Genomic DNA, 57,671 nt, shown 5'->3' with positions numbered 1-57,671 from the left:
CGTTCGCTCGTTAAAAATTCCCACGCCCATTCAATCGCTTCTTTTTTGAAATATTCGCCGATGGAGAAGTTGCCGAGCATTTCAAAAAACGTATGATGGCGCGCTGTTTTTCCAACGTTTTCGATATCATTGGTGCGGATGGATTTCTGCGCGTTGACGATGCGCGGGTTATCTGGAATGACCCGTCCGTCAAAATATTTTTTCAGCGTTGCCACGCCGCTGTTGATCCACAGAAGTGATGGATCTTCGTGCGGTACAAGTGAAGCACTCGGCTCCACGGCATGCCCTTTCTCTTTGAAAAAGTCCAGATACATCTGTCGGACCTGTGCGGATGTAAGTTGTTTCATGACCATTTCCTCCTTTTTCGGGCCGCATTCACTAGACGGGGAGCGCACCACAAAAAAATCCCGCCCCTGTCCTTGGACATAGGGACGAGATTGATTACCGCGGTACCACCCTGATTACAGACGACGTCTGCCTCTCTAAGCACATAACGGGTGCCGTCCGGCAGGTTTTTGCCTGCACTCAGGAGCAGCCGGCAGCCCTCTTCCTGCAAAACTTCTTTCAGCCGGGGAAGTTTCTCTCTGGCCAGGGGCTTTGCTGCCTCGTCTCCGTCTTCGCATTCGACCTCATTCTTCACTCATTATAGAGAGTTGCCGGCATTGGTGTCAACTGTCTCTTCAATCGTCGGAATTCCCTCTCCTGTCAGTCTCTCTACAAGCGTCGTATTCCGCTCCAGCTCTCTGCTGGATTCCACAGCCATCGACAGGGCCTCCCAGTCTCCGCAGAGAAGGAGAAACTGTTTTGCCCGGGTGATACCGGTATAAATAAGCTTCCGCCGGAGCATCCGGTAGTAGCTCCGGACGACCGGCATGATGACAATCGGGTACTCGCTGCCCTGCGCTTTATGAATCGAGCTGCAGTACGCATGGGTGATCTGGGTGAGATCTGCCCTGCCGTATGTTACTTCTGTACCATCAAACGAAATGACGAGCTGCAGCTGTTTGTCAGCCGTTTCTTTCTCCGTTAAAATAGCGACAATTTCGCCGCGGTCACCGTTAAAGACGTTTTCCTCCAAGTTATTTACAAGCTGAAGCACCATGTCCCCGACGCGGTAGGAAAGATCGCCGAATGTGATTTCCTTCGTCCGCTCCTGCTTTGGGTTAAACAGCTCCTGCAGAGAAAGATTCAGCTGATCGATACCGGCCGGCCCTTTATACATCGGGGCAAGCACCTGAATATCGCGGGCAGCGTACCCTTTGGCCAGGGCACCACTGCATATTTTGCAGACAGCATCCACGACCGTATCCGGCCGGGCCGGAAAAAAGCGGAGGTCATCACTGGATTGATCAATTTGTTCAGGAAGCAGCCCCTGCTTGACCTGGTGGGAAAACGTAATGATCTCGGAGTTCTCCGACTGACGAAAAATATCCGTGAGCCGGACGATCGGCATCCGGCCGGCCTGAAGCAGATCCGTCAATACCTGTCCGGGTCCGACAGAAGGGAGCTGGTCCTCATCCCCGACGATAACGACCTGCATCCCGGAAGGCACCGCCCGCAGCAGCTGATTGGCAAGCCACGTATCCACCATCGACATTTCGTCCAGAATTAACAGCCGCCCTTCAAGCGGCGTTTCTTCATCGTGTTCGTACCCTTCTTCCTCTACGCCTTTGTAGCCGAGCAGCCGGTGAATCGTCGAAGCCGGCAGGCCGGTCGATTCTTTCATCCGTTTCGCTGCGCGGCCGGTTGGAGCTGCAAGGAGAAATGGATACGGCTCCCTGCTTCCGCTGTAGTCTTCTCTGGACAGCGAGAGCCCGTGAAGCGAAGCGTATACTTCAATGACGCCTTGAATGACCGTCGTTTTCCCGGTGCCGGGTCCTCCTGTCAGCATCATCATTGGGGAGGAAAGCGCCGTTTCAATCGCTTCCCGCTGGGAGGAGGCGTAGGAAACGCTGTGTTTCTCCTCGACGTCTCCTACGGCTTTAAGGATTTCCGACTCGGGAAAGTCCGCCTCCACCGGCTGCTCACTGAGCCGGCTGATGCTTGTGGCAATCCCCTGTTCAGCGAAGAAAAGGGACGGTATGTACATCCGCTCATCCACAAGGATCAGCTTCTCTTCTTCGCCCAGCTCGACAATGACATCGGCGATGCGGAGCGGCTCCACCGGCTCGGTACTTCCCTGTTCAAGCAGCGAAAGGGCAGCCTGAATGACTGTTTCTGTTTTCATGTACACATGCCCTTCATTCAGGCACTGCTCCTGGAGCGTAAACAGCACGGCAGCTTTCAGACGGTCGGGATGCTCTCCGGTAATTCCCTGGCCGCGGCCGATCTGGTCGGCACGGACAAAGCCGACGCCTGTTACATCCTCGACCATGCGGTATGGATTCTCTTCAATGACCTGCAGTGCTTCGGTTTTATACGCCTGATATATACTGACAGCAAGCTTCAATCCGAATCCATATTCGTGCAGCTTCATAAGTACTTCTTCAATCCCCTGATCCTCGACCAGCTGCTGATGAATGATCTCTGCTTTTTCTCCGTCCAGCTTCGGAACCTCCGACAATCTGCTCGGCCTGGCCAGAATTTCAGAGATGGCTCCGGTGCCGAATGTCTCTACGACGGCCTCGGCTGTTTTCTTTCCGACGCCTGGAAAACGGTCGCTTGAGAAGTAGGTGATCAGTCCCTGCTTCGTATCCGGTGTTTTTTTCTCATACGTCTCAAACTTAAACTGGCGGCCGAAGCGGGGATGATCGGTCGGGTATCCATGAAAAATGTACGTGGTATCCCGGTCGGGCCGTGCCATCATGCCGACGACAACCGCCTCTTTCTCCCGGAGGCCGTCGGATGCTTTATCTACCTTAATTTTCGCCACCGTATAAAGAGAGTCCTCCTGATGGTAGATCAGATGGAGGAGTTCCCCCTGGATATATGGTTTGTCCTCCATCATGGTCCCTCCCTACTCTCCGGTGCCCTCTTCCAGAATTTTTTCCATCTGCTTTTTCCCGTTTGCTGCAAGGGCATGATCCTCCTGCACCGCCAGTGCCTCGTTAAAGCGGGCGAGGGCTCCTTCTGCATCATCCTTGTACGCGTATGCGACACCGAGATTAAACAGCGCATCAGCATGTTCCGGCTCCATGGCCGTTACTTTTTCAAACTGTTTCTTTGCTTCGTCAATTTCCTCCGCCTGAGCGAGAGCCAGGCCATAATGGAACTGCGCATCAATATCTTCCGGCGCATCCTCCGCTGCCGTTTTCAGGTGAGGCAGTGCCCGGAGCACATCGCCGGACTGGAAGTGGCACATGCCGAGCATGTAGTACACATCGCTTTCGTTCAGTCCTTCACCGAGCGCCTTCTGGTACGAGGCGATCGCATTTTTATAGTCTTCCTGATTGTAATACAGGTTCGCCAGCCCGTAATGCGCGGCGCCGACCGTTTCATCGATCTCAATCGCTTTTGCGTAAAACGTCACGGCGCGGTCCTCTTCACCGACGCCGGCGAGGAGATTGCCGAAATTTGTAAATGCCACCGCATCTTCCGGATTTTTCTCGATCGCCTCGTTTAACAGTTTCGCTGCTTCTTCAATATTTCCTTCCTGCATTTCATGGACTGCCTTTTCATTTAAATCCATCCGAACCCCTCTTTTCTTGAAGTGAATATTGCATTGGCAAAAGCCCCGCCGTTTATACAGCGGAGCTTCCTCCTGCAGTTATGCGTGGACAGCCGGTTTAATGACCGTATCAATGGTGGCTCCGCCCAGGCACACTTCGCCGTCATAGAAAACGACGTACTGGCCGGGTGTCACCGCCCGCTCCGGCTCATAGAAAACGACTTCCACGGTTCCGTCTGACTGGGGATGAACCGTCACGCCGGTATCCTCCTGACGGTAGCGGAATTTGGCCGTGCACGTAAAGACGCGGTCCGGCACATTTCCGGATATCCAGTTCACGCCGGATGCTTCCAGTTTTTCCGCATACAGCTGCGGATGATGGAAGCCCTGGCCGACGAGAAGCACGTTGCGCTCCAGGTCTTTATCGATAACAAACCAAGGCTCGCCGGCTCCGCCGATTCCAAGGCCCTGGCGCTGACCGAGCGTGTAGTACATCAGTCCGTCATGCGTGCCCTTCACCTCGCCGTCGAGCGTCTGCATTTCTCCTTTCTGAGCAGGAAGATACTGCTGCAGAAATTCTTTGAAATTGCGTTCGCCGATAAAGCAGATGCCGGTACTGTCTTTTTTCTTCGCCGTGGCAAGCCCTGCTTCTTCGGCAATTTCACGCACGCGGGGCTTTTCAATTTCCCCGAGCGGGAACATAACCTGCTGGAGCTGCTCCTGACTCAGCGCATTTAAAAAGTACGTCTGATCTTTATTGCTGTCCACACCGCGGAGCAGCTCGGTTCTGCCGTTTGTGCGGCGGACGCGCGCATAGTGGCCGGTGGCGACATAATCCGCACCTAGTGCGAGTGCATGATCCAGAAATGCGTTGAATTTAATCTCTTTGTTGCAGACGACATCCGGATTCGGTGTGCGTCCTGCACGATATTCATCCAGGAAATACGTAAAGACGCGGTCCCAGTACTGCTTTTCAAAGTTCACGGAATAGTACGGAATACCGATCTGATTGCATACACGGATCACATCGTTAAAATCCTCCGTCGCCGTGCATACGCCGTTTTCATCTGTATCATCCCAGTTTTTCATAAATATCCCGACTACGTCGTAGCCTTCTTCTTTAAGAAGGTGGGCAGTCACGGAGGAATCCACTCCCCCGGACATACCGACGACGACACGGGTATCTGCATTTTTCGTCACAGCAGATTCCTCCTTATTTCACTTTCATTCGTGCGAGCGATTTGTCTACGGCGGTTGCTGCTTTCTGTACATCGTCCCCCGTCGTTCCGAGTCCGAAACTGAAGCGGATGGCCGCGCGGCTTCTGTCCGTGTCTCCGTGCATGGCTGTAAGGACATGCGACGGTTCAACGGAACCTGCTGTGCAGGCAGATCCGCTTGAAACAGCGATGCCTTCAAGATCCAGATTCATCAGAAGCTGTTCGACATCGGCTCCGGGGAAACTGAGATTCATCACCTGCAGCAGGCCGTTTTCCGGATCGCCGTTCTGAAGATAATCCACGCCACTTTCATCCAGGGCCTCCAGCAGTGTCCTGCGGCAGAGACGGTACGTCTCTTCTCTGTCGGACAGTTCGCTTAATGACCGTTCGAGGGCCGTTTTCATGCCGACGATGCCGGCTGTGTTTTCCGTCCCTGCGCGCCGCCTGCTTTCCTGAGAGCCGCCGTGCAGGAGCGGCTTCAGCGTAATGCCTCTGCGGACGTATAAAAAGCCGATTCCGTTCGGACCGTTGAATTTGTGCGCAGAGGAGGCGAGCATATCGACACCAAGCGATTCGACATTCACCGGCATTTTCCCGACGGCCTGCACGGCATCGGTATGGAACACCGCTGCATGATCAGCCAGCACCTCCGAGATGGCCCGGATCGGCTGAATCGTGCCTGTTTCGTTGTTTGCTGTCATGATGCTGACGAGAACGGTATCGTCTCTGAGCTCATCCTGAACAGCTGCTGCGGATACGTTTCCTTTTTCATCGACCGGAAGATAGGTTACATCCACCCCGTCCCGTTCCAGTTCCTCCAGTGCATGAAGCACACCGTGATGTTCCGTGGCGCAGGAGATGACGTGGGCGCCGCCCGGCTTCCGATGTTTCTGCACGTATCCGATAACAGCCAGATTATCCGCTTCTGTGCCGCCCCCTGTAAACACGATTTCGTCCGGAGAGGCACCGATTGCCCGGGCAATGGCCGTCCGTCCTTCATCTAATGCTTTTCGGGTTTCGCGCCCGAAATGATGCACACTCGACGGATTGCCAAACACTTCTGTCATATACTGTATCATTGCCTCGCAGGCGTCCGGATGGACCGGCGTCGTCGCTGCATGATCCAGATAAATCGGTTGTTTCACAATCTCTCTCCTCCCCCGCCGCTTCCGGCGTTAAATGTAGAACATATAATTATCCTGTGCCCCGTCACCCTCGTAATTGGCCAGATCCTCAAGCGTTGTGGAATCGAGCACTTCTTTGACAGCGTCGCGGATCTTTATCCACAGATCACGCTTGGCAGGCTCTTCATCGTCAATAATCTCCACCGGCGTAATCGGGCCTTCAAGGACACGGATAATATCTCCTGCCGTAATGGTTTCCGGATCCTTCCCGAGCATGTAGCCGCCGTAGGCTCCACGCACACTTTTTACAAGCATGGCATTCCGGAGCGGCGCGATCAGCTGCTCCAGATAGTGTTCGGATAAATTGTGGTCTTTGGCAATCGACTTCAGGGAAGTCGGGCCTTCTCCATGTTTTTTGGCAAGGGCGATCATAATCGTCAGCCCGTAGCGTCCTTTAGTTGATATTTTCAAGCGGCATCCCTCTTTCTGTCCATCGATCCATCCACCGGGTACAGAGAACGAGCGAGTATCCGGTGACATGGCCGATCGTCAGGCTGAATAAAATCGTTCCGATAAATACCGGCCCTCCGAGCAGCCATCCGGCTGCAAGGACGAGCACTTCCATATAAATCCGTACGCGCGCCACTGTCGCTCCTGTTTTTTCGGAAACAGCCAGCATAACGCTGTCCCGGGGGCCTGCTCCGCACCGCGGCGAAATATAAAGCCCAATGCCGAACCCCATAATGAGAATCCCTGCCGTAAGCATAAGTCCTCTGCCGAAAAGCCCTGCCGGCGTTTCCAGAACGAGAAGAAATAGATCGACGAACACACCGACAAACAGCATGTTCATCCACGCTCCGGCCTGCGGCAGAATTCTCGTCATTACATAGGAGGCTGCAAGCAGGACAAATCCCATAATCACCGTCCATGTGCCAACCGTCAGGCCGAGGTGCTGCTGGAGACCGATATGAAGCACATCCCACGGTGCGCTGCCGAGTTCTGCCCGTATCATCAGCGCAATACCGAGGCTCATCACCATCACACCGAGAAAAAAAATACTCCAGCGGAACACGCGCATTTTCGGTGTCTGATTCATCCGTTTTTCCCCACTTCCATCCATTCCATTTCACGACCATTATAGCATACTCCGGAGCCCGGGTACGCCCAACCTATTGCATTCTAACGAGGTTAAGCTAAAATTGCAATAGGAACGCACTTCACCTGTTAGGAGAGATACGTATGGACTTGTTCAGCCAGCGGGCCGCCGCCTCAAACCGAGGCCCCCTCGCCTCCCGCATGCGTCCAAGAACGCTCGACGACATCCGAGGGCAGAAGCATATCATCGGCCCGGACACGCTGCTGCGCCGGGCAATCGAAGCAGACCGTCTTTCCGCCATGATTTTCCATGGACCACCCGGAACCGGGAAAACGACGCTTGCCAGAGTAATCGCAGGTGCCTCGACAGCTGTCTTTGAACAGCTGAATGCGGTGACGGCCGGCGTCAAAGACGTAAAGGAAATTGTTCAGAAAGCAAAAGACCGCCTTGCCTATGAAGAGCAGAAGACGGTCTTATTTATTGATGAGATCCACCGCTTTAATAAAAATCAGCAGGATGCCCTGCTTCCCCATGTGGAAGACGGAACGGTTATTTTGATCGGAGCAACGACTGAAAACCCGATGTTTGAAGTAAATTCTGCGCTCCTTTCCCGCTCCAGGCTGTTCCGGCTGGAGAAGCTGACAGAGGAAGATATGCAGGAAGTCATTGCGGAAGCGCTGGAAGATGACGAGCGGGGTTTTGGCCGATACAGCGTCACGCTGGAGCCGGCCGCCCGCGACCACTTAATTGATGTGGCTCAAGGTGATGCCAGAACCCTGTTGAACGCACTCGAGCTTGCGGTATTAACCACGAACCCGGATGCAGACGGGGTGATTCACGTTGATACGGAAACAGCCGAACAGTCCATCCAAAAGCGGACGCTCCAGTATGACAAGCAGGGGGATAACCATTACGATACAACGTCCGCGTTCATTAAAAGTATCCGCGGTTCGGACCCCGATGCTACCGTCTACTGGCTGGCAAAAATGATCTACGCCGGGGAAGATCCGCGCTTTATTGCCCGCCGTCTCTACGTTCACGCCGCAGAAGATATCGGACTGGCAGATCCGAATGCGCTTCTCGTTGCTGAAGCCGCTTTTCATGCCGTTGAATTTATCGGCATGCCGGAAGCGAGAATTCCGCTTGCCGAGGCTGCCCTGTATCTGGCTACGGCACCGAAAAGCAATGCGGTGATTAAAAGCATCGACAGCGCACTTGATACTGTTGCCAACGAAAAAACCGGCGATGTGCCGGTCCACCTGCGCGACGCCCATTATAAAGGTGCGTCGAAACTCGGTCACGGAGAAGGATACCTGTACCCGCATAATTATGAAAATCATTACGCGGTCCAGCAGTACCTGCCGGATCACCTTCTCCGGAAAACGTTCTATACCCCGTCAACAAATGGATATGAAAAGAAAGTCCAGCAGCGTCTTGATTACTTTGCCGACCGGAAAAAACGCGGCCGGTGAAAGGAGTAGAAGGATGGACATTCTATACATCACCGCACCGCTTCTCTTCGCCGGGGCAGTCGTGCTGCTCGTATTAAAGCGCCTTTCCTGTCTGCAGACGGCAGGCAGGCTGCCCCCGGATGCCGGGAAATGGCTTCCGCTGTTCCTTTCCGCCGGCGCCTCTCTCGGCGCATCCGCCGCACTGTTTACTCCGCTCTCGATTCCCACAGCTCTGTCGATCGGTATCACTTTCGGTTATGCGGCCGCGTATATCCGCTTTTTCCTTCCACAGACAGTAAAGAAGGATGCCCGGTAATAACCGAAGCATCCTTCCCATATGATTTCCTCCCGTCATGCGGGGATATGTCATTATAAAATATAAGGATCCCATTCTGCCGCACATCACACTCACTTTGAACCTGCGTTGGCAGGTGGGTGTCCTGTTCCTGCTTCCGGACTTCCTCTGTGTACAAGGCCTGCCCATCGGCCGGAAACGTCAGACTCCCGAGGTGAACATGTTGGCTCAAAATATGTCGGTCAGCACGTACAGCGCAGGACCCTTATAGCTGATAACATCCTTTGGTGACTGCAGGTTCATTTTAGCGCACCTCCCAAAGAAATGCAACCTATTATACAAAAAATTCTGTCAACTTTTATGGGAAATTTCGTAACATTCCGCACGTCCAGAATCATAAAACAAGCGTGAGCGGACTTTTTCCAGTGATAAACGAAACACGCCGGCAGAGCCTTCGAGGAAACCTTTTTAGTATTCACCGTTTTCTGCCTGCCCCCCCCCTGGAACCGTGCAAATAGCGCCCGGAAAAAGCAGATATACGCACAAAGAATGACTTTCACCCTCATTTCCAAGTGATACGAAGGCCGTCCAATGCTCGTGTAAAATGCGCTCAAGCCTTGCCCGCGGCAGGCGATTGGAATGGAAAGGATCACCCCCCTCATACAGAAAGCCCTCACCAAAAATGGTAAGGGCTTCATTTGATGCTGGTTATGTTCCAGCCTATTCTGTGCGTTCAGCCGCTGATTCAATCGTTCTACTGCTGTTTCGCTTCTTCTTTGTCTTTCTTTTTCTTTTCAACCTTCAGACTGAGCTCCTTCAGTTTCGCTTCCTCCACTTCGGAAGGCGCATTGGTCAGCAGGCAGCTCGCGCTTGCTGTTTTCGGGAACGCAATCGTGTCGCGGAGGTTGGAGCGTCCGGCAAGAATCATGACAAGACGGTCCAGACCGAGGGCGATGCCGCCGTGCGGCGGCGTGCCGTATTCAAATGCATCCAGCAGGAATCCGAACTGGGCCCGGGCTTCTTCCTCGGAAAAGCCGAGTGCTGTAAACATCTGCTCCTGAAGCTCCCGCTCAAAAATACGCTGGGATCCACCGCCGAGCTCATAGCCGTTCAAAACAAGGTCGTATGCTTCGGCCCGCACCTTTTCCGGCTCCTCTACAAGCTTATCCACGTCTTCTTCGACTGGACGGGTGAATGGATGGTGCTCTGCTGCATAGCGCCCTTCCTCCTCATCGTAGGAGAGAAGCGGGAACTGTGTAACCCAGAGAAAGTCATACGTCCCGGGCTCAATCAGGTTCCGCTCTTTTGCAAATTTGGTCCGGAGTGCGCCGAGGACATCCCATGCCACCCGGATTTTATCCGCTGCGAAGAAAAGGACGTCCCCTTCCTCTGCATCAAATTCCTGGATGAGCGCTTTTTGATCCGGCGCTTCAAAAAATTTCGCAATCGGTCCTTTCACTTCTTCCGGACCGGTCACTTTCAGCCAGGCGAGTCCTTTTGCTCCGTAAACCTTGGCGAACGTACTGAGCTCATCCAGATCTTTACGGGAATAATCATCCGCAATGCCTTTTACGTTGATCCCCTTGACTACACCGCCGTTTTCCACTGCGGACTGGAATACTTTAAAGCCACTGTCTTTCACCATCTCGGAAATGTCATGCAGTTCCATGCCGAAGCGCGTGTCCGGTTTATCCGAGCCATAGCGGTTCATCGCCTCATCGTATGTCAGACGTTTAAACGGTCCGCCGACTTCTACGCCGGCAAGCTCCTTGACGAGACGCTGCATCATCGATTCCATCATTGCCATAAGCTGATCTTTGCCCATGAAAGAAGCCTCAATGTCCACCTGTGTGAATTCCGGCTGACGGTCTGCGCGCAGATCTTCGTCCCGGAAGCAGCGGGCAATCTGATAGTAGCGCTCAAAGCCGGAAACCATCAGAAGCTGCTTGAACAGCTGCGGGGACTGCGGCAGGGCATAAAAAGATCCTTCGTGTACACGGGATGGCACGAGATAATCCCGGGCGCCTTCCGGTGTGGATTTTGTCAGCATCGGCGTTTCCATTTCCATAAATTCTTCTTCATCGAGCATGTCGCGGATCAGCTTGGTCACACGGCTCCTAAGCTTCATCGTGTCATGCATGGACTGTCGGCGGAGATCCAGATACCGGTATTTGAGCCGGACATCCTCGTTCAGGTCCGATTCTTCATCCACCGTAAATGGCAGTCCTTTTGCCGCATTCAGGACAGTAATTTCATCGACGTGAATTTCGATCGTTCCTGTCGCAATTTTCGGATTTACTGTCCCTTCAGAACGCTTGACGACCGTGCCGCTCACCTCGATGACATATTCACTGCGGACCTGATCCGCTGTTTTCAGTGCTTCTTCACTCACGTCGCTGTCAAATACGACCTGGATATGGCCGGTACGGTCGCGCAGGTCCACAAAAATAACCTGACCGAGGTCGCGGCGCTTTTTTACCCACCCCTGAAGGGTGACGCGTGCGCCCACCTGCTGTTCTGTAAGCTCTCCGCATGTATGTGTCCGTAGTTTCATCAATTAATCATCCTCTCCGTTCTGTTTTTGCAGCTTATCTGTCAATTCGTTCAGCTTTACAGCTTCCTGTGCGCCGGTCTGCATATTTTTTACGTTAATTTCTCCGCGTTCCAGTTCGTCATCACCGAGAAGAAGCACAAGACGTGCTTTCTGCCGGTCAGCTGCTTTCATCTGCCCTTTCATTTTCCGGCCGAGGTAGTCGGTCTCCAGTGAAAAACCCTGCTGCCGCAGCTGGTGCAGAAGCTTCGGCGCTTCCTCCTTCGCCTGTTCCCCGAGGGTGACGAGGTAGGCATCCAGTTCCTCTCCGGCTGTTAAATCAATACCCTGCGTTTCCAGTGCCATGAGAAGACGCTCAATACTGAGACCGAAGCCGATTCCGGGTGTTTCCGGTCCGCCGACATCTTCCACCAGGCCGTTGTACCGGCCGCCGCCGCAGAGCGTCGTTATGGCTCCGAATCCTTCGCCTTCAACCATAATTTCAAACGCTGTATTGTTGTAGTAATCCAGACCGCGCACGAGCGTCGGATCCACCACATACTCGATATCCATCGCCGTCAAATAAGCCTTTACGGTTTCAAAATAAGTGCGGGATTCCTCATTTAAATAGTCGAGGATCGAAGGCGCCGAACTCATAAGCTCGTGGTCCCGGTCTTTTTTACAATCCAGGATCCGGAGCGGATTCTGGTGAAGACGCGTCTGGCAGTCACTGCAGAATTCGTCAATTCTCGGCTCAAAGTGAGCAACAAGCGCTTCTCTGTGAGCCTCACGGCTGTCTTTATCACCAAGGCTGTTCAGTACAAGTTTCACCTGCTTTAAGCCGAGCTCTTTGTACAGGTCCATTGCCAGCCCGATCACTTCTGCGTCGAGAGCCGGATCGGCACTGCCGAGCGCTTCAATTCCGAACTGGACAAACTGCCTCATTCTTCCGGACTGCGGGCGCTCATAGCGGAACATCGGCCCGTTGTAAAACAGCTTTACCGGCTGATCCGGCCATCCGTGCATCTTTTCCGACACGAAGGCCCGGACGACCGAAGCGGTTCCTTCCGGACGGAGCGTCAGACTTCTTCCTCCGCGGTCTTCAAACGTGTACATCTCTTTCTGCACGATATCGGTCGTATCCCCGACGCCACGTGCGAAAAGCTCCGTCTGTTCGAACATTGGTGTGCGGATTTCTTTATAATTGTATCTCCGGCAGAGATCGCGGGCTGCCGCTTCGACGATCTGCCATTTTTCGGATTCCCCGGGGATAATGTCCTGGGTTCCGCGTGGAATTGTATATGCCATCCTGCATCCTCCTTTATATGTATCGTGCGTTTTACTGCATACAAAAAACTCCCGCCGCTGACAAAGTCAGGGACGAGAGTTTCACACCCGTGGTACCACCCCAGTTGAAGCATACTGCTCCCACTCTGCCCGCTAACGCCGGGCCGGCGGCTGCTTCTACTGACGTTCAAAGCAGCACCTACGGAGTGTTCATTCACAGAACCTGCAACAAAGATGCTTCCAGCCGCGGCATCTTCTCTCTGGTCGTCCGGTTTTCTGCTACTGTGCTCCCTCATCGGTATTCAATCGTATTTTCTTATCTTACGAAGCGGGGGGCGGAATGTCAAGAGCCGTTTCTTACAGCAGGCTCACTTTCCACAATCAGCGTGACCGGTCCGTCGTTTGTAAAGGAAACGTCCATCATCTCACCGAACGCTCCGGTTTCCACCGTGAGACCGTGGTGGCTTCGGAGCCGATCGTTAAACTGTTCATATAATGCTTCCGCCTGCTCCGGCCGTGCCGCCTGCATGTAATTCGGACGGCGCCCTTTTCTGCAGTCCCCGTAAAGCGTAAACTGAGAAACCGATAAAATAGAGCCGCCGGTATCCTGAATCGATAGGTTCATTTTATTGTTCTCATCTTCAAAGACGCGGAGACCGGCGATTTTATCCGCGGTATACGTGACATCTTTTTCTGTATCCTCGTGTGTGATGCCGACGAGAAGCATAAGACCATGATCGATGGCACCGGTCACTGAACCCTCGACAGTGACGGAAGCTTCTTTCGCCCGCTGAAGTACTACGCGCATGACTGATTCCCTCCGTTGCTTGTTAGTGCATGACCCGGCGCACGGTGTAAATATCGGAGATCTGTTTAATCCGCTCTACGACCTTCTGAAGATGCGCCGTATTCTGAATCGATACGGTCATATCAATCCGGGCCATTTTATTCGAATCGGCACGGCCGCTTACGGCATGAATGTTCGTTTTCGTTTCCGCCACAGCCTGCAGCACGTCATTTAATAAAGAGCGCCGGTCATAGCCGGAAATTTCAATATCGACGTCGTAGTTTTTATTCTGCTGGGGACCGCTGTCCCACTCGACATCAAGAAGCCGGGTATCCCCGTCCGGAGAGGCGACGTTCGGGCAGTCGGCGCGGTGGATCGATACGCCCCGCCCTTTCGTGATATAACCGACAATCTCGTCACCCGGTACGGGGTTGCAGCATCGGGAAAGACGAATAAGCAGGTTATCCACGCCTTTTACGCGCACACCGCTCGTATCTGCTTTGGAAGCACCTTTCTGCGGCTTAAGATCCTCCACCGCTTCTGTCAGCGTCCGCGTATCCTGCTCTTCTTCCCGGCGCAGGGTATCGGTCAGACGGGTAACAACCTGAGCTGCGGTGATCCCCTGATAGCCGACGGCCGCATACATGTCTTCTTCTGTCGTAAAACTGAACTTATCCATGACGCGGTGGATGTTTTCATGAGTGAACACTTCTTTATTTTTATAGCCTTTCCGGGCAATTTCTTTTTCGATCATGTCCCGGCCCTTTTCCACATGTTCATCTCGTTTTTCGCGCTTAAACCACTGCCGGATTTTGTTTTTTGCATGGGAGCTCTGTGTCATTTTCAGCCAGTCCTGGCTCGGACCGTAGGAATGTTTGGAGGTCAGTATTTCTACGATATCCCCCGTTTTCAGCCGGTGGTCGAGCGGAACCATCTTCCCGTTCACTTTCGCCCCGATACAGCGGTTGCCGACTTCGGTATGAATCCGGTAGGCGAAATCGAGCGGAACCGACCCTTTCGGCAGTTCCATTACATCGCCCTTCGGAGAAAAGACGAACACCATGTCGGAAAACAGGTCGATTTTCAGCGACTCCATAAATTCCTGTGCGTCATTGGTATTGTTCTGCCATTCCAGAATTTCCCGGAACCAGGACATTTTCGTTTCCAGGGACTCTGCATCATCGACCGTTTTACCTTCTTTGTAGGCCCAGTGCGCTGCAACACCGAATTCTGCTACTTTATGCATGTCTTCGGAGCGGATCTGCACTTCCAGCGGGTCCCCTTTCGGACCGATGACCGTCGTATGAAGAGACTGGTACATGTTCGCTTTCGGCATCGCGATGTAATCTTTAAACCGGCCCGGCATCGGCTTCCACTGCGTATGAATCGTACCAAGTACTGCGTAGCAGTCTTTGATGCTCTTTACGACGATACGGATTGCAAGCAGGTCGTAGATTTCGTTAAACTGCTTATTCTGCAGCACCATTTTCCGGTAGATGCTGTATATATGCTTCGCTCTTCCATGAATATCTGCTTCCACATCCATCGCCTGAAGCTTTTCTTTCAGTGCGTCTTTCACTTCTTCAATATAGCTCTCGCGCTCTACGCGCTTCTTTTTCATCAGGTTGACGATCCTGTAATACTGCTGTGGATTTAAGTAGCGCAGTGCCGTATCTTCAAGCTCCCATTTGATTTTGGAAATACCGAGGCGGTGGGCGAGCGGGGCAAAGATTTCCAGTGTTTCATTAGAAATACGCCGCTGCTTTTCCGGAGGGAGATGCTTCAGCGTCCGCATATTATGAAGACGGTCCGCCAGTTTAATAAGAATGACGCGGATATCCTTCGCCATGGCAACAAACATCTTCCGGTGGTTTTCCGCCTGCTGTTCTTCTTTGGATTTGTATTTAATTTTACCGAGCTTTGTCACACCGTCGACGAGCATCGCGACCTGGCTGCCGAATTTCTCTTCCAGTACATCAAGACCGACATCCGTATCCTCCACTACGTCGTGCAGAAATGCTGCCGCAATGGTATCAGGGTCCATACCGAGATCGACAAGAATCGATGCGACCTGTACAGGATGCCAGATGTACGGCTCTCCGGAACGCCGGTACTGCTCCCGGTGCGCATATTCTGCTGTCTGATATGCCTCCCGGAGCATGGCCACATCCTTTTCGGGGAGATATTCGGCCGCACGGGCAAGCACTTCTTCACTAGTCATGAAATCACCTTACATTCCCGCTGTCTGCACCTGGGCGGGCAGCGTCTCGTTTTTTCTATCCTATCATACGGTGGCGCGTTTCTCTTGTCCGGCGCACGGAATTAGTACTTTTTCATCCAGCTGCACCTGCAGGAACCACACCGTTTCCTGTCACGTGCAGAAATGGATGAAGGCCGGATGGAACGAATCCTTATGGAAAAACAGGGCTGCCCGGGGCCTCCGGGCAGTCCAGGATCAGTAAGTCATAAGTGTAAAAACGTCGTACTCTTCAAGCCGGCTGCGGCCGTCCAGGTAGCCGAGCTCAATCATAAAGGCGATACCGGCAACGACGCCGCCCTGCTGTTCAATCATTCTAATCGTCGCTTCAATCGTTCCACCCGTTGCAAGAAGATCGTCCGTAATAAGCACACGCTGTCCAGGCTGAATCGATCCTTTATGGATATTCAGAGAATCCTTGCCGTATTCCAGCCCGTAATCGACTTCCAGTACTTCCCGCGGAAGTTTTCCTGCTTTTCGAACCGGTACAAATCCGAGGCCGAGCTCGACAGCAATCGGACAGCCGACAATAAAGCCTCTCGCTTCCGGACCGACGACGACATCGATTTGTTTGTTCCGGGCAAAGTCTGTCATATCCAGAATGGCCTGCCGGTAGACAGGGCCGTTTTCCATCAGTGTCGTAATGTCTTTAAACCGGATTCCCTCTTTCGGGAAATTCTCTACTACCGTAATGTACTCTTTGTAATCCATCTCTTTCTCCTCCTACTGCGCGCCGGCATCTACCGGTGTGCGCGTATTCCCCAGCGAATCCAGCGTTTTGACGAGAGAGCGGAATGTGGAATAACAAAGCTCCTGCTGGATCCTGCTTTTCTGCTGATATTTTTTATAAGTTGGTGCTTCCTCCAGCTTCCGTTTCGACGGCGTTTCTGCCGGAGTCAGCACACCGTTGTCTATTTTAACAAATTCCAGCTCAGAAAACACCTGGCATATCAAGGAAACTGTCTGCACGCTCCATCCCTTGTGTTCAGCAAGCTTTTCTTTATGCTGCATCTCAAAACGGCCGCGCTTTTTCACGAGCGCGTAAAACCATTTAAACTGATCTCTGTTCGGGAGCGGCGTAAAGAAATAGTTGTCATCATGCTGAAAAACACAGTCGATTCTCTCCAGATTTCCTGCCCGGACGAGCACATCTGAAAGCTCCTCCATCGTAGACGGGACATCGTAGAAAAGCAGGCTGGTGACGGAATCATCGATATCCTCCGGCCTCAGCACGCTCCACGAATCCGGAATGCTGCCCGTATCCGTGTCCTCCTGAAAGACAAGCGCATTTTTCGGACCCGGAATTTCTTTCAGCCGTCGGCTGCCCCGGAAATCGAAAATCTGCCTTTCATCCACGCGCATATCTTCTGCGATAAGCTGCGGTTTTATTCGTCCGTTCCATTCATTGATCGAGAGCTTTCCGACGACAGAGAGCCTGGCGAGCGGGGAAATCTGCGCATGTTTCTCCCCCATTCGGAATGCTATGACATCGAGCGCATGATCGTGACCACTGGTCGTAAGCGTCAGCTTCAGGTGATCCCTGCCGCTGCCGATCTGCTTCGCCGTTTCCACGACTGCCTGCTCAATTAAAATTTTTGGCGCAGGGTTGCCGATGCCGAATGGCGCCATGCGGGAGAGATCACGGATCGTTTCCACTGAGATCTCCTCCACCCCCACCGGCAGATCGACATCCAGTTTTCGTACCCAGTCCTCTGCCTCCATCGTCGCTGCTGCAATTTCACAGAGCCTGCTGCGGAGCTCATCGACATGCTCCAGTTCCATTGTCAGTCCTGCGGCCATTGCATGTCCGCCGAAATGAGGAAGCAGCTCCCTCATAGAGGAAAGGGATTCAAACATATTGAACCCTTCGATGCTCCGTGCTGAGCCTTTTGCTTTTCCTGCTTCCGGCTGCAGACTGAGAACAATTGCCGGACGATAATACGTTTCGACAAGCCGGCTGGCAACGATCCCGATGACCCCCGGATTCCATCCTTCCCGGCCGACGACGATAACTTCAGGATCTCCATCCTGTGCTTCCACTTCCTCGATCGCTTCTTCCGTGATGGCCCGGACAATCTCCTGACGCTCTCTGTTCATCTGATCAATCATGGAAGCAAGCTGTTGACTCTCTTCCGGATCTTTCGAAAGCAGCAGCTGGACAGCGGGATCTGCCCGTTCGAGCCGTCCGGCTGCGTTTAGGCGGGGGCCGATGCGGAACCCGACAGTCTCTTCATCCACTTCATCTCCGTCCGCCCCGGCTTCTTTCAGCAGTGCCTTCAGACCGGGGCGCATCACACTGTTCAGCCGCTTTAATCCAAGGGCTGCAAGTACGCGGTTCTCCTCTTCCAGAGGCACCAGATCGGCAATGGTTCCGACCGCAGCCAGATCCAGATACTGCTCCGGGAATGTACCGGTCAGTGCCTGACTGCATTTCCAGGCCACTCCGACTCCTGCCAGCTCATCAAATGGATAGCCGCAGTCAGCCTGCTTCGGATTGATTACAGCATAGCCATCGGGGATCTGCGGCGGCGGCTCATGATGATCGGTAATAATCAGATCGATGCCGAGCTCCTTCGCCACATCCGCTTCATGTACGGCGGATATACCAGTATCCACCGTAACGATGACACGGGTCCCTTCTTCAGCTGCCCGTCGGAATGCCCCTTCATTCGGTCCGTACCCTTCCGTAAACCGGTCGGGCACATACCAGCCTGCCTCGGCACCGAGACTTATAAGCGTTTCATACATAACGGTTGTACTCGTCACACCATCAGCATCATAGTCTCCGTACACAAGAATACGTTCGCCTGCTTCGATTGCTTTATGTAGACGGTCGACTGCTTTTTTCATATCTTTCATCTGCATCGGATCATGCAGCTGCGTCACATCCGCGTTTAAAAACCGTTCGACTTCTTCTTCTCCGGTAATGCCGCGCTGTGCGAGAAAACGGGAGGCTACCGGCGAGAGGCCGGTTCTTGCTTCCAGTTCTTTTGTCACATCCGCATCCGGCGTTTGAATCCGCCATTTTGCTTCTGGATGAAGCATCCTGATCACTCTCCTGACTCCCCTATTATACACGCGGCCGCTTCAATATCCTATCATCCGCCGCAGAAAATAACGTTCTGTTTCCGGGCACAGACGAAAGCCTCCATTTCCACATTGAAAAGGAGGCCTTCATTCATTTTATCATTTTTTTCTTCCGGAAAGCGGCCGGACGAAAAAATTCACTTATTTTTTAGGCGTGCTCTTCCCGCGGGACCGCTTTGGTGTTTCTTCATCTGTGTCCGGACCCGCTGTCTCTTCATCCTTTGAGGCTGCATCCCGGGAGGACCGCAGCTGCTTTACTTCCTGCTGCAGCCGGTAAATACGGTACATACCGACGAAACCAACGATAAGTCCTCCCATAAGAACAGATCCGAGAATGACAAGAATAAGCGGCCATTCGCTTTCGCCGAAGAAGTAATTTACGGTTACCGGATCCACATTAATGACAGCAAATACAGCAATGATGAGAACGATAACGAGACCTGTAATTAAACCCCATTGACCTTTCATGGCGGTTCCTCCTCTGAATATGGATTAATATGAACCCGGACATCATGAACATGCCGGTATTTCATCAATCGCTTTTTCACCTGTTTCCCTATCCGGTGGCCGTCTTCGACACTGATATAGGGATCAACCGACAATTTAATATCGATAATGACATAATGACCATGCTCCCGTGCGAGCAGTTCGTCGATCTGCAAGACACCGTCGACTTCCTCAGCAGCATCGACCATCCACTGAGCATCTTCATCATGAAGGACATGATCAATGGTCTGATGGATCGCTTCACTGCCGAGCTGCCATCCCATACGGATGATCAGCGCCGCAACAACAATGCTTGCTGCAGGATCCAGGTACACAGCACCCGGAATCCCAAACGCCGCCCCGGCGATCGCGCCGGCCACCCCGAGCAGGACCGCCAAGGAAGAAAATACATCGGAACGGTGATGCCAGGCATCGGCAATCAGTGCGCTGCTATGGTATTTTTTACCCAATCTGACCTTGTATTGAAACATGGCTTCTTTAATAAGAATGGATGCCCCGGCAGCATAGACAGCCCATATGCCCGGAATACCGGCGGGATTAAACATGGAGGTGACGGCGTCGATACCGACTTCCACGCCTACGATGATTAATAGTACGGATACGATAATAGCTGTAACAGTCTCCGCTTTTCCATGACCGTAGGGGTGATCCTCATCAGGAGGCTGCTGGGCTGCACGGACACCGATTAGTACAGCGATGGAGCTGACAACATCCGATGCAGAGTGAAGCGCGTCTGCCACAAGTGCCCGGCTGTCAGCCGCCACACCCGTTATCCCTTTCATGACCGCGAGGAAGGCATTAATAATAATGCCGAGAACCGCTCCCTGCTGGACTTTCCGGTAACGTTCTGCGTCGGTATATAAACTCAACCTGCCTCCCCCCCTTTTTCTTTCACTTTATCATGGAATACAACATAAGCCCAGAAGCCCTGCTGTGCGAAAAAAGAAGGACACCCGCCGGATGTAACGGCAGTGCCCTTTCTTCAAGTGTCTTTACGTCGTGGAAGCTTCTTCCTCCGCTTCCCGTTCCAGACGTTCCTTTTCAAGACGGCGCTTTACCTGCTTCGATTTCAGCACGGCCCAGAGCTGTGCTGCAATAAACAGGGAGGAATACGTCCCGGCAACAAGGCCGACGACGAGCGCGAAGGAAAAGACACGCAGCCCTTCCCCGCCGAGCAGAAGCAGCGCTCCGGCAGCAAATACAACCGTAAGCACCGTATTAATCGAACGGGCCAGTGTCTGAATTAAGCTCTTATTGACAACCGCTGATATCTGATCAAACGTTTCAACGACTTTTTCTTTAGCCATGTTTTCCCGGATCCGGTCAAACGTGACAATCGTGTCATTGATGGAATAACCGATGATCGTCAGCACGGCTGCAATGAACGGAATATTCACTTCCATCTGCACGATACTGAAGATCGTCAGAATAAAAAGGGCATCGTGGAAAAGCGCGACGATCGCAGAAATACCGTAAAGAAACTCAAATCGGATCGTTACATACAAAATAATCCCTAAGGAAGCGATCAATACCGATATGAATGCATTCATTGCAAGTTCCTCCCCGACGATCGGGGTGACGGTGCTCACATTCGGTACGTTCCCATACGTTTCTTCAAAATGATTTTGAATTTCCAGCGACTCCTGCTGATCCAGACCGCCAATAAAGGAGGCGCGGCCGATATCATTGTTCTCACCGGCGAGCACAATATCATCCGGCTCATAGCCTATTTCTGCAAATTCGGAGGCAATTTCATCTTCTGACACCGAATCTTCGGCGAGCACATCCACGGTCGTACCGCTCCGGAAATCAATACCGAGGTTCAGACCGAGCGTGGACAGAAGAATGACACCGATCAGCAGAAAAACCGCAGAAAACATGAAAAATTTCTTCCGGTGCTTAACAAAATCGAGTCTCGATTCTCTATGATCGAACTTCATCAATATGCTCCTCCTTTACCCCGAAGAGCTTCTGTTTCCGGTTCAGCGCCCGGCTGTTCACCCAGAGGCCGAGCAGAAGCCGTGTTCCAAGAACCGCAGTCAGGAAACTCATCAAAATGCTGACAATCAGCATAACAGCAAAACCCTGCACAGCGCTTGTCCCGAAATAGTAAAGGACTGCTGCTGCAAGAATCGTCGTTACGTTGGCGTCAAGAATGGTCGAGAACGAGCGGCGGCTTCCAGCTTTAAATGCGCTCATCACAGTCCGCCCTGCTTTCAGCTCATCTTTCACCCGTTCATAGGTGATGATGTTGGCATCAACAGCCATACCGACACCAAGAATGAGTGCAGCAATACCCGGCAGTGTGAGTACAGCATTCAGCCAGTTAAATACGACCAGCACGAAATAAATGTACGTTGTCAGCGTGAGTACGGCAATGAATCCCATAAACCTGTAATACGCGAGCATGTAAGCGAAAATCAGTGCAATACCAACAGCACCGGCATAAACCGCAAGCTCCATCGACTGCTGGCCGAGAGAAGCACCAACTGAGTTCAGCTGCAGCTCTTCGAGTTCAACAGGAAGTGCTCCGGCATTTAGTATACCTGCAAGGTCCTGCGCTTCCTCGACATCAAAACCGCCCTCTATCATAATGTCTCTCTGATTCAGCGGCTGTCTTACCTGTGGAGCTGAGACGATCTTCGAATCCGGAGAACCGAACTCTTCCTGAAACGAATCCTCTTCCTGGTAATCGAGCCAGATTGCCATCAGGTTCTGTCCCTGCGGCTGCTGGGCAAGCTCCGACGTGACTTCCTGAAGCCTGTCTACGTCTTCCACGGTAACCGAAACGATCGGCTGATTCGTATCGGGATGAAAATTCTGCTGAGCTCCGCCTTCTGCGAGGTGGGACCCATCCAGCAGCAGATTATCTTCCACATCCCGGAATTCCAGACGTGCCTGTGTGGAGAGCAGCTCACGTGCCTGTTCCTGATCTTCCACACCCGCAAGCTGGACCCGGATGCGATCGTCCCCTTCGATATTTATGATCGGCTCCGATACCCCGAGTACGTTAACGCGGGCGGAGAGTGCGCTGACAGTGTCAGTGAGCAGCTCTCTCGTTATTTCTGTATCTTCCCCGTCAAGAGGCTCTACTTCATATAAGACTTCAAAACCACCCTGCAGATCGAGCCCCAGACTGATATCGTCCACTTGATCGGTTACATTCACGGCAATTAAGGCTGCGACTGCTGCGACTATAACGAAAAAGAGAGCGATCAGACTTTTCCGGACCCCTTTTCTTCTCTTGGCCACCATGTCATCCTCCTTCGTTCAGAGACGATCTCTGAAACGGCCCTGCTTCTAAGTAACATCAGCCTCGTGCGGGCTGCTGAAAAACCGGTACTCGCCCTGCGGGCAGAAACCCTCAGACTCGTCCCTCTGTACCGGCATTTCCCGATAAACAATCATCTGCTCCATCTGGAGAAGATACGACTGCCCCTCATGTTTTTGTACAAAGCCGAGTCTCTCTCTATCCCAAATAAAAACCCGGCAGGACAGCGAGCTTTCTGCCGGGAGGTGCAGCGGACTGCACGAATACCAGAATCCATTATAGACGTCCGGAAAAAGAACTGTCAATCAGTCCCTGTACCCGGCGGCGTCAAATCTTCTATCGGAGGTAAACCGCTGTTTCCACTGTCACGGTAGGACTGTACCGTCAGCTGGGTCATATAATCCCCTGCCCGGAGTGAATACAGTCTGTTTACAATCCAGTGAAGACGCACCGGTTCACGGATCTCTTTTTCCCGGCGCATTTTTGTCAGGAACGTTTTCCACACATCATCTTCAGTAACATCATCATACCCGTAAAACTGCCATTCCTCTTTAAGGCTCGTAAGAACCGGCTCTACCCTTTCACGCCATACTTCCCAATCCTGTGCCATGATTCTCCTCCTTTACTAAGGCTGTTTGAGACTCATGTAGTAAGCCGCTGAGACACCTCCGGCAAGACAGAGAAGACTCGCAGCTGTACTGCCGCTTCCGAAACCTGGAAAAATCACTACCGCCGCTCCAAGAATCAATCCGATGATCGAAGCGTACGTATAAGTCGGATACCGGTGGAACATCCAGCGGATTCCTTTACTGCTCAAAATAAATCCGACGATAACACCACTCCCGACCAGTGCAATGACGGCAAAGTCCGGGTTTGTAATCGATAATGCGTCCGTTGCCGTTGTATAAACCCCGAGCAGCAGCAGAACAAAAGCACCACTTACTCCCGGGAGGAGCATCGCCATACTGGCCAGCCAGCCGGAGATAAAGAAATACCAGCTGTTTGAAGCGCCGAGCTGCATTGCAGCGCTCGACTCATCTGCCGCTGCCTGCGCTCCGACCAGATAGGCAAACACGGCCATGCCGATGATCAAAAACGCATGCCGGATCGTAAACGACTGCCGGAAACGTCCTTCCCTGATCAAAAGAGGCAGAATACCTATCAGGAGACCGGTAAACAGAAAAAACGTCTCTTGTTCAAATGCCTCCAGGAGCAGGTTGATAATGTTCGACAAAGCAACGATGGCGGCGATCATTCCGGCTCCAAGCGGAAGAAGGAAGCCGAGATGCCTTTTCCATTCTCTGCTGAAGAAGCCGCTGACAGCACGTATGAACTGTTCGTATATTCCTAGTATCAGTGCCATCGTTCCACCGCTGACACCGGGAATAATATCGCATATTCCCATCATGAAGCCGCGGTAAAGATTTTTCCAGTGCACAAGTCATCCGTCCTTCTTACGAAAATGACGCACCGGCCGGCTGATGTTCTGCCGCCGGTGCGGGGGTTCTGATTAGTCCTGGTTGGTCACTTCACGGATCGCCTGACGATCGAACGTCAGCTTATCGCTGCCGTTGACATCAAGGATCACGCGGTTTTCATCAATCGCATCGATGGTGCCGTGCAGTCCGCCGATCGTGATCACACGATCCCCTTTCTGCAGCGATGAATGCATTTCCTGCACTTTCTTCTGCCGCTTCTGCTGCGGACGGATCAGAAGGAAATAAAAGATGGCAAACATCAAAATCAGCGGAATTAACGCGCCGAGAATATCCAATGAACTTCACTCCTTTCCTATGTACGTACAACTTCCTGTGAAGATGCACCTGTACTCTATTGTAGCGTTTTCGCTATGATAAAATCAATGACATTTCTGTGTCGTTCCTTTAACCCGGGCAGACCCTCTCACAGCTTGAGCGGTTCTAGAAATTTTTTGCATCCTTTTTGTTAAATCCATAGGCTTCAAAAAACGCTTCCCGGAAATCAAGCAGCCGGTCTTCACGGATTGCCTGACGCACGTCCTCCATCAGCTGAAGCAGAAAATGAAGATTGTGGTAGGAGCAGAGACGGAGTCCGAGAGTTTCGTTGCATTTAATTAAATGACGGATATACGCCCGGGAATAATTTTGACAGACTTTGCAGCTGCAGTTCTCATCAAGCGGGCGGAAGTCCCGTGCGAATTTCGCATTCCGCACAACGAGACGGCCGCTCGACGTCATGAGCGTTCCGTTTCTAGCAATTCTTGTCGGGAGAACACAGTCAAACATATCAATCCCACGGATCGCTCCGTCAATCAGAGAATCCGCAGAGCCGACACCCATCAAGTAGCGGGGCTTATCCTGCGGCAGAAACGGCGTCGTATCCTCCAGCACCTGATTCATCACGTCTTTCGGTTCGCCTACGGAAAGTCCGCCTATGGCATAGCCCGGAAAGTCGAGTGATACGAGGTCTTCTGCACTCTGACGGCGGAGATCCTTATATTCCCCTCCCTGAACGATGCCGAACAGACCCTGATCTTCCGGGCGCTGATGGGCACTCAGGCAGCGCTCCGCCCAGCGGCTCGTCCGCTCCACTGATGCTTTCATGTACTCATGGGAAGCTGGATACGGCGGGCATTCGTCAAAAGCCATCATGATATCCGGACCGAGCTGATTCTGGACATGCATCGACTTTTCCGGAGATAAAAATAATTTTTCCCCGCTCAGATGGTTCCTGAACTGAACCCCTTCTTCGGTGATATTTCGAAGATCGCTCAGACTGAACACTTGAAATCCACCCGAATCCGTTAAAATCGGGCGGTCCCAGTTCATAAACTTGTGAAGACCGCCGGCTTCTTCGACGATATCCGCTCCCGGACGCAGCCACAGATGATACGTGTTGCTTAAAATAATCTGCGCATTGATTTCCTTCAATTCCTCCGGATCCATCGTTTTCACAGTGGCGAGCGTTCCCACCGGCATGAAAATCGGCGTTTCAAATGTTCCATGTGGTGTGTGCACTTTTCCAAGACGGGCCCCGGACTGGCGGCACGTTTTTATATGTTCGTACGTTATCGCTGGCATTCCATTCACTCTCTTTCTACTTAATCAGCATGGCATCGCCGAAGCTGAAAAACCGATATCTTTCCCTGACTGCATCTTCGTAGGCTCCGAGAATCTGTTCGCGGCCTGCCAGTGCGCTGACAAGCATAACGAGTGTCGATTTCGGAAGATGAAAATTCGTCAGCAGTGCATCGACGGCGCGGAATGTAAATCCTGGAAAGATGAAAATATCCGTCCATCCCCGTGCTTCACGGAATGCACCGTCTGTATCCCGGGCAATCGTTTCGAGCGTCCGGCACGATGTCGTGCCGACTGCAATCACTCTGCCGCCTCTTTTTTTTGTTTCGTTTAATGTATCTGCCGTTTCCCGGGGCAGCTCATAGAATTCTGCGTGCATCGTATGATCCTCCACGGTATCCGCGGAGACCGGGCGGAATGTTCCGAGGCCGACATGGAGCGTCAGATAGACGACATCTGCTCCCTTTTCTTCTATTTTCTGAAGCATTTCCGGCGTAAAATGAAGCCCCGCTGTCGGTGCAGCTGCCGATCCACGATTTTTGGCAAACACTGTCTGATAGCGGTCCTTCTCTTCCAGCTGCTCCTGAATGTAAGGCGGGAGCGGCATTTCCCCAAGCTGGTCGAGCACTTCATGAAAAATACCCTCAAAAGAAAACCGGAACGTCCTCCGTCCTTCTGGAAGTTCCTCCATGCATTCGGCACGGAGCATACCGTCTCCGAACGAAACGACCGTACCGGGCTTTATTCTTTTAGCAGGCTTCACGAGTGTTTCCCATGTGTAGTTTTCGCCTTCACTGAGGAGAAGCACTTCGATTTTTGCCCCAGTTTCCTCCTTCACACCGAACAGCCTTGCAGGGATCACTTTCGTGTTGTTTAATACGAGCGTGTCCCCCGGCTCCACGTGATCGAGAAAGTGAGTGAAACGGGAGTGATCGATTTCCCCTGTCTCTTTTGAAAGGACGAGCATGCGGGATGCAGCTCTGTCCTTCAGCGGCGTCTGGGCGATCAGCTCTTCAGGAAGGTCATAATCAAAATCAGTTACATTCATAATTTTTCGTCTCTCTCCTTTTTACCTGCGGAACAGCATGAACAGCAGGGAAAGCACAATGCTGATAATAATGGATGTCATCAATGGAAAATAGAACGTGGTACTGCCGCGCTGAAACAAAAAGTCCCCCGGCAGTCTGCCGATCGGCAGAAAGCGTCCGAAAAGCATCCAGATGAGTGCAGCTGCAATACAGATCACGCCGATGAGAAGCAGAAGTTTCGGTCCTGTATCCATCAGGAGCGCTCCAGACCGAGGTGGCTGCACGCTTCTTCGGTGATGACACGGCCGCGTGGCGTACGCTGCAAAAAGCCGATCTGCAGCAGGTATGGTTCATATACATCTTCAATCGTATGCGATTCTTCGCCGATCGTCGCTGCAATGGTGTCCACACCGACCGGTCCCCCGTTAAAGCGGGAAAAAAGCGCCCGCAGTAGTTTGTGGTCCACTTCATCCAGACCGAGTGTATCGACCTGAAGCAGATCAAGGGCGCGGTTTGTAATGGCGGTATCCACCCTGCCGTCCCCCTGCACCTGAGCAAAATCGCGGATTCTGCGGAGCAGACGGTTGGCCACCCGGGGCGTTCCCCGTGAGCGTCTGGATACCTCACCGGCAGCTTCGGTATCTATTTCCACCTGCAGCACATCTGCTGTCCGGACGACAATTTCCTTCAATTCCTCTGCCGTATAATATTCCAGCCGGCTCATCACGCCGAAGCGGTCCCGGAGCGGCGCAGAAAGCATGCCTGCCCGCGTGGTTGCACCAACGAGCGTAAACGGCGGCAGCTCTATCTGGACAGAACGTGCTGAAGGACCTTTACCGATCACGATATCCAGAAAAAAGTCTTCCATTGCCGGATAAAGTACTTCTTCCACTGCGCGCGGAAGCCGGTGGATTTCATCGATGAACAGGACATCCCCCGGCTCCAGTGCGGTAAGAACAGCGGCAAGATCTCCGGGACGCTCGACAGCAGGACCGGACGTCGTACGGATCTGTACGCCCAGTTCATTGGCAATGATCGTCGCGAGTGTCGTTTTACCAAGTCCCGGCGGCCCGTAGAGAAGCACGTGATCCAGGCTTTCTTCCCGCATGGCGGCAGCTTCAATAAACACGGTTAAATTGTCCTTTACACCCGACTGGCCGATATACTGGGACAGTTTCTGCGGCCGCAGGCTGAGCTCTTCCTGCTCTTCCATCCCCTGTGCCTCTCCGCCGACTACACGTGGTTCCATCCTCGTCTCTCCTTCCTCAGGCATTCAGCATTTTCTTCAGTGCCAGCTTAATGTACTCATCTGTCGTGCAGTCTTCTTTCTCCAGTGAAGGAGTTACTTTCTTTATCTCTCTCTCCGTATAGCCAAGCGCACGCAGTGCTTCCAGGGCATCCTCGAGCTCCTGCTGCGAAGCAGACGTTTCCTTTTCCGGCGCTGCAAACAGCCCTTCAGAAAGTGTCGGAGCAATTTCGCCGACTTTTCCTTTTAAATCGAGTACGATCTGCCCGGCTGTCTTTTTACCGACACCTGGGAATTTCGTCAGGAAATGAACGTTCTCTTCCTCAATCGCCTCCACCACCTGGCGCGGCTGTTCGGAGCCGACGATCGCAAGCGCTCCTTTCGGTCCGATCCCGGATACCTGGAGAAGCTTCTCAAACAAGCGGCGTTCTTCCCTGTGCGTGAAACCGAACAGCTTCACTGCATCTTCCCGGACGTGCTGGTATGTATAGATCGTCGTTTTCTCGTCGTGGTTGATTTGATAGCGGTATGGATTGCCGCAGTGCACCAGGTAGCCGATCCCGCCGGTTTCTACAACGACCGTATCTGCTTCCTGGTGTACGATGTAGCCGGTAATGCATTCAATCATTTCTGTCACCTCTCCCTGCGAACGTACATTCCATTGTACCACAGCCGCAGGGGGATGTCCTTTCCCTTCTGCTACTCCACTGCTGCATTGTGAGCCACAGACTGCACATCGTCACAGTCTTCGAGCGCTTCAATCAGCTGCATAACTTCCTCGTACTGCGCTTCGGAAACCGGCGTTTTCGTCTGAGGGATCATCGCAAGTTCTGCCGAATAAACAGAGACCCCTTCCAGCTGCTTCACTGCTTCATGCACCTGCTGGAAATCAGGGACGGAACAGAGTACTTCCAGCCCGTCTTCAAAAAACTGCACGTCCTCCGCGCCGGCATCGATTAACGTCAGCATCATTTCATCTTCATCACGCTCTTCGGGGATTTCAGCTGTAACATGGCCGCGTCGGTCAAACATAAAAGAGACACAGCCATCCTCTCCTAAATTGCCGCCGTTTTTATTAAACGCAAGACGCACTTCTGCAGCGGCACGGTTTTTGTTGTCTGTTAAGGCTTCGACGAACACAGCGGTGCCGTAAGGGGCATAGCCTTCATATGTCTTCTCTACATACGTGACGCCTTCAAGATTGCCGGTCGCTTTTTTAATCGTCCGGTCAATATTTTCATTCGGCATATTGTTCTGCCGTGCTTTGTCCAGAGCCAGACGGAGGTTATTGTTCGTTTCCGTATTGTCCCCGCCTTCACGGACAGCCTGAAAAATTTCCTTGGATATTTTCGTGAAAATTTTCCCTTTTTTTGCATCCTGTCTTCCTTTACGGTGCTTGATATTGCTCCATTTCGAATGTCCTGCCATCGCCATTCCCTCCATGAAGGCGCCCACCTCCAAAAACCGTGGAGATGGGCGCAGTAATGATCGTGTATTACTATCCGGAAGACTTACTTCACTGCCTCTGCAGCCTTTTTTCCATTCAGTTCTTCCCATGAAAAACATGGGTAGCTTCCGAGGATATGCACACCGCACCCTAGTGTCCGGAGTTCTTCCGTAACGGATGGAATCAGTACATCATCCATCTTCATCCCTGCATCCACGATGAAAAAATAATTCCCGAGGCCTGTTTTCGTCGGGCGGGACTCGATCCGCACCAGGTTGATCCGCCTCCAGGCGAAAGCTGCAAGCACCTGATGAAGCGCTCCGGCAAAATCGGAGGACAGGCTGATCATCATCGTCGTTTTATACATCGTGTTCTCAGTTACCAGCGGGTGATCAAAATCGATGCGGTCCTTTGTCATCAGTACAAATCTCGTCCGGTTATGCGCATAGTCATTTATCGTACGCTCCGCTATGTCGAGGCCATAGGAGGAAGCTGCGATCGAATTGGCGATCGCTGCTGCGTTTTCCTCCGGATGAGCTGCGACATATTCTGCAGCAGATGCCGTCGAGTTTGTATAGGCGATCTCCGCCTCCGGAAGGAAGTCCCTTAAGAATTGATGGCACTGGGCAACTGCCTGCGGGTGGGAATACACTTTGTGGATGTCTTTCCAGTCCTTCGTGTACCGCTCACATGTCAGCAGATGCTGTTCAATCGGAGCTTCAATCTCCGCTGCCATATTCATGCGCTGATGATGAATAAAGTAGTCCAATGTAATGTTCACGGTTCCTTCGATGGCATTCTCCATCGGCACAACCGCCTGATCCACTTCATTCTGCGCCACCGCATCCATCGTGTCCGGGATCGTTTTAAATGGAACACGCTCTCCACTGGATACGAGTGCTGCTGCAGCTGCCTCGGTGAACGAGCCGCGCGGGCCCAGATACGCTGTTTTCGTCACGTCCATTTACCCCTTTCCATTCAATTACGCTCCCGATCCGACGATTTCCACTTTCTGCACAGCATCGAGTTTTTCCATCTGATCAAGAAGACCGGTGACGTCGTATGTCATCGCAGCCGTCTCGATCGTCAGTGTAATCGTTGCTTTGCCCTGCAGCGGAATCGTCTGGTTGATCGTCAGTACGTTCGCGCCGGTCTGTGCGATCATCGAGAGCAGACGGGAAAGCGAGCCCGACTGATCCTGAAGATGGATCGTCATTGTAATGATCTTTTCTTTCACCATCGTGTGAAACGGGAATATCCCATCTTTGTACTTATAGAAAGCACTGCGGCTCAGTTCCACCGCATGTACTGCTTCATTTATCGTATTCACCTCTTCGCTTTCCAGAAGACGCTTGGCTTCCACCGTCTTCAGCATTGCTTCCGAAAGCATATCCTCCCGGACGAGGTAAAATTGATCCGATCGTTTACGCACGTAAAACCGCCTCATTTCTGCACAGTCTGTAAGACTATATTGTATACGAGGCAGATACGTTTGTCCACCAGCAGGGAACTATCCTTACTCAATAAACTCGAATTCATATTCCAGAATACGGACGGTGTCCCCGTCCTCTGCTCCCATTTCGCGGAGCTTATCATCAATACCCATGTGGCGCATTTTTTTGGAGAAGCGCTGCACCGAGTCGTGGCGGTCAAAGTTCGTCATCTTAAACAACGTCTCGATCTCGTGCCCGGTTATCGTGAAGGTCCCGTCTTCTTCCTGCTCCACAATAAACGGCTCTTCTTTTTTCGTATACTTATAAAGTACGCGCTCATCTGTCTCTTCTTCGTGGAGCGGGAACAGAGGCGTTTCTTCAATTTTATCCGCAATTGTTCTGAGAAGAGCTGCGAGACCATGCTTTGTTACAGCTGAAATCGGGAATACCTGGACGTTTTCACCGACCTGCTCTTTAAACAGCTCCAGGTGCTCTTCGGCATCCGGAAGGTCCATTTTATTGGCCACGACAAGCTGCGGGCGCTCTGTCAGACGAAGGTTGTACTCTTCCAGCTCCCGGTTGATCGTCATGTAATCCTCATACGGATCACGGCCTTCCATGCCGCTCATATCAATAACATGTACGATGACCCTCGTCCGTTCAATATGACGGAGAAACTGGTGGCCGAGGCCGACACCGCTGTGCGCACCTTCAATCAGACCAGGGAGATCCGCCATGACAAAACTCCGGTGATCGTCTGTTTCCACTACACCGAGGTTCGGTACCAGTGTCGTAAAGTGGTACTCGGCGATCTTCGGTTTTGCGGCCGATACGACAGAAAGAAGCGTCGATTTTCCGACACTCGGGAAACCGACAAGGCCGACATCCGCAAGTACTTTTAATTCAAGAGCGATCTCTTTATCCTGACCCGGCTCCCCGTTTTCGGCGATCTCCGGCGCAGGGTTTGCCGGCGTGGCGAAGCGGGAGTTCCCCCGTCCGCCGCGTCCGCCGCGGCAGATAACCGCCTGCTGGCCGTGCTCGGTTAAGTCAGCGATTGTTTCTCCTGTTTTCTTATTCATTACCGTCGTTCCAGGCGGAACAAGCACGACTTTCGGTTTCCGGCTTTTACCGTGCTGGTTTTTCGGCATGCCGTGTTCCCCGTGCTCCCCTTTAAAATGACGCTGGTAGCGGAAATCCATCAGCGTCCGCAGTCCTTCATCCACCTCAAAAACGACGTCGGCTCCACGTCCTCCGTCGCCTCCGGCCGGCCCTCCGTTCGGAACGTACTTTTCCCTCCGGTAAGCCACCAGTCCGTTTCCACCGTCACCGGCACGGACAAATATATCCACCTTATCTACAAACATGTATCATTCTCCTCACTTTTCCTACTGCAGATCTATATCCATCCACAGTTCTTTATTGCCGCGTTCTGCACATGCCTCGAGTTCCGGAGGCAGTTTTTTGTAAATCCAGCCTCCACCTTCCGCTTCGAAAATCATTCTTCCCGGCGGTTTCACGGTAATCTGAACAGATCCCTCCGCACCGGCAGGCACATAGGAATCAAGCCAGTTCCGGAAGGAAGCGAACAGCGTCAGCGCCTCGGTTTCCACATCGGTAAAGCCGTCCCCATTATGAATATCCAGTTCCACCGGAAGCGGAGGTGCCTCCCACATCCATTCCAGAAGGCTGCAGGCAAACCGCGGAGCACCCAGCCGATGAAGACGGCTGTGCTGCTCTGCCTCGACAACCATCCGGTCTACAACCGCGGATGCTTTTTCCGTTCTGTTCATGGAGAGATAGGCTTTCAGCAGCTGCACTTCATTCATCATGTCGTGCCGGTAATGGCTGAGCATCTTTAAGAGACGTTCTTCCTCCTGCAAGGCCGATTCCTCCTCCCGGGCTTCTGGTTTTCATTATAGCACGATTTTAAAACACAGTATTCCCTATCATAGCATACCTATACGAATGAGGGAAAAAAGTTTATGATGATAGTGCGTGTACTTTTTACGAAAATTGAAGGAGGCATCCACCAATGGCGACATCCAATATTTACGGCAACACACCTACCTTTCTACAGGCACTCAACCTCGTCCAGGAACCGAAACGCACCAGTGAGGCAGATGTCCTCGTCTATGGCGTGCCGTGGGAAGGCGCAGTAACGTGGGGAGATTATACCGGCTGTGAACTCGGGCCGAAAGTGATGCGTCTTTCCTCCGGCAGATACAGCGGCTACCTGCCGGAACTGAATCACCTTGATGTTTTCTCCCACTTGACGCTCGGCGACCTCGGAGACATCGCGGTTACTCCTGCCGATCCGAAAGAAACGATGGCAAAAATCACAGATTTTGCAAAAGCCGTCTGGGAAAGCGGCGCTTTTCCGCTCGCACTCGGCGGAGATCACGGTATTACGTACCCGATTTTAAAAGGGCTGGTGGAAGCAACGGACCAGAAAGTCGGCATCATTCACCTTGACGCCCATTATGACAACAACCTGCTCTCCGTAGGCGATCCGTATGGACGCGGCGCTCCATTTGCCCGGCTGTATGAGACGCCCGGGATCGTTAACGAAGCGCTCGTTCACATGGGCATCCACGGCCCGCGCAACAAACCGGAAAACGGACAGCTTGCGCAGAAAGTCGGAGCCAAAACGCTGACAATTCAGGATATCCGCCGGGCACCGTCTGCGCGGGAAATTGCCCGTCAGGCTTACGAAATGGCCTCTAACGGCACGGATGTCGTTTACTTAAGCATCTGCTCGGACGTTTTAGATCACGCATTTAATCCCGGAGGGCCGGTGGATGGAAACGGCCTGACTTCGTTTGAACTGCTGGAAATCGTCCATGAAGTGAGCCGCCTCGGCATATGCGGAATGGATTTTGTGGAAGTATATCCACAGCAGGACCAGACCGATTTCAGTTCCCACTTTGCAAGCTTCGTTGCACTTTATGCACTTGCAGGAGAAATCGAACGACGGGGCTGACACCATATGAGGGAGAACTTTTGATCTGCAGTGTTTTCCCACACCAGCTTTTAAAAATATGCAGGAGAAAAAAACGGGTTTACCCCCTCCGTTCCCGGGGAAGAGGATGATCAACTCCCCCACTTTCTCAAATTTCCCTTCTTGTGGAAATCCCGTACAATACGACGTATTGTGCGGCTTTTTTTGTCTAAAAACGGCAGACGGAAACATAAAAAATGCCTCCAGTGATCCTAACCGTTTCACTGGAGGCATTTTTATTAATAATCTGTTGTCCAGAACACATCAACTTTCTGCTTGTTCGATGATTTGTAAGACCGCTTTTTCCGCCTGACTCACACAGTCCGGCAGTCCGATGCCGTTATAGCTTGCTCCGAGAAGGTGGACACCCGGGTAGGAGGCAGCAAGTTTCTGCCGTACTTCTCCAAGCCGCTTTAAGTGATTCACTTCATACTGCGGCATGCCCTGACGCCACCGCGTGACATGAACAAAGAGCGGGGCGGCATCAATTCCCATGATCTCTTTCAGATCCTGGCGGACAACCGATGCAATTTCCTCATCCGTTTTCTCGACAATCCCCTCCTGATCCGGACGACCGACATACGCACGCAGAAGTGCTTTCCCCGGTGGTGCCGTGTGCTCCCATTTCTGATGGGTCCACGTGCAGGCGGTAATGTCATACCCTTCCTGCTTCGGCACGAGAAACCCTGTCCCGTCCAATCCAAGCTCGACATCCCGTGCTTCATAACCGAGAGCCACGGTTGCAACCGTTGTAGAAGGCGCCGAAGCGAGTGTTTCGAGAAGACCGTCATCAAACAATTCTGCCGCCTGATGATGCCGTGTTGTCAAAAGAACTTCATCTGCTTCCTCCATCGTTCCGTCCGAAAAATGGAGCTGATACCTGCCATCCGCATGCTGCAGGCCTGTCATACGGCGCCCTGTCTCCACTGTACCTTCCGGCAGTGCCGCTGCGAGCTGTTCAACGAATGAAGATAATCCGCGGCGGAAAGTCAGAAACATGTTCGCCTGCCGCTGATCGGGCCCGATATATACCGGCGCTGCCGCTTCTTTTTTCCGGCTTTTTTTCATACCGAGAATAAGGCTCCGGTGCTTTTTTTCCACTTCCACAAATTGTGGAAAGGTCGCCCCGAGGCTCAGTTTATCCAGAGAACCGGCGTAGACCCCGGAAAGAAGCGGGTCTATCATGTTGTCGACCACTTCTGAGCCGAGTCGGCGTCGGAAAAAGGATCCGACCGATTCATCTTCCTCTGCGGAACCGCGCGGAAGAATCAGATCCATGGCAGCTCTTACTTTCCCCGCTGGACGGAACAGTTTCGTTTTAAGAAAGGGACTCCACTGTGTGGGGATACCCATAATGGCGCCCTGTGGTATCGGATGCATCTGTTTCTGATGGTAAATATACGCACCCGAACGGTTTGTGACGAGCTCCTCTTTCATGCCGAGTGCTTCTGCCAGCGTATACATGCTCATTTTGCGTGTTAAAAAGGAGTCCGGACCGCGCTCGACGACAAAACCATCGGTATATTCCGTTGCAATACTTCCACCAATGCGGTCTGACGCTTCGTATACCGTTACATCTCTGTCCAGGCGCCCTTCTTTTACTGCTTCCGACAAAAAATAAGCGGTGCTGAGGCCGGTAATCCCGCCCCCAACAACCGCTGTTTTTTTTCTGCTCATCGCGCTACACCTTCTGGCCCTGGAGATGCTTTTCTACTACATCACCGAGCGCGGAAAGAAACGGCTTTTCCGTATTCGGCATCGGTGGACGGTAGTACCCTGCACCCACCTCATCTGTAACTACTTTACACTCATAATCATTGTCGTAAAGCACTTCCAGATGGTCCGCTACGAAACCAACCGGGCAGTATACGTACGCTTTATATTCTTCTTTTTCATTCAGGTCACGGGTTAAATCCTGAACATCCGGTCCGATCCATGGATCAGGAGTATTCCCTTCACTCTGCCAGCCGATCTCATAATTTTCTACATCTGCCTTCTCGGCAATAAGGCGGGCCGTTTCTTTCAATTGATCCGGATATGGGTCTCCTCCGGCTAGAATTTTCTCCGGGAGACTGTGGGCGGAAAAAATAACACAGTGGTGCTTCTTTTCCTCTTCCGTCATTTTCTCCCGCGTCTCACGGATTCCCCGCGCCCAGAAGTCGATAAATTTCGGCTCATCATACCACTGTTCCACGCTCGTAATTTTTGGCCCTTTAATCTGCTCGGATTCTTCCTGGGCCCGTCCATTGTACGATTTGACGCTGAAAGTGGAATAATGAGGTGCAAGAACGATGCTGACCGCTTCTTCAATACCGTCTTTCTTCATCTGCAGAACGGCATCTTCGATAAACGGATCGATGTGCTTCAGCCCCTGATACACGACGAATTCCACATCATCGTAGCGGCGGTTCAGCTCATCGCGCAGTCCTTCCGCCTGTTCGGTCGTAATTCGGGCAAGCGGTGAAATGCCGCCGATATCCTGATACCGCTGCACGAGATCATCCAGCTGCTCCTGGGAAGGCTTTCTTCCGCGGCGGATATGCGTGTAGTAAGGTTCTATTTCTTCTTCCGACCTCGGCGTGCCGTAGGCCATGACTAGTAAACCCATCTTTTTCTTCATCAAGCATCACCTTTCTCTGCCAGTTTCTCTTGAGAATACTCATGTACAAACGTCGTCAGCCGCTTCAGCTGTGCCGGCTCAATTTCCGGGAATACCCCGTGTCCGAGGTTAAAGATAAAGCCCGGCTGGTCCATCCCCTGATCCAGAATGGCTTTCGCCTTTTCTTCAATAACCGGCCACGGCGCAAGCAGGACGCTTGGATCCAGGTTCCCCTGAACTGCTTTTGTGATACCGTCATTGCGGGCATCAGCAATTGGATAACGCCAGTCGAGACCGATCACATCCAGATCCATCTCATGCCAGTCCGGCGCAAGGTGCCTTGCAGCCACGCCGTGCATAATGAGCGGCACCCCTTCTCCGGACAGTTCGTTAAATATCCGGCGCATCACAGGTTTCACGCTTTTTTGATAGTCCTCCCGGCTCAATGCACCGATCCAGGAATCAAAAATCTGGATGGCCTGACTGCCCGCCCGGATCTGTGCCCGCACGTAGGCAATGACCACATCGGCAAGCTTGTTCATTAAGGCATCCCATGTATCCGGCTGGCTGTACATCATCGCTTTTGTTTTATTGTAATTCTTTGATGGGCCGCCTTCAATCATATAGCTCGCAAGTGTAAACGGCGCCCCGCTGAAACTGATGAGCGGCACATTCAGCTGTCCGCGGAGAATACGGATCGTCTCCAGTACGAAATCGACATCCTGTTCCGGATGAATCTCACCGAGCCGCTCCACATCTGCAAGTGACGTCACCGGATTGGAAATAACCGGCCCGATTCCCGCTTTGATCTGTACGTCCACCCCAATTGCCGGAAGCGGCGTCATGATATCTTTGTACAAAATCGCCGCGTCGTTGTTGTATTGATCCACCGGAAGCTTCGTTACCCATGCACACGTTTCCGGCATGTGCGTAATCTGTTCCAGCGAATACTTTTCTTTCAGTTTCCGGTACTCCGGCTGGGACCTTCCTGCCTGGCGCATATACCAGACCGGAATGTGATCAACCGGCTCTCTGCGGCAGGCCCGCAGAAACGTATCATTAAACTGCACAAATTCCACCTCATTTATCATGATCCTATAGCTTGATTCCGCTGTTCATTTTATCGCTTTTGCCCGGAGAAGAAAAGGAAAAACCCCGCTCGTTCACAAAACAGTGCCGTTTCCTGTGACGACAGACTTCTTTCAATGCCTCAAACAGGTGGCAGCTGACCGCCGCTTTCGTACATGTACAGTTTTACATTCTGCAAAAAAAGCTGCAGACGGTCTTTTTATGGACCACTGCAGCTTTTATTATAATGAACAAAGCTGTTTAACGAACGTTGTCTATCCGCCCTGCGAAAACAGGCTCGTGCTGGCACGGTTCGTTGCTTCGCCTTCTTCTCCGGTCTGCGGGTTGTAGGGAATGACTACATATTCCGGACTGGAAAAGTACCCCGCACGATCCACTTCATAGGAGGATTCTCCTTCCACTTCTTCCACCAGTTCTCTTTCTTCTCCGCTTACTTCATAGATCCGGTAGTGGACGCGGTCATCTTCGCCTGCTTCCCACGACAGGGTCACGCTCGACCCGAACAGACCGAAGTTCATCTCTGCCTGAAGGTTTGCAGCCGTCATTGATTGAATCGGCTCCTCCACATCCCGGACATCCTCCGGTTGTTCAAACGCGGTCCAGGACATATCGGGAGGGAGCATTTCTTTAAACAAGGCTGTCGGCAGGCTGCTGGATACGGATTCTCTGTTTTCAGCACCACCCATCCAGAGCGCGCCGCTCATATCCGCTGTAAAGCCGGCAAACCAGACGTCCGCGGCTTCATTCGTCGTGCCCGTTTTCCCGGCAAGAGCGGTTGGCGTACTTCCAGCCTGGGCCGTGCCGTCGGTGACGACAGATTCCAGCATCCTCGTCATATACCAGGCTGTCTGCTCCGACATCACTCTCGCTTTTTCAGGTTTATGCTCTGCCGTCAGTTCGCCGCTCCGGTCATACACTTTCTGAACAGCATAGGCCGGCGTATAAAGTCCGCTGTCTGCAAACGTTCTATATGCAGAAGCCATTTCGAGCGGTGATATTCCTTCATGCAGACCGCCGAGCGCAATGCTGAGCCCCTCATCTTCAATATCGATACCCTGGGCGGAAAGCATCTCTTTTCCCCGGTCGATACCAATCTGATCCAGCAGCCAGACAGCTGGTGCGTTTTTGGACTGCTGAAGTGCTTCGAACATACTTACTTCTCCATCATACACACCGTCAATATTTCCCGGGGAATAATCGCCGTAAGACATTTCTTCATCGGCCAGTAACGAATACGGTTCGTACGATTTCGTCTCGAGTGCAGGAGCATAAACGGCCAGAGGTTTGATGGCGGAGCCGGGCTGGTGTGGTCGGAGCGCCTGGTGATAGCCTTTCCGGACGTACTCCCGTCCCCCCTGAACGGCCAGAATTCCTCCATCATCGTTATCAAGCAGCGCATAGCCTGAATTCATCGCTGCATCAGGGTAGTTTTCCGGAGAAGTCAGTGTTTCATAAGAACGCTGCTGAAGCTCCGGATCCATCGGCACCACAATCGTATAGCCGCCTTCCAGTACAGCTGTTTCTGTAATGCCGTGCACCTCTTCCATTTCCTGAAGAACGAGGTCTACATAGGCATCGTATGCCGGAGTATCAGCGACGCTGTGCTGCTCGGCCGGCACGGTTTTCCCCTGGTACGCCCTCATTTTTTCAATCGTAATGTAGTCCTGTTCCTGCATAAGACGGAGCACGAGGTCGCGCCGTTCTTTCGCCCGCTCCTTGTCCTGAAACGGCGAATAGTTATTCGGCCCTTTCGGCAGTGCTGCAAGCAGTGCCCCCTCCTCGACGGTCAGCTCTTCAACGGACTTCCCGAAATAGAGCCTGGAGGCAGCCTGAACACCATGTGCGCCGTGACCGAAATAAATCCGGTTGACATACATCTCCAAAATTTCATCTTTCGTATAGCGGTGCTCCAGATTCACAGCGATAAGTACTTCTTTCGTCTTCCGCATCAGCGTCCTTTCCGGAGATAGAAAGACGTTTTTCGCAAGCTGTTGAGTAATCGTGCTTCCGCCTTCCGCTGCTGAGCGTGTAATAATATCCCGGTAGAGCGCCCGTCCGATCGACCGGAAATCGATGCCGGTATGTTCGTAAAAACGCTGATCTTCGACGGCGACAAACGCCTGCTGCACATGCTCCGGCACCTGCTCAAGCGGAACGCTCTCTCTGTTTTCCGTAAAGACTTTCGTCAGTTCCGAGCCATCTTCTGATACGATGGAAGTCGTTTCTTTCATTACCAGGTCTTTTTCATCAATCGCATAGGATCCGAACAATATAATGCCGAGATAGGCGGTCACTCCCGCAATCATCATCAGGAGAAAGAAAATGACCACATATCCTAGTTTTCTTCCTAATCGTTTCATTGTTTCCCACCTGCCTTCAGGCATTTTACCACCGCTCCATGAAAAAAACGAGTGGCTCAAGGAGGATCGTTCTTCCTCCCTTCTAAATATACGTCAAAACGGCCGTCCAGGTTACATTGTTTGTGACACTTAGGTGACACAGCTTTCCCGGAACAGAGGATTCTTGTATAGTGGATAAAGAAGAAAGTGAAGGAGGAAGTATGTATGTACGTGCTCAGTGCACTCATGATTGAAGAACTGACCTTCCTCTCCCTGTGGATTGCTCTTTTTGCCGGGATCGTCTCGTTTCTATCCCCGTGTGTGTTTCCACTTGTGCCGGCGTATCTTGCGCAGCTGACGGGAGCGGAAATTCAGGAAAATAAATTAATGACAGACCGCCGGATTATTTTATCACGGAGCCTCGGCTTTATTTTAGGCTTCACCACCATTTTTCTCGCGCTCGGTGCCTCCTCGTCGTTTCTGGGAGGATTTTTTCTGGAAAATCAACGGCTTGTCAGCCAGCTGGGCGGCATTGTCATTGCCATGTTCGGCCTGCAGCTTGCCGGCGTTTTTCAGATGACCGTATTTATGAGTGAGAAGCGATTGAAAAACCCCGGCAGAGCAACCAGTTTCGGACGGTCTGTGCTGTTCGGCCTTATTTTTGCTGCCGGATGGTCTCCGTGTATCGGGCTCGTTCTTGGATCGATTCTTCTCCTTGCTGCACCTTCCGGCGATCCGGTCGGAGGCATGGTTCTGCTGTTTAGCTATTCGATCGGTCTCGGTATTCCATTTTTACTTACCGCGCTGATTTTTGCACGCTCCATCCATAAAATCCGCAGAATGAACCGTTTCCTTCCGGCTTTTCAGAAATTCGGCGGCATCGTGATGGTCATACTCGGCGTTCTGCTGTTCACCGGCTTATTTAACCGTATTGCAGCTTACCTTTCCCAGTTTACTATCATGTAAAGAAACGGGCACATTGATTTTGAGACCTTCTCCACACGCAGTGAGAGAAGGTCTTTTTTCATTGTCACTCTTTCTTTCGCTGGTCGAAGCAAGTAGAATAGAAAACAGTTAAACTGCAGAAGGAGTGTGTTGTCAATGTTTGCAAAGCTTCAGGAGCGTCTCGCAGAACAATTCGATGAAATGGTGGAAATCCGCCGCTATCTTCACGAACATCCGGAACTATCATTTGAAGAGGAAAAAACCCCTTCCTATATAGCTGAGTACCACCGAAGTCTCGGCCACGACGTGATAGAAGGCGTCGGCGGACGCGGCGTTACTGCACGCATGGAAGGCGGCTCTCCTGGTCCGGTGATCGCTCTGCGCGCGGACTTTGACGCCCTCCCGATCAAAGAGGAAACCGGTCTTCCGTTTGCATCCAAAAACGAGGGGAAAATGCATGCGTGCGGTCATGACGGCCACACGGCCCAGCTGCTCGTACTCGCACGGGTTCTGTCAGAAATGAAAGAAGATCTTCACGGAACGATCCTTTTCATTCATCAGCACGCAGAGGAACTGGCTCCCGGCGGTGCACAGGCGATGATTAAGGATGGCTGCCTGGAAGGAGTGGACGCTGTTTACGGCACGCACTTGTGGGCGACGACGCCTCTCGGACGCATGGAGTATACTCGCGGCCCGATTATGGCGGCCGCTGATAAATTTTCTATTCAGGTTAAAGGAAAAGGAGGTCATGGCGCACAGCCGCACGATACAAAAGACTCCATTTTAATCGGTGCACAGATCATCCAGTCCCTGCAGCATATCGTCAGCAGAAACGTTGACCCAATGGCTTCCGCTGTCGTGAGCGTCGGCCATTTTGAATCCGTCAATGCCTACAATGTCATTGCAGACCAGGCAAAGATTGTCGGTACAGCACGGAGCTTTGATGAAAGCGTCCGTGACCTCCTTGCAGCACGTATCGTCGAAACAGCGGAGCGGACAGCGGCGGTTTACGGCGCAGAAGCAGAGGCGAAATATGAACGGGGCTATCCGGCTGTGGTGAACCATGCGGAACACGCGGAAACAGCTGCTTCCGTAGCGGCCCGGGTGAGCGGCGTGGAGGAAGTAGTGGAAGCCGCGCCTCAAATGGGCGGTGAGGATTTCGCCTACTTCCTTCAGGAAAAGCCCGGCGCTTTCTTTTTCACCGGCGCGATGAATCCGGAATGGGAAACCGCCTACCCGCACCACCATCCGAAGTTTGATATTGATGAGCGGAGCATGCTTCACGCTGCCGGCATTCTCGGCGGTCTGGCACTGCAGGCATTCGGCCAGCACGAATCGTAAAACGAAAGAAAAAAACAGCTTCAATAAAAACCGGCTGCGGCGTCTATTCATGGACTGCCGCAGCCGGTTCTGTATTGTATTTAATAATTCAGAGGCCGAAGAATGGTCAGATCATTACATGTCCGGAGCGCAGAAAAGAGAAGAAAAATACCTCTCCCTACGCGGAGCGTACGCTGCCGGCTGCCCAGCGGCTTCTTGAAGAAAAAAAAGTGTATACGGCGAGTGTCAGAGCAAAGCAGGTGACAGCATCCAGGACCGTACCCTGAATAAGAGCTCCGGCACCGAAAAGCACCGCCTGCACGATTCCTAAAAACCGGAGCCAGAACTGCATTCCCTCTGTTTTCTGCGATTCCGGAACCGGATAGATCCCGGCGATGGCATCGTGGTCAAAGTGCCGCTTCATCGTTTCCAGCTGTATGGCCGTCATCCAGGAGAACAGCCCGGCGCTCACCCAGAGCCCCCAGCTCACATGGACGGCAGCCAGAAAAACGAGGCCCAGCGCCGTGAGACGGAAAAAGATACCGTAATAATCGCCCCCCCGGAGAAATGAGCGTGCGAAAAGATAGTGATACGTCCGGCTGCGGTCATACGAAAGGAGAGGCAGAAACCTGCTCCAGAATCTTCGTTTATTCACGACGCTTTTTTGGTGTGGTACATCCGTAAAACTGGATGCCATCCGGTAAAACGTCTGGAGCATCCGGGCCTCAATAGAAGCAAGCCGTTCCCATTGAAGCGGCTTTCTGCTGAGTGACCGGACGAACAGCGTGTATCCGGAAAAAGCTGCTGCCGAAGCGGCCATCCACAGAGGAATCATCGAAAAGACCGCGGCTGCTGCGCCGATATTTAACGCCATACGGAAAAGTGTGAACCTTTTGTACAGACTCTCTTCCTGGACACGCTGTTCCTGGAAGCTGAGCCACAGGTTCCAAAGCTTTACTCCCGAAAGCAGAGCCAGAATCACAAGAACTCCGGAAAACCCGCTCCCAAGACGGTCCAGATACAACGGCGAAAGAGCGAATAAAACGAGTGCCAGCCAGAAAGTTTCCATTCCCCAGCTGTATCCAATCGACCGCTTCAGATAAGGTCTCATTTTTCCTTCCATCGGCATAAGGAAAACGACGTCCGCAGGCTCAATAAATGTGCGGACACGTCCTCTTGTAAGCATCAGTGCAAAAACGATAGTGAAAAATAAAAGCGCTGGAAACGAAGCAGGAAGCCATTCCAGAAAGCGTCCATAGTAATAACTGCCGAATAGAAACAGCAGATACAGCGTAAATACAAATCCGCTGTTCGCGATCAGACGCAGATATTTTACCGCAGTGATCCAGTAATCCTGCCGGCGGCGGTTCCAGAGCGATGTGACGTTATTCATCATTTTCCGGCTCCTCCGTCACAGCCACATAAATCTGATCCAGCGGCGCCCCGGGCATATCTGCCTCTCTCTGAAGTTCGGCAAGTGTCCCCTGCATCAGCACCCGTCCCTCGTGCAGAAATACAAACCGGTCACAGTACCGTTCTGCGGTAGCAAGAATATGCGTCGACAATAGGATCCCCGCACCGCTCTCTCTCATCGACTCCATATGGGTTAAGAACGAATGAATTCCCACCGGATCCAGCCCGACGAACGGTTCGTCTGCGACATAAAGCTCCGGCCGGAGAAGGAATGCACTCATTATCATCACTTTCTGACGCATCCCTTTCGAAAAATGACTCGGAAACCATTTTCTCATTTTCTTCATCCGGAACTCTTTCAGGAGCTTCTCTGCCCTAGCTTCGAAAACGTCCTTTTCCAGACCATAAGCCATCGCAGTGACTTCCAGGTGCTCCCACAGCGTCAGCTCTTCATATAAAACAGGGGTCTCAGGTATGTAGGCAAGCAGACTGCGGTACGTATCCGGGTCAGCCATCGTCTTCCCGCTGAGTTCAATCGACCCCGAAAATGGACTCATTAAACCGAGAATATGCTTAATAGTTGTACTTTTCCCTGCTCCGTTCAATCCGATCAGGCCGACCATTTCCCCGGGCTGAACCGAAAATGAAATATCATTAAGAACCGGCCGTGTCTGCTGATAGCCTCCACTTACACGATTCAATTTTAAAAGTTCCGTCATCATGATGCCTCCTCCCGCTCCACTATACCGAATCCATCGAGTGTTGAAAAGCAAAGCCCCGTCGTAGAGGACAAATATTCCCTGTATTGATTCTACTTTCTCCCTCTGAGATATGATAGAATAGTTTCTATTACGTGAATATTTACACAAGGAAAAAGGAGGAATTTTCATGTCTCATGAGAACTGCATTTTCTGCAGCATCATTCAAGGCGATATTCCATCTGCAAAAGTTTTTGAAAATGATGATGTGTACGCGTTTCTGGACCTCAGTCAGGTAACGGAAGGCCATACGCTCGTCATCCCGAAGAAACACGAGGAGGACATTTTTTCCCTTCAGCCGGAAACAGCCGCTTCTTTATTCCGGCACGTACCGGAAATTGCGAATGCGATCGACAAGACGTTTTCGCCAAAAGGGCTGAATGTCGTTAACAACAACCGGGAATACGCAGGCCAGTCTGTATTTCATTATCACCTGCACCTTCTGCCCCGCCACGGAGATGAAGACGGTTTTGCCTCCAAGTGGGAGGAAAACGGCAGCCGCTATTCCAAAGAAGACCTGACCCGTATTGCCGGATCGATCGCTGAAAACCTGTAAATAATCTATTACCCGATAGTTGGAGGAATGCCAAGTGAGCCACCGAGCCTACAATTTTAACGCCGGTCCCGGACCGATTCCGGAACAAGTACTACAGCAGGCACAAAAAGAAATGTTCAATTTTCAGCATGCAGGTGCCGCCGTCATGGAGCTGAGCCACCGCAGCTCACTTTATGAATCCATTCACTTTGCTGCTTTAAAGCAGATTCGTGAAATACTCTCCGTTCCGGACAGTTTTGATATTTTATTTCTGCAGGGTGGAGCGACGCTGCAGTTTTCCATGACTGCAAAAAACTTCCTTCCTGAAGGAAAGAAGGCCGGTTTTGTGCTGAGCGGTTCCTGGTCGGAAAAAGCAATGAAAGAAGCATCATTCTTCGGAGAAGTAACCGAAATCGCCTCCACAAAATCAAATGAATACCGCAGCATTCCGGAAGTGAATCTCCGGGAACAGGATACCGACTGCGCGTATATCCATTTAACATCGAATAATACGATCTACGGTACACAATGGAAAACGCTCCCGGAAAAAGGAACGAAACCGGTCATTATCGACATGTCGAGTGATATCTTAAGCAGACCGGTCAACTGGGAACATATCGATCTTGCCTACGCAGGTGCACAGAAAAACGCGGGTATGGCAGGTGTCACCATCGTTATTGCGCGCAGATCGTTTCTGGAGAGCGCCGAAGGAAATGTTCCACCCTCCCTCTCCTATAAGCAGCATGCAGATAAAGACTCTCTTTACCATACGCCGCCGACTGGTGCGGTTTATATTACGAAGCTTGTCACCGACTGGATCCAGGATCTCGGCGGCATAAAAGCGGTCGAGGAGCGTGCAGAAAAGAAAGCTTCCATGCTCTACGAAACAATCGATCAGTCAGAAGGCTACTATACCGGTCATGCGGAAAAAAGTGCCCGTTCTTTGATGAATGTCACTTTCCGCCTCCCTTCAGAAGAGCTGGAAGAAAAATTTCTGCAGGAAGCCAAAGAAGCCGGATTTATGGGTCTTAACGGCCACCGGAGTGTCGGCGGATGCCGTGCTTCGATCTACAATGCTGTTCCTGTTGAGCACGTGGAAGCGCTCTGCCGCTTTATGAAACAATTCCAGCATACGAACTAGCTTTTTTCTGAAATAGTATCGGAGGAAAACATACATTTTTCCGTCCATCTGTCACGGAGCACTGTTCTGCTCTGCTGCACAGTGAATACCTCTTCAGAAGCCGGTGCCTCCTTCAGCATCGGCTTCTTTTTTCTATGCTGTTTAACCGTTCCGTTTCTCCACGTTAAAGCACAACACGCTTCCACTGAAAATTCGACCCGGCAGATAACTAATTCAGCGGTTTTATCAGAGTTCCAGACAATATATATGCTGTGCGAAATGTCGTTTTACATACTTTTTGATAAAACGTTCATGAAAATTTCAGAAAATACTGAAATGATATTGAGGCCCCCTTCTCACTGTGGTATTCTATATTTATCATTTTCGCACAAAAATAATTATTGGGATTCACATGGAAGAGGAGGGACCTGCAGTGGACGAATCTATGAAACAATCCATCATGTTCAGTCATAAAATCGCCCAGCTGAGCAAAGCACTCTGGAAATCGATAGAAAAAGACTGGCAGGCCTGGATTAAGCCCTTTGACCTGAATATTAACGAACATCACATTCTCTGGATCGCCTATCATCTTGAAGGGGCCTCCATATCCGACATCGCGAAATTCGGTGTCATGCATGTTTCCACTGCGTTCAACTTCTCAAAAAAATTAGAAGAACGCGGCCTGCTCTCGTTTTCCAAGCGGGCTAACGACAAGCGTAATACGTATGTCTGTCTCACACCGGAAGGAGAAGAGCTGCTTCTCGAAACGTTTAAAAGCTATAACCCGGACACATACAGCGTCTACACAGGCTCCCTCCCCATCAAGGAGCTGTACGGAAAATTCCCGGAATTCTCCGAACTGATGAGCATCGTAAAACACGTATACGGACCGGAATTTATCGAAATCTTTGAAACATCGATGCATAAATTCGAAGAAGACTTTTCCGAAGAAGACGGACAGCTGCAGCCGGTGGCCAAAATTCCCCTGCAGGACAGCACCACAGAAAAAACGTAAAATTTTCTGCAGCAGCAGAGCCGGAAAAAGGATTTTTTTCCGGTTTTTTTCGTGTGTTTTTTCGTAAATGCAGCGAGGTTCCGACTCAATTCGGCCGCTATACACCGGTAAAGAAAGCGCTTTCTAAATCTTTACATTATACGTGTTGATTTTTTCCGGTTACGGGAGTAGAGTTACGTAAGTATTCACTGCTAGATTATCTGTCACTGGGAGGAGGCTGGTTCCTATGAACTGCCTGAAAACATGCTCTTTAGCAAAGGAAATCGGACGTGGACGAATGAGCTTTCTTTCGGCCCTTGTGTCCCTCCTGTACTTTTTAATATTCTTTACGGTTTTTCAAACATTCGGCGGGCACGCACCGCTTGTCGATTACGGATTTTATATTACCATTGCCGGCCTGATTGTTATTCTGCCGCTGCATTTGTTCCTGCATTGTCTGCCGATATGGGCAGCAGGGCGCCGGGCTAAAATGGGCTGGCGCCGCTCACAGTGGCCGAACTTCTTCTATTCAGTCCGGAATCCTGTGTCGAAACGACTAAGTATTATAGCAACACTGACACCTGTTGTCGTTATTACAGCAGTGTCTCTCGCTATGGCTGCTGCTCTGCCCGGCCACACACACTATATTGCCATCATCTCAGCAGTGAACGTCGGCCTTAGTGTGTATGATTTCTTCGCAGCAAAGCAGATGATGTCCGCTCCAAATGATGCATTGATTGAAGAAAACAAAAATGGATTTCATGTCATCCGTGCGACAGAAGAAAGTGTTACTGCTTTTAATGAGCCGGATTCGATGCCATCCTGAACTACGCAGGTTACCCGATTTAAACGCAGAAAGACTGCCCGCTGATGTACTCAGCAGGCAGTCTTTCTTTCATTTCAGCAGCTTGTCAGGAAGCTTCCGGCTGCTCAGTCATCCGCAGGCGGATCGTTTCCTCCTGAAGGTTTACTTCTTCTACGTCAATCTGGAAATTTCCTGTATCGAGCTGCTCCAGATCTGCATATATTGACTCTTCATCCGGTACAAGCTCCATCCATGGCGGCAGTTCTACAACATCCTGCATCAGCAGAAAGACTTCTCTTGCCGGCAGTGAGAGCGGCCCCGCCTGAAAACCGTCTTCTCTCAGCCAGAGGTTTCCGCCTTCTGCGGGCTCCGGGATGAAGCGGATTTCGATCGGCACCTCCAGACCGAGCGCCTGAATGGATGTTTCTACATAGACAAAATCGTCGATATAGATCGAAACATTATCCTGTTCTCCTTCCAGCTCCCGCTGAAGCCATTGATCTGCATCCTGCGGTGTCGTTTCCACAATAAAAGAAGGAGCACTGTCAGTATCCGCTTCCTCCGCTTCGGGAGGGATAAAAGGCTCTGCTTCCTCCGATGGAGAAAATGCCTGCTGCAGAGCAAACCAGACGCCTGCTGCGGCCAGGATCATAAGTATGATGAGAATAAAAAACGCTGCTTTCCACTTGTTCATTTCCAGCCTACTTTCTTTTGTTTATTTTCTTTCACGCAGGAATCTGCTACACTTATAGTGATATTCCCTCAGCCGGGCAGTTTTAACCGGCGGTTTGCACTCTGGCTTTCAGGAGGCTTTTATGTATATACCATTTATTTTATTTGCCGTGTTTTATCTTTTTGTTATTAATACGATGACAAACAACCTTTGTGTTTCAAAAGAAATACCGGAGGAGAAACAGCCCGGCATTTTTCGGACCATTAATGTCCTCATTACCATTTTAATTACGTCTTCATTTGTCCGTATCTATTTTACATGATCCGGTGCTGTCATGTATTCCTTTTTTTCGGGAATCATGACAGTTTTTTCGATTCCCTGCTGGAAATCTATGGATGACTGTCTGAAAGGAGCAGATCCTTTATGAAAAAGTGGTTGTTTTTACTTATATTTGCTACCGCCTGTTCCAATGAACCTTCCAGTTCAGAAGAAGAGCCGGGAGAAACCCCGGAAAGTGAAGAAAATCCGGCTGTAGATGAAAATAATGAGACTGCCGGACCGGAAGAAGAGCCGGAAGAGGAAAACAATGAGTCCCCTGCGGAAGAACCGGAAGAAACCGTTATCGCTGAAACGAGTGCCGGCACGATTACGGAAGAGGCTTTTACAGAGGCACTCCGCGAAGAATATGGCGAGGAGCTTCTATCCAGGATGATTCAGGATCTTGCTTTCGAACAGGAGGCAGAGCGCCTGGGGATCGAGGAAGAAGATATTGAAGAAGAGATCAACTCCGTTCAGGCTGCGCTTGGCAGCAGCAGTGAAGAAGAATTTTATCAAATGATGGAACTTCAGGGCATTGCAGGGGAAGAGGATCTGCGCCGAAGAGTCCTTCAGCAGCTCGTGCTGACAGAACGGGCAGGGTCCCAGGAAACGATTGATGAAGAGACACTCCAGGCAGAATATGATGCAGGAGAAGAAGTCGAAGCAAGGCATATTCTCGTATCTACGGAAGAGGAAGCAGAAGTAATTCTGGAGGAACTTGAAAACGGTGCGGACTTTGCAGCGCTCGCGGAAGAAAATTCACAGGATCCCGGATCTGCGGAAGAAGGTGGAGATCTCGGTTCATTCGGCCGCGGGACGATGGCCCCTCCATTTGAACGTGCTGCCTTTTCTCTGGAGAACGATGAAATCAGCGATCCGGTGGAAAGCACATTTGGCTATCACATTATACAGGTCACCGGACGAACGCCATTTTCGGCTCCTTTTGAAGAAGTCCGTGAAGAACTCCTGACTGCGCTGAATGAGCGGCTGCTCTATGAGCAGAACCGGGTGCAGGAAGAAATCGTTTCTGAACTCGATGTGACGATACGTGATGAATCACTACAGGGAGCGGATACTCCCTGAGTGATCGTCTGCTCTTTTCACTCACCTTCTGGATAACGATGTTCTAAAGAGTTATCGATATACATTTCCCGGTTATTCTGGTAAAACGCTTACATGCATGTTTAAGTTCCTTCAGGAAGGGAATGGTATTTTTACCAGCCAGAATAAACGGAGGTTATCGTATGACCCATAAATATCTGAAAGAATATGAATTCGGTGAATTGCAGCAGGAGCTGGTCCAGCAGGTGATGGATCGGATGCATGGTGTATCCGAACACAGTCCGCTCGTATATTTCCCTATCGTACACGACCGGGTTGAATCGTTTCTTATCGTCCACTGGAGCGAGGTCTTCGAAGACTGCCGGCACATGACTATGTCAGAGTGGCGTGAAAGCAGCTGCTATGATGTATACAAATCAGAAATACTTAACGAATTTTTTGATACAGATGGAAGCATTCGACTGGAATCGCTGGAAGAGCCTCCAGCTCAGGAAGCGTAACGTCCATTCGACACTTAAAAGCCCGCAGCCGGGACATCCGGCTGCAGGCTTTTTTGATAATTTCAGAAGGAGCATACCGCCCCTCCTGTCTACTTTATTTATTCCTCCGGCTCGGGCTCTGGATCTGCCCCGATCGGCAGCGTCATCACAAATGCAACGCCGCCTTCTACATTTTCCGCGCGGGGGTAGCCTTCATGAAGCTCACAGATCCTCTTCACGATGGCAAGTCCAAGACCAAACTGTCCTTTACTGCCTTTTCGGAATGGCGTAAATAAATGATCCAGCTCATCTTTCGGTACCGGTTCCCCATCATTAAAGACACGGATCTGTACCTGTGCTCCATCCTGCTCTGCTTTAAGCTCAATGGTAGTTTCCGCGTACCGGAGCGCATTCTCCACGAGATTTTCAAGGAGAACATTCATCTGCTCCCGATCCGCCTTCATCATGACAGAATCCCCCGTCACCCGGATCGCAACATCATCTCTTGTGACCCGGAAACGCTGCTCCACGCGGTAGGCAATGGAACCGAAAGGAAATGTCGTTATTTCCATCGGTGCTTCCTGAAGCGAATCCAGCTTTGTGTAGTACAGCATATCCCGCACGCGCTTTTCCATGCGGTTGGACTCTTCCAGAATAACATCCATCGTCTCATCCATATCTTCCGGCGGAGTGACCCCATCTTTAATGGACTGTGCATAGCTTTTTACAATCATGATCGGCGTTTTCAGCTCATGTGACGCGTGCTGCATAAACGTTTTCTGTGCAGAATCATAACGGATCAGATTCTGCCTCATCCGCTCGAACTGGTTGGAAAGCTTCTCGAAATCTTCGTCCCCATTCCAGTAGAAGGGCTCTTTCCAGTTCCGTTCAGCAATCTGCTCAAAATGATTACCGAGACTGGTCAACGGCTGCCGCAGGTAATGCTTGAGCCAGAATGCAGGCACCAGACTCATAAGCCCTGCAAACAGCATAATGTAGCTCAGCCGCCCCCAGAGACGGTCCACCATCTGATCACGGTACGTATCCCACATGTAGGAGACATGATACGCCTCTCCGTTTGTTGTATATACTTTGTAGACGACATAAAACAATGTCGCCCCTTCATATGTCAGCTCGTAGCGGCCGCGCCGCGTCATCTGCTCCTGTGCCTGAGTGACGATTTCCTGTCGTACCTCGCCGGGAACCTGATCTCCTTCCATTACTGCAAATTGATTCAGCAGAAAAAAGTGAAAGACGGACCGGGCCGCCTCCCTGCGTTCGATAAAATCCATATTGGACTGGGGCGGCATAAAGCGGTCCCCTTCCGGATTCGCCCAGCGCATCTGCTCCTGTTCAATAATGCGGTATGTTTCCTCCGTTAACGCCCCCTTCAGTGAGATCGGATAAATGATTCCGATCAGAAGCGCCACGAGCAGCAGAATGGATATGAAAGAGAACCAGATCCGCTGCGTTAAGTTCAGACGGATCATGAAGAAAGAACCCGGTACCCATATCCATAAAGCGTTTCAAGATGGATCCGCGGCAGTTTTTTCCGCACGCGCCGGACCACATCATCCACAGCACGCTCAGATCCGAAATAATCTGCTCCCCAGACGTACTCGATAATCGTCTCCCGGGAAAGCGCATCGCCGATATGAGATGTCAAAAGAATCACGAGATCCATCTCTTTCGTTGTAAGCTCGATATGTTCCCCGCCGTCATGAACGGTGCGGGAAGTCGGATCAATTGTATAGCCGTTTAATTCAATATCATCTTTCTGCTGCTCCTCGGGCGGATACACTCTGCTGAGCATTTTTTTCGCCCGGATCACCAGCTCTTCCGGAAGAAATGGCTTGGCCAGATAATCATCGCTTCCAAGCTCCAGACCAAGAACACGGTCCAGATCTTTATCCCGTGCTGAAATAAAGATAACCGGCGTATCGTGATCCGCTTTAATAGACTTCAGCAGCTGGTACCCATCCATTCCCGGAAGCATAATGTCCAGGATCCAGAGATGCGGTGCGGGGGTAAGATTGTCGTATGCCTCCCGGCCGTCCGTGAAATGACGGACTTCCCAACCTTCTTTCTCCATGTATGCTTTAATCACCTTACCGAGATTTTCTTCGTCTTCTACGAGATTTACAATAAATGAGCTCATTTATTCACGCCTCCCCTGACAGGTAGATATTCCTATTTTAATACAACGGCAGGAAACCGACAAGCAGTGTCCTGACGGGCACTTGTTAAAATGCTGCTTACTATGGAACAGGATACCACATTCAGAGAAAGCGAAACTCAAAAAAGTGTGGGATTCCCTCTAAAGCGTATACATCCGCCCGTCCATATGCGCTTCCCATTCCTGTGCCAGGTGCTCATGACAGGTAAAAAAGACCTGCTGCAGAGGATACTGTGACAGCTCCTTCCAAAGAGCGTCCCTTCTCCTCCGGTCCATATTTACCATCGCTTCATCCAGTAGAAGTGGAAAAGGCCTTGAGTAGCCGGCTGCAGCCATCCGAAACGCTGTGTAGAGCAGCTCTTTTGTTCCCCGGCTAAGGCTGCCGGCAGTAAACACCGCTCCATCTTCCCGTTCTGCCGTAATGGCGCTGCTTCCGGGTTCCAGCAGGAGACGCTGATAGACTCCATCGGTCATGCGCCTGAACCTCTCTGAAGCATCTTCCAGCACTTTCGGCTGCCGATCCTGCTCATACGTCAGGCGGATCCTTGCAGTCATTTCCTGCTCCGCGCGCAGAACGGCCCATCGGCGCATTCTGCTTTTCAGCTCTTCCTGCAGATGCGTGTATTTCCTTGAGAGCTCTTCATAGGTGCCGTCACGCTCCAGCCCCTCCAGTCTGCGCAGCAGACCCGCTTTTTCTTCCAGAAGCTTGTCCCGCTTTGCAAAAAGTGCATCTCTCGTTTCGGTTTCTTCTGTCTTCTCCTCATTTCCATCTGCGAGAACAGCGCGGAGCTGCTCCCGTTCTTCTTTATCCGGAACGACAGCTGCCATCTGCTGTTCCAGCAGGACGGCTTCCTCCCAGCGCTCTCTATCCTGCCGGCTGGCTGCCGCTTTTTCCCAGAAGGATGCCCAGTTGGAAACACCTGCTTTTCGGAACCAGTTCTCTCTCTCTTCCGTCAACTGCTCCAGTTTTTGCTTCACCTGTGCTGTACGGCTTTCCACCCACTGCTTCTCCTCCCACTGCCGAAGCTCGGCGTGAAGACGCTTCTGTTCTTTCTGAAGCAGGCGCACCCAGCCGGAAGCGGTAGTGTGTGATTGTTCTGGAAGAAGAGATTCTGCCCGCGCGTAAAAAGCAGACAATGTTCTCTCCAGCTTATTTGCTTTCTCTTGTACCCGCTGCAGCTCTTCTTCTATTTCCTGCAGACGGCTGCTCTGATACAGGATATCCCTGTAGGAAGCAGTCGTTTTCCCCGGTGGAAGCCCCATGTCAGCGGCCCACTCATCAAGATCCGCCCGCCACCTGACCCAGTCCGGACGCTGTACACCCGCTTCGATTCCAGAAGAAAACAAGCGTCTTCGGAAAGGAATCATCGCAAGGCCTGTGATAAGAAGAAAGAAAAAAGCTGTCAGCTGCTGTTGATACAGAAGAACAGCAGAAAGTAAAAATGGGAGAAAAAAGACAGCCATACCGGTTCTTGAGAGTTTCGGTACGGAAGCCGGCTGTTCTCTTTCGTTAAAGTAATTTGACTCCTCCTGCTCCAGAAGCCGTTCCCATTTTTCCTTCTGAGCCGGAGTCAGCTCCATACTGACTGGAACGTCTTCAGGAATTGTTTCCCGGACACGTTCTTTTTCCATCTGCAGGGCATTCCGCTTTTCTTCGAAATAATCGAGTTCCTGCTCCTTTGTCACTGCTTCGCTTCCTTCTTCAAGCACCGCATCCACTGCCTGAAGATTTGAACTGGGATCTTCTGTCACCGGCGGCTCAGCAGCTTGAATCTTTTTCAGCTCTTCTTCCAGATCCTGCAGCTGCTTTTCCAGGTGCTGGACCTTTTCTTCTGTCTGAGGCGGAAGCGATGGTTCGCGAAGACCCATTTCCTTTAATGCTTCCAGGCGCAGCACCGGTTCTTTCAGTTTACTCAGCTTTTCTTCCTGCTTTTCCGACTTTTCCACTTCACGGACTTCATGCTGAAGCTGGTCGATGTCATTTTCCGCCTCTTCCAGACGATCTCGTACATGCCGGTAATCGTCGAGTTCCCGCTCTTTCGTGCGCCTCTGTTTTTCCAGCTGCTGGATCTGTTCGAGAAGCTGGTGAACTTCTGTTTTCCTGCCGCGTGGATTGTACAGTGCCTGAGCCTGCTGGGATGCTCTCCGATCTTCTTCCAGCAGCGGAGCTGCCGCCGTAAAACTGGTATCTATCAATAAATGATTCAATTCATCTTCAGGAATATCTTCCATATTCTGCAGCTGATCCAGATCCATCCGGTACAGCCTGCGGAACCCTGTTTTTGTCAATCCATCGAGCAGTTCTTCTCTGTCGGAAGGTCTTCCGTTTTTAGTTACCCGCAGCTCGCCGGATTTTGTGCGCCCCTGACGACGCTCAATGTACCACTGGACACCATCTTTGCGAATGAGAAGAGACCCGCCGGAGCGGGTGGAAGGGTCTGTCTGGAAACCGAACAGGACACTCTCAATAAAAGAGAGAATCGTTGATTTCCCCGCTTCGTTTTCGCCGTAGAACAGCGTACTCCCACGTCCGAGTTCCCACGTCTGGTGTTTCCAGCGGCCGAAGGATTCAATCTGTATTCGTTCAACGATCATATTCTGCCGCCTTTCGTTTCAGCGACTGCGCCGCCTCTTCTGTAATATGTTCCCATTCCTCTTCGGAAAATCCGGAAAAGTGCTTTCGCAGCATGCTGGACTGCTGCACTTCTTCTTCCAGGACTTGAACCCCTCCGGTTAAAAACCAACCGGCTGCTTCTTCAATATCGCTTTCCACTTCCGGGTCCACGCTTCCTGCCGGCGGCGGTGCTTCCAGCCGGACCGAATCCAGCCAGTGGCCGTCCTGCTCCAGAGAAGGTTTTATCCATTCTCTAAGACGTTCTTCCGTCACTTCACCGGACAAAGGGCCACTGCCGGAAATCGTCACCGACAGAATACAGCGGCGCTGCTGCTCAAGCATTTTTTCAATGGATGTACTTAACTGATTCCACGTATGAATTCCATCGAGAGAAAGGGCTGCATGCACCCGTTCTACATCTGCGAGCGGGACAAATTCCCACTCTGCCGGCTCCGAAGGGGTCAGCGTGACGTAATAAGCACCACGCGGCCCCGTTTCCGAACGGACAGCTCCTGTCAGACTTCCGCTGTAGATAATGGGCGGATCTTCAGAGAGGACCAGCGGCTTATGAATGTGGCCGAGCGCCCAGTAGTCCATCCCCGTCTGTTTAAGCACGGAAGTGGAAAACGGCGCATATGGATCATGACCGGACTGCCCTTTCTCCTGACCGTGAAGCATCGCGATATGAAATCCATCTTCTCCGCTTTTTTCGTAAAAGGAATACGGCTCTTCAACATAGGCTTTTTCCGGGTAACTGAAGCCGTATAGGTGAACGTTCTGTCCACGCACGTTCAACTGGTACATACCGCCCTCTGAAGAAAAAACGGAAACATTCCCCGGAAGCTCCATCCGCTGTGCTCCTGTTTCCGGATCATGGTTCCCGTGAATAACATAGACAGGAATATTCACTTTTTCCAGCTCCAGACAGGCTTGGTGAAACTGCCACTGGGCATGCAGCGAGCGTTTCTCATAGTGATACAGATCACCGCTGACGAGAACAAAATCAACTTCCCGCGCTGCTGCCTCCCGGACGAGTGCGTGAAGTGCCCGTTCAGCTGTCTGCTGAATATATTCCTCCTCTGCCGGGGTAAGCCCCGCAGGAAGGGATTGAGGCCGGTCCAGGTGCAGATCAGCCGCATGCAAAAAAGTAATCACTTCTATCCCTCCGTAATGAATGTTCATTCATTTTATGCTATACTATTATTTAATACTTTCACCAAAGTACTTTTTGTCAAACTGTTAGTTCTGAAAGGAGAATGGTCCATGCCCATGTATTATGTAACTGCTTACAGCAAGGCTGGAGAAACACTGTTAAACGAAACACTGGAAGCCGCAGACGATCAGGAAGCAGCACAGAAAGGCGAACAGCGTTTAAAAGACGAGGGACTGGAGAACCTCCCCAGCCGGGTCGTCCGCTCTTCGGCAGGAATGGTGCATTTTCATCCCTGAGCATCCGGGAGCGTATAAAATGTACCGGTGATTTTCGTCAGAAGCTTTCCTTCTTCATCTTTAATATCACACTCGGCATACTGCACGCTGCGTCCTTTTTTCAAAAAAGATGCTCTGGCGTGTAGTGTGCCTTTTTTAGCTGTTCGGAGGAATTGACTATTTAATTCAAGCGATACGGAAGGCGCTTCATTGAAAGCAGCACATAAATGTCCCATAGCCGTATCAGCTATATACAGCATGACACCTCCGTGAATAAAACCGACGGGATTGTACATCAGTTCGTTAATTGGTATCTGCATCCGCACTTCTTCATTTTCTGCATCATAATCAAATGCAAAATCAAACAACGAATATAGAAACACATCCGGTGAGCCATCCTTATGGGCTCTGGCTGCTTCTTCCACTTTTCTTATTAACTGCTTATCTTCCATCTGCTACCGCCTCCTCTTCTTCTCTCAGTTTAGCAGAACATACGTCCGGAATGCGTTTCTTCAGAAAAAAACCTGTTAATAAAAAAGAAGCCGGCCCGCGGTTTCTACAGCTCCCGGTACGAGATCAGCTCCGACCGGTCATCATTCACTTCTTTGCGCACCAGCTTCTGCACGCAGCCCTCATCGCTAAGCTTCGCCTCATCCATTTCCGGTTCCAGCTGTTTTGTTTCTCCGTCAAGTTTGTACTGCACAGCTGCAAGCATGTGCACCCCTCACGTTCGTCTTTTTCTCCTATCTCCTGTGCATGGATTTTTTACCCAGCGGGGACCGGCTTTCTTTTTTTGACAGCTTCCAGCAGTTCCATTGCGGTCTTCGCCCAGCGTGTGGCGGTGTTTATGCCTATCGTTGCGATCTTTGTTTTCAGTGTGGCGGTCTTCTGCTCCCACATGGCGGTCCACACTTTGTATGGCGATCTTTATGCAACCCGTGGCGGTCTCACATGCCGGTGTGGCGATCTTGGACACCGCCGTTGCGATCTTTGATCTCCGCTGTATTTCTCCGAAACGGAGATAGCGGTAATACCGATAGATGAAAACCGGGTGAACTTCCACATCCCTTAGTACACCTCCTGGGAGGAAGCTTCGAATTTTAAACTCCCTCCTTATCCTTTCTTAAACTGCAAAAAAAGCCGCCCCGGGAATCCGGGGCCACTGAAAAAGTCCTTGATGAAGACTAGAAACGTCCTTGTGGACGTTTCTAGTCTTCTTTGTCTTTTTTTCTCCCTTTTTCCCGGATGATCGTCTATACTTAGTTTACTACTTGGAAAGC

Annotated in this window: 56 protein-coding genes, 1 other RNA gene and 1 other annotated feature (1 of these 58 running past the window's edge); of the genes, 13 read left to right on the top strand and 44 right to left on the bottom strand. The window is 51.5% G+C overall.

Going from position 1 to position 57,671, the window contains the following annotated elements; all coding sequences use genetic code 11:
- The 7 genes from alaS to C6I21_RS11240 form a co-directional block, all read right to left on the bottom strand.
- Positions 1-347, bottom strand: partial view of an alanine--tRNA ligase gene (gene alaS, locus C6I21_RS11275; protein WP_105959586.1) — the beginning only. The gene continues 2,287 nt to the left of window position 1, outside the view; 347 of the gene's 2,634 nt are visible here — the first part of the coding sequence; the start codon lies at positions 345-347; its stop codon lies off the left edge, out of view.
- Between the two features lie 296 nt (positions 348-643).
- A complete protein-coding gene (recD2, locus tag C6I21_RS11265) occupies positions 644-2,947 on the bottom strand; it encodes an SF1B family DNA helicase RecD2 (protein WP_105959584.1) in 2,304 nt (767 codons plus the stop codon).
- A gap of 9 nt (positions 2,948-2,956) precedes the next feature.
- Positions 2,957-3,628 (bottom strand): tetratricopeptide repeat protein, encoded by a 672-nt coding sequence (locus C6I21_RS11260; protein ID WP_105959583.1) that lies wholly within the window; start codon positions 3,626-3,628, stop codon positions 2,957-2,959.
- A 78-nt stretch (positions 3,629-3,706) separates the two neighbouring features.
- Positions 3,707-4,807, bottom strand: coding sequence for a tRNA 2-thiouridine(34) synthase MnmA (gene mnmA / locus C6I21_RS11255; protein ID WP_105959582.1), 1,101 nt, complete (start codon positions 4,805-4,807; stop codon positions 3,707-3,709).
- Between the two features lie 13 nt (positions 4,808-4,820).
- Positions 4,821-5,969 carry a cysteine desulfurase family protein gene (locus C6I21_RS11250; RefSeq protein WP_280953452.1) on the bottom strand — a complete coding sequence of 383 codons (1,149 nt, stop codon included), beginning with the start codon at positions 5,967-5,969 and terminating at the stop codon, positions 4,821-4,823.
- 30 nt (positions 5,970-5,999) lie between these two features.
- Positions 6,000-6,419, bottom strand: coding sequence for a cysteine metabolism transcriptional regulator CymR (cymR, locus tag C6I21_RS11245; protein ID WP_105959580.1), 420 nt, complete (start codon positions 6,417-6,419; stop codon positions 6,000-6,002).
- Entirely contained in the window at positions 6,403-7,068 is a 666-nt protein-coding gene (locus tag C6I21_RS11240; RefSeq protein WP_245411615.1) for a YczE/YyaS/YitT family protein, read from the bottom strand. The genes cymR and C6I21_RS11240 overlap by 17 nt, the downstream gene beginning before the upstream one ends.
- A 119-nt stretch (positions 7,069-7,187) precedes the next feature.
- Between C6I21_RS11240 and C6I21_RS11235 the strand changes: the two genes are divergently transcribed.
- A complete protein-coding gene (locus C6I21_RS11235; RefSeq protein ID WP_105959578.1) occupies positions 7,188-8,516 on the top strand; it encodes an AAA family ATPase in 1,329 nt (442 codons plus the stop codon).
- Between the two features lie 13 nt (positions 8,517-8,529).
- Positions 8,530-8,811 (top strand): hypothetical protein, encoded by a 282-nt coding sequence (locus C6I21_RS11230; protein WP_105959577.1) that lies wholly within the window; start codon positions 8,530-8,532, stop codon positions 8,809-8,811.
- Between the two features lie 64 nt (positions 8,812-8,875).
- Here the strand turns inward: C6I21_RS11230 and ssrS are convergent.
- The 24 genes from ssrS to C6I21_RS11105 all read right to left on the bottom strand — a co-directional run bounded on the left by ssrS (position 8,876) and on the right by C6I21_RS11105 (position 32,606).
- Positions 8,876-9,056: non-coding RNA, 6S RNA (gene ssrS, locus C6I21_RS11225), on the bottom strand.
- Between the two features lie 488 nt (positions 9,057-9,544).
- Positions 9,545-11,344 carry an aspartate--tRNA ligase gene (gene aspS, locus C6I21_RS11215; RefSeq protein ID WP_105959575.1) on the bottom strand — a complete coding sequence of 600 codons (1,800 nt, stop codon included), beginning with the start codon at positions 11,342-11,344 and terminating at the stop codon, positions 9,545-9,547.
- 3 nt (positions 11,345-11,347) lie between these two features.
- The gene (hisS, locus tag C6I21_RS11210) at positions 11,348-12,628 is read right to left on the bottom strand and encodes a histidine--tRNA ligase (RefSeq protein ID WP_105959574.1); all 1,281 of its coding nucleotides are present in this window, start codon (positions 12,626-12,628) and stop codon (positions 11,348-11,350) included.
- A 65-nt stretch (positions 12,629-12,693) separates the two neighbouring features.
- Positions 12,694-12,912: a binding site (T-box leader), on the bottom strand.
- Positions 12,913-12,950: 38 nt separating this feature from the next.
- Positions 12,951-13,415, bottom strand: coding sequence for a D-aminoacyl-tRNA deacylase (gene dtd, locus C6I21_RS11205; RefSeq protein WP_105959573.1), 465 nt, complete (start codon positions 13,413-13,415; stop codon positions 12,951-12,953).
- Between the two features lie 22 nt (positions 13,416-13,437).
- Positions 13,438-15,615, bottom strand: a complete 2,178-nt coding sequence (locus C6I21_RS11200; protein WP_105959572.1) for a RelA/SpoT family protein — start codon at positions 15,613-15,615, stop codon at positions 13,438-13,440.
- Positions 15,616-15,849: 234 nt separating this feature from the next.
- On the bottom strand, positions 15,850-16,362 hold the full coding sequence (locus C6I21_RS11195; RefSeq protein WP_105959571.1) for an adenine phosphoribosyltransferase: 513 nt from the start codon (positions 16,360-16,362) through the stop codon (positions 15,850-15,852).
- A gap of 12 nt (positions 16,363-16,374) precedes the next feature.
- Positions 16,375-18,696 carry a single-stranded-DNA-specific exonuclease RecJ gene (gene recJ / locus C6I21_RS11190; protein ID WP_105959570.1) on the bottom strand — a complete coding sequence of 774 codons (2,322 nt, stop codon included), beginning with the start codon at positions 18,694-18,696 and terminating at the stop codon, positions 16,375-16,377.
- A 183-nt stretch (positions 18,697-18,879) separates the two neighbouring features.
- On the bottom strand, positions 18,880-19,206 hold the full coding sequence (locus C6I21_RS11185; RefSeq protein ID WP_105959569.1) for a LapA family protein: 327 nt from the start codon (positions 19,204-19,206) through the stop codon (positions 18,880-18,882).
- Entirely contained in the window at positions 19,203-20,114 is a 912-nt protein-coding gene (locus tag C6I21_RS11180; protein WP_245411614.1) for a cation diffusion facilitator family transporter, read from the bottom strand. The genes C6I21_RS11185 and C6I21_RS11180 overlap by 4 nt, the downstream gene beginning before the upstream one ends.
- A gap of 123 nt (positions 20,115-20,237) precedes the next feature.
- The gene (gene secF / locus C6I21_RS11175) at positions 20,238-21,185 is read right to left on the bottom strand and encodes a protein translocase subunit SecF (RefSeq protein WP_105959568.1); all 948 of its coding nucleotides are present in this window, start codon (positions 21,183-21,185) and stop codon (positions 20,238-20,240) included.
- Entirely contained in the window at positions 21,169-22,500 is a 1,332-nt protein-coding gene (gene secD, locus C6I21_RS11170; protein WP_105959567.1) for a protein translocase subunit SecD, read from the bottom strand. The genes secF and secD overlap by 17 nt, the downstream gene beginning before the upstream one ends.
- Before the next feature lie 317 nt (positions 22,501-22,817).
- Complete coding sequence (locus C6I21_RS11165; RefSeq protein ID WP_105959566.1) at positions 22,818-23,126, bottom strand: post-transcriptional regulator; 309 nt, start codon at positions 23,124-23,126, stop codon at positions 22,818-22,820.
- Positions 23,127-23,141: 15 nt separating this feature from the next.
- Entirely contained in the window at positions 23,142-23,954 is an 813-nt protein-coding gene (locus tag C6I21_RS11160; protein ID WP_105959565.1) for a DUF368 domain-containing protein, read from the bottom strand.
- Positions 23,955-24,026: 72 nt separating this feature from the next.
- Positions 24,027-24,290, bottom strand: coding sequence for a preprotein translocase subunit YajC (gene yajC, locus C6I21_RS11155; protein ID WP_105959564.1), 264 nt, complete (start codon positions 24,288-24,290; stop codon positions 24,027-24,029).
- Positions 24,291-24,435: 145 nt separating this feature from the next.
- On the bottom strand, positions 24,436-25,575 hold the full coding sequence (tgt, locus tag C6I21_RS11150) for a tRNA guanosine(34) transglycosylase Tgt (protein ID WP_105959563.1): 1,140 nt from the start codon (positions 25,573-25,575) through the stop codon (positions 24,436-24,438).
- 16 nt (positions 25,576-25,591) lie between these two features.
- Positions 25,592-26,620, bottom strand: coding sequence for a tRNA preQ1(34) S-adenosylmethionine ribosyltransferase-isomerase QueA (queA, locus tag C6I21_RS11145; protein ID WP_105959562.1), 1,029 nt, complete (start codon positions 26,618-26,620; stop codon positions 25,592-25,594).
- A 21-nt stretch (positions 26,621-26,641) separates the two neighbouring features.
- Positions 26,642-26,854 carry a DUF2905 domain-containing protein gene (locus C6I21_RS11140; protein ID WP_105959561.1) on the bottom strand — a complete coding sequence of 71 codons (213 nt, stop codon included), beginning with the start codon at positions 26,852-26,854 and terminating at the stop codon, positions 26,642-26,644.
- Entirely contained in the window at positions 26,854-27,849 is a 996-nt protein-coding gene (gene ruvB, locus C6I21_RS11135) for a Holliday junction branch migration DNA helicase RuvB (RefSeq protein WP_105959560.1), read from the bottom strand. Before ruvB ends, C6I21_RS11140 begins: the two co-directional genes overlap by 1 nt.
- A gap of 16 nt (positions 27,850-27,865) precedes the next feature.
- Positions 27,866-28,474 (bottom strand): Holliday junction branch migration protein RuvA, encoded by a 609-nt coding sequence (gene ruvA, locus C6I21_RS11130; protein ID WP_105959559.1) that lies wholly within the window; start codon positions 28,472-28,474, stop codon positions 27,866-27,868.
- Between the two features lie 71 nt (positions 28,475-28,545).
- Positions 28,546-29,274, bottom strand: a complete 729-nt coding sequence (locus C6I21_RS11125) for a YebC/PmpR family DNA-binding transcriptional regulator (protein WP_105959702.1) — start codon at positions 29,272-29,274, stop codon at positions 28,546-28,548.
- Positions 29,275-29,357: 83 nt separating this feature from the next.
- Positions 29,358-30,251 (bottom strand): prephenate dehydratase, encoded by an 894-nt coding sequence (gene pheA / locus C6I21_RS11120; protein ID WP_245411613.1) that lies wholly within the window; start codon positions 30,249-30,251, stop codon positions 29,358-29,360.
- A gap of 24 nt (positions 30,252-30,275) precedes the next feature.
- Positions 30,276-30,740 (bottom strand): ACT domain-containing protein, encoded by a 465-nt coding sequence (locus C6I21_RS11115; protein ID WP_105959557.1) that lies wholly within the window; start codon positions 30,738-30,740, stop codon positions 30,276-30,278.
- Positions 30,741-30,809: 69 nt separating this feature from the next.
- A complete protein-coding gene (gene obgE, locus C6I21_RS11110) occupies positions 30,810-32,090 on the bottom strand; it encodes a GTPase ObgE (RefSeq protein ID WP_105959556.1) in 1,281 nt (426 codons plus the stop codon).
- Between the two features lie 21 nt (positions 32,091-32,111).
- Positions 32,112-32,606 (bottom strand): Spo0B domain-containing protein, encoded by a 495-nt coding sequence (locus tag C6I21_RS11105; RefSeq protein WP_105959555.1) that lies wholly within the window; start codon positions 32,604-32,606, stop codon positions 32,112-32,114.
- 152 nt (positions 32,607-32,758) lie between these two features.
- On the opposite strand from C6I21_RS11105, the gene C6I21_RS11100 reads away from it, so the two are divergent.
- Positions 32,759-33,706 (top strand): agmatinase family protein, encoded by a 948-nt coding sequence (locus C6I21_RS11100; RefSeq protein ID WP_105959554.1) that lies wholly within the window; start codon positions 32,759-32,761, stop codon positions 33,704-33,706.
- A 282-nt stretch (positions 33,707-33,988) separates the two neighbouring features.
- Here the strand turns inward: C6I21_RS11100 and hemY are convergent, their stop codons facing one another.
- The 4 genes from hemY to C6I21_RS11080 all read right to left on the bottom strand — a co-directional run bounded on the left by hemY (position 33,989) and on the right by C6I21_RS11080 (position 39,772).
- Positions 33,989-35,401, bottom strand: coding sequence for a protoporphyrinogen oxidase (gene hemY, locus C6I21_RS11095; RefSeq protein ID WP_105959553.1), 1,413 nt, complete (start codon positions 35,399-35,401; stop codon positions 33,989-33,991).
- 4 nt (positions 35,402-35,405) lie between these two features.
- A complete protein-coding gene (gene hemH / locus C6I21_RS11090) occupies positions 35,406-36,347 on the bottom strand; it encodes a ferrochelatase (RefSeq protein WP_105959552.1) in 942 nt (313 codons plus the stop codon).
- Positions 36,344-37,393 (bottom strand): uroporphyrinogen decarboxylase, encoded by a 1,050-nt coding sequence (gene hemE / locus C6I21_RS11085; RefSeq protein ID WP_425352504.1) that lies wholly within the window; start codon positions 37,391-37,393, stop codon positions 36,344-36,346. The genes hemH and hemE overlap by 4 nt, the downstream gene beginning before the upstream one ends.
- A 273-nt stretch (positions 37,394-37,666) precedes the next feature.
- Positions 37,667-39,772 carry a transglycosylase domain-containing protein gene (locus C6I21_RS11080; RefSeq protein ID WP_245411612.1) on the bottom strand — a complete coding sequence of 702 codons (2,106 nt, stop codon included), beginning with the start codon at positions 39,770-39,772 and terminating at the stop codon, positions 37,667-37,669.
- A 204-nt stretch (positions 39,773-39,976) separates the two neighbouring features.
- Between C6I21_RS11080 and C6I21_RS11075 the strand changes: the two genes are divergently transcribed.
- Both C6I21_RS11075 and C6I21_RS11070 read left to right on the top strand, forming a co-directional pair.
- Complete coding sequence (locus C6I21_RS11075; RefSeq protein WP_105959549.1) at positions 39,977-40,717, top strand: cytochrome c biogenesis CcdA family protein; 741 nt, start codon at positions 39,977-39,979, stop codon at positions 40,715-40,717.
- A gap of 135 nt (positions 40,718-40,852) precedes the next feature.
- Positions 40,853-42,037: a M20 metallopeptidase family protein gene (locus tag C6I21_RS11070; RefSeq protein WP_105959548.1), complete on the top strand. Its 1,185-nt coding sequence runs from the start codon at positions 40,853-40,855 to the stop codon at positions 42,035-42,037.
- A 157-nt stretch (positions 42,038-42,194) separates the two neighbouring features.
- Here the strand turns inward: C6I21_RS11070 and C6I21_RS11065 are convergent, their stop codons facing one another.
- Both C6I21_RS11065 and C6I21_RS11060 read right to left on the bottom strand, forming a co-directional pair.
- On the bottom strand, positions 42,195-43,412 hold the full coding sequence (locus tag C6I21_RS11065; protein WP_105959547.1) for an ABC transporter permease: 1,218 nt from the start codon (positions 43,410-43,412) through the stop codon (positions 42,195-42,197).
- Positions 43,402-44,148, bottom strand: a complete 747-nt coding sequence (locus C6I21_RS11060) for an ABC transporter ATP-binding protein (RefSeq protein WP_105959546.1) — start codon at positions 44,146-44,148, stop codon at positions 43,402-43,404. Before C6I21_RS11060 ends, C6I21_RS11065 begins: the two co-directional genes overlap by 11 nt.
- A 169-nt stretch (positions 44,149-44,317) precedes the next feature.
- Here C6I21_RS11060 and C6I21_RS11055 point away from each other — a divergent pair, with 169 nt between their 5' ends.
- The 4 genes from C6I21_RS11055 (at position 44,318) to C6I21_RS11040 (ending at position 47,662) form a co-directional block, all read left to right on the top strand.
- On the top strand, positions 44,318-44,743 hold the full coding sequence (locus C6I21_RS11055) for an HIT family protein (RefSeq protein ID WP_105959545.1): 426 nt from the start codon (positions 44,318-44,320) through the stop codon (positions 44,741-44,743).
- A 34-nt stretch (positions 44,744-44,777) separates the two neighbouring features.
- Positions 44,778-45,863 (top strand): 3-phosphoserine/phosphohydroxythreonine transaminase, encoded by a 1,086-nt coding sequence (serC, locus tag C6I21_RS11050; RefSeq protein ID WP_105959544.1) that lies wholly within the window; start codon positions 44,778-44,780, stop codon positions 45,861-45,863.
- 391 nt (positions 45,864-46,254) lie between these two features.
- Entirely contained in the window at positions 46,255-46,857 is a 603-nt protein-coding gene (locus tag C6I21_RS11045) for an HTH-type transcriptional regulator Hpr (protein WP_105959701.1), read from the top strand.
- 226 nt (positions 46,858-47,083) lie between these two features.
- The gene (locus C6I21_RS11040) at positions 47,084-47,662 is read left to right on the top strand and encodes a DUF3267 domain-containing protein (protein ID WP_105959543.1); all 579 of its coding nucleotides are present in this window, start codon (positions 47,084-47,086) and stop codon (positions 47,660-47,662) included.
- 85 nt (positions 47,663-47,747) lie between these two features.
- On the opposite strand, the gene C6I21_RS11035 is transcribed toward C6I21_RS11040, so the two are convergent.
- On the bottom strand, positions 47,748-48,335 hold the full coding sequence (locus C6I21_RS11035; RefSeq protein WP_105959542.1) for a YpmS family protein: 588 nt from the start codon (positions 48,333-48,335) through the stop codon (positions 47,748-47,750).
- A gap of 121 nt (positions 48,336-48,456) precedes the next feature.
- On the opposite strand from C6I21_RS11035, the gene C6I21_RS11030 reads away from it, so the two are divergent.
- The 3 genes from C6I21_RS11030 to C6I21_RS11020 all read left to right on the top strand — a co-directional run bounded on the left by C6I21_RS11030 (position 48,457) and on the right by C6I21_RS11020 (position 50,194).
- A complete protein-coding gene (locus tag C6I21_RS11030; protein WP_105959541.1) occupies positions 48,457-48,636 on the top strand; it encodes a hypothetical protein in 180 nt (59 codons plus the stop codon).
- Positions 48,637-48,737: 101 nt separating this feature from the next.
- Positions 48,738-49,715, top strand: coding sequence for a peptidylprolyl isomerase (locus C6I21_RS11025; RefSeq protein ID WP_105959540.1), 978 nt, complete (start codon positions 48,738-48,740; stop codon positions 49,713-49,715).
- A 161-nt stretch (positions 49,716-49,876) separates the two neighbouring features.
- Positions 49,877-50,194 (top strand): hypothetical protein, encoded by a 318-nt coding sequence (locus C6I21_RS11020; RefSeq protein WP_105959539.1) that lies wholly within the window; start codon positions 49,877-49,879, stop codon positions 50,192-50,194.
- Positions 50,195-50,292: 98 nt separating this feature from the next.
- Here C6I21_RS11020 and C6I21_RS11015 read toward each other — a convergent pair whose 3' ends face one another.
- The 4 genes from C6I21_RS11015 to C6I21_RS11000 form a co-directional block, all read right to left on the bottom strand.
- Positions 50,293-51,663 carry a sensor histidine kinase gene (locus C6I21_RS11015; protein ID WP_105959538.1) on the bottom strand — a complete coding sequence of 457 codons (1,371 nt, stop codon included), beginning with the start codon at positions 51,661-51,663 and terminating at the stop codon, positions 50,293-50,295.
- Positions 51,660-52,331, bottom strand: coding sequence for a response regulator transcription factor (locus tag C6I21_RS11010; protein ID WP_105959537.1), 672 nt, complete (start codon positions 52,329-52,331; stop codon positions 51,660-51,662). The genes C6I21_RS11015 and C6I21_RS11010 overlap by 4 nt, the downstream gene beginning before the upstream one ends.
- A gap of 159 nt (positions 52,332-52,490) precedes the next feature.
- On the bottom strand, positions 52,491-54,944 hold the full coding sequence (locus C6I21_RS11005) for an AAA family ATPase (RefSeq protein WP_105959536.1): 2,454 nt from the start codon (positions 54,942-54,944) through the stop codon (positions 52,491-52,493).
- Positions 54,934-56,118, bottom strand: a complete 1,185-nt coding sequence (locus tag C6I21_RS11000; RefSeq protein ID WP_181186217.1) for a metallophosphoesterase family protein — start codon at positions 56,116-56,118, stop codon at positions 54,934-54,936. Before C6I21_RS11000 ends, C6I21_RS11005 begins: the two co-directional genes overlap by 11 nt.
- 108 nt (positions 56,119-56,226) lie before the next feature.
- On the opposite strand from C6I21_RS11000, the gene C6I21_RS10995 reads away from it, so the two are divergent.
- Entirely contained in the window at positions 56,227-56,412 is a 186-nt protein-coding gene (locus C6I21_RS10995; protein WP_105959534.1) for a YhzD family protein, read from the top strand.
- Here the strand turns inward: C6I21_RS10995 and C6I21_RS10990 are convergent.
- The gene (locus C6I21_RS10990; protein WP_105959533.1) at positions 56,403-56,843 is read right to left on the bottom strand and encodes a PaaI family thioesterase; all 441 of its coding nucleotides are present in this window, start codon (positions 56,841-56,843) and stop codon (positions 56,403-56,405) included. The two genes, C6I21_RS10995 and C6I21_RS10990, sit on opposite strands and share 10 nt — an antisense overlap.
- A gap of 104 nt (positions 56,844-56,947) precedes the next feature.
- Positions 56,948-57,106 (bottom strand): hypothetical protein, encoded by a 159-nt coding sequence (locus tag C6I21_RS16550; protein WP_181186216.1) that lies wholly within the window; start codon positions 57,104-57,106, stop codon positions 56,948-56,950.
- Positions 57,107-57,671: the final 565 nt, after the last annotated feature.

It is taken from the genome of Alkalicoccus urumqiensis, from assembly GCF_002993335.1.
In the GTDB taxonomy this organism is placed as follows: Bacteria; Bacillota; Bacilli; order Bacillales; family Salisediminibacteriaceae; genus Alkalicoccus; species Alkalicoccus urumqiensis.
The sequence above is the reverse complement of the archived record's forward strand: the minus strand, read 5'-3'. Positions and strand labels throughout refer to the sequence as shown.

Coding starts and splice junctions, on each gene's coding strand:
- recD2 (WP_105959584.1), bottom strand. CDS start 2,947: ATGATGGAGGACAAACCATATATCCAGGGGGAACTCCTCCATCTGATC.
- C6I21_RS11260 (WP_105959583.1), bottom strand. CDS start 3,628: ATGGATTTAAATGAAAAGGCAGTCCATGAAATGCAGGAAGGAAATATT.
- C6I21_RS11240 (WP_245411615.1), bottom strand. CDS start 7,068: ATGGATGGAAGTGGGGAAAAACGGATGAATCAGACACCGAAAATGCGC.
- C6I21_RS11235 (WP_105959578.1), top strand. CDS start 7,188: ATGGACTTGTTCAGCCAGCGGGCCGCCGCCTCAAACCGAGGCCCCCTC.
- C6I21_RS11230 (WP_105959577.1), top strand. CDS start 8,530: ATGGACATTCTATACATCACCGCACCGCTTCTCTTCGCCGGGGCAGTC.
- aspS (WP_105959575.1), bottom strand. CDS start 11,344: ATGAAACTACGGACACATACATGCGGAGAGCTTACAGAACAGCAGGTG.
- hisS (WP_105959574.1), bottom strand. CDS start 12,628: ATGGCATATACAATTCCACGCGGAACCCAGGACATTATCCCCGGGGAA.
- dtd (WP_105959573.1), bottom strand. CDS start 13,415: ATGCGCGTAGTACTTCAGCGGGCGAAAGAAGCTTCCGTCACTGTCGAG.
- C6I21_RS11200 (WP_105959572.1), bottom strand. CDS start 15,615: ATGACTAGTGAAGAAGTGCTTGCCCGTGCGGCCGAATATCTCCCCGAA.
- C6I21_RS11195 (WP_105959571.1), bottom strand. CDS start 16,362: ATGGATTACAAAGAGTACATTACGGTAGTAGAGAATTTCCCGAAAGAG.
- recJ (WP_105959570.1), bottom strand. CDS start 18,696: ATGCTTCATCCAGAAGCAAAATGGCGGATTCAAACGCCGGATGCGGAT.
- C6I21_RS11185 (WP_105959569.1), bottom strand. CDS start 19,206: ATGAAAGGTCAATGGGGTTTAATTACAGGTCTCGTTATCGTTCTCATC.
- secF (WP_105959568.1), bottom strand. CDS start 21,185: ATGAAGTTCGATCATAGAGAATCGAGACTCGATTTTGTTAAGCACCGG.
- secD (WP_105959567.1), bottom strand. CDS start 22,500: ATGGTGGCCAAGAGAAGAAAAGGGGTCCGGAAAAGTCTGATCGCTCTC.
- C6I21_RS11165 (WP_105959566.1), bottom strand. CDS start 23,126: ATGGCACAGGATTGGGAAGTATGGCGTGAAAGGGTAGAGCCGGTTCTT.
- tgt (WP_105959563.1), bottom strand. CDS start 25,575: ATGCCAGCGATAACGTACGAACATATAAAAACGTGCCGCCAGTCCGGG.
- queA (WP_105959562.1), bottom strand. CDS start 26,620: ATGAATGTAACTGATTTTGATTATGACCTTCCTGAAGAGCTGATCGCC.
- C6I21_RS11140 (WP_105959561.1), bottom strand. CDS start 26,854: ATGGATACAGGACCGAAACTTCTGCTTCTCATCGGCGTGATCTGTATT.
- ruvB (WP_105959560.1), bottom strand. CDS start 27,849: ATGGAACCACGTGTAGTCGGCGGAGAGGCACAGGGGATGGAAGAGCAG.
- ruvA (WP_105959559.1), bottom strand. CDS start 28,474: ATGATTGAATGCATTACCGGCTACATCGTACACCAGGAAGCAGATACG.
- C6I21_RS11125 (WP_105959702.1), bottom strand. CDS start 29,274: ATGGCAGGACATTCGAAATGGAGCAATATCAAGCACCGTAAAGGAAGA.
- C6I21_RS11115 (WP_105959557.1), bottom strand. CDS start 30,740: ATGAGGCGGTTTTACGTGCGTAAACGATCGGATCAATTTTACCTCGTC.
- obgE (WP_105959556.1), bottom strand. CDS start 32,090: ATGTTTGTAGATAAGGTGGATATATTTGTCCGTGCCGGTGACGGTGGA.
- C6I21_RS11100 (WP_105959554.1), top strand. CDS start 32,759: ATGGCGACATCCAATATTTACGGCAACACACCTACCTTTCTACAGGCA.
- hemY (WP_105959553.1), bottom strand. CDS start 35,401: ATGAGCAGAAAAAAAACAGCGGTTGTTGGGGGCGGGATTACCGGCCTC.
- C6I21_RS11080 (WP_245411612.1), bottom strand. CDS start 39,772: ATGAAACGATTAGGAAGAAAACTAGGATATGTGGTCATTTTCTTTCTC.
- C6I21_RS11075 (WP_105959549.1), top strand. CDS start 39,977: ATGTACGTGCTCAGTGCACTCATGATTGAAGAACTGACCTTCCTCTCC.
- C6I21_RS11070 (WP_105959548.1), top strand. CDS start 40,853: ATGTTTGCAAAGCTTCAGGAGCGTCTCGCAGAACAATTCGATGAAATG.
- C6I21_RS11065 (WP_105959547.1), bottom strand. CDS start 43,412: ATGATGAATAACGTCACATCGCTCTGGAACCGCCGCCGGCAGGATTAC.
- C6I21_RS11060 (WP_105959546.1), bottom strand. CDS start 44,148: ATGACGGAACTTTTAAAATTGAATCGTGTAAGTGGAGGCTATCAGCAG.
- C6I21_RS11055 (WP_105959545.1), top strand. CDS start 44,318: ATGTCTCATGAGAACTGCATTTTCTGCAGCATCATTCAAGGCGATATT.
- C6I21_RS11045 (WP_105959701.1), top strand. CDS start 46,255: ATGGAAGAGGAGGGACCTGCAGTGGACGAATCTATGAAACAATCCATC.
- C6I21_RS11040 (WP_105959543.1), top strand. CDS start 47,084: ATGAACTGCCTGAAAACATGCTCTTTAGCAAAGGAAATCGGACGTGGA.
- C6I21_RS11035 (WP_105959542.1), bottom strand. CDS start 48,335: ATGAACAAGTGGAAAGCAGCGTTTTTTATTCTCATCATACTTATGATC.
- C6I21_RS11030 (WP_105959541.1), top strand. CDS start 48,457: ATGTATATACCATTTATTTTATTTGCCGTGTTTTATCTTTTTGTTATT.
- C6I21_RS11025 (WP_105959540.1), top strand. CDS start 48,738: ATGAAAAAGTGGTTGTTTTTACTTATATTTGCTACCGCCTGTTCCAAT.
- C6I21_RS11020 (WP_105959539.1), top strand. CDS start 49,877: ATGACCCATAAATATCTGAAAGAATATGAATTCGGTGAATTGCAGCAG.
- C6I21_RS11015 (WP_105959538.1), bottom strand. CDS start 51,663: ATGATCCGTCTGAACTTAACGCAGCGGATCTGGTTCTCTTTCATATCC.
- C6I21_RS11010 (WP_105959537.1), bottom strand. CDS start 52,331: ATGAGCTCATTTATTGTAAATCTCGTAGAAGACGAAGAAAATCTCGGT.
- C6I21_RS11005 (WP_105959536.1), bottom strand. CDS start 54,944: ATGATCGTTGAACGAATACAGATTGAATCCTTCGGCCGCTGGAAACAC.
- C6I21_RS10995 (WP_105959534.1), top strand. CDS start 56,227: ATGCCCATGTATTATGTAACTGCTTACAGCAAGGCTGGAGAAACACTG.
- C6I21_RS10990 (WP_105959533.1), bottom strand. CDS start 56,843: ATGGAAGATAAGCAGTTAATAAGAAAAGTGGAAGAAGCAGCCAGAGCC.
- C6I21_RS16550 (WP_181186216.1), bottom strand. CDS start 57,106: ATGCTTGCAGCTGTGCAGTACAAACTTGACGGAGAAACAAAACAGCTG.